The 56,531-nt window shown below is 65.0% G+C and carries 55 protein-coding genes (2 of these 55 running past the window's edge); 30 read left to right on the forward strand and 25 right to left on the reverse strand.

What is annotated here, in order from left to right; translation table 11 throughout:
• From LOC60_RS04090 to LOC60_RS04105, 4 genes are all read left to right on the forward strand, one after another.
• Positions 1-108 carry the final stretch of a DUF3995 domain-containing protein gene (locus LOC60_RS04090; protein WP_230022369.1) on the forward strand. It extends 420 nt beyond the left edge of the window, so the window shows 108 of its 528 coding nt (coding positions 421-528); the start codon falls outside the window, past its left edge; the stop codon is at positions 106-108.
• A gap of 287 nt (positions 109-395) precedes the next feature.
• Positions 396-1,574 (forward strand): XdhC family protein, encoded by a 1,179-nt coding sequence (locus LOC60_RS04095; protein WP_230022372.1) that lies wholly within the window; start codon positions 396-398, stop codon positions 1,572-1,574.
• Positions 1,575-1,583: 9 nt separating this feature from the next.
• Complete coding sequence (locus LOC60_RS04100; RefSeq protein ID WP_230022375.1) at positions 1,584-2,438, forward strand: FAD binding domain-containing protein; 855 nt, start codon at positions 1,584-1,586, stop codon at positions 2,436-2,438.
• Positions 2,435-5,257, forward strand: coding sequence for a molybdopterin-dependent oxidoreductase (locus tag LOC60_RS04105; protein WP_230022388.1), 2,823 nt, complete (start codon positions 2,435-2,437; stop codon positions 5,255-5,257). Before LOC60_RS04100 ends, LOC60_RS04105 begins: the two co-directional genes overlap by 4 nt.
• Positions 5,258-5,424: 167 nt before the next feature.
• Here the strand turns inward: LOC60_RS04105 and LOC60_RS04110 are convergent, their stop codons facing one another.
• A complete protein-coding gene (locus LOC60_RS04110; protein WP_230022399.1) occupies positions 5,425-6,408 on the reverse strand; it encodes a hypothetical protein in 984 nt (327 codons plus the stop codon).
• Positions 6,405-6,743: a PadR family transcriptional regulator gene (locus LOC60_RS04115; protein WP_230022401.1), complete on the reverse strand. Its 339-nt coding sequence runs from the start codon at positions 6,741-6,743 to the stop codon at positions 6,405-6,407. The genes LOC60_RS04110 and LOC60_RS04115 overlap by 4 nt, the downstream gene beginning before the upstream one ends.
• Before the next feature lie 263 nt (positions 6,744-7,006).
• Here LOC60_RS04115 and LOC60_RS04120 point away from each other — a divergent pair, with 263 nt between their 5' ends.
• From LOC60_RS04120 to LOC60_RS04175, 12 genes are all read left to right on the forward strand, one after another.
• Positions 7,007-7,345 (forward strand): PadR family transcriptional regulator, encoded by a 339-nt coding sequence (locus LOC60_RS04120; protein WP_230022403.1) that lies wholly within the window; start codon positions 7,007-7,009, stop codon positions 7,343-7,345.
• On the forward strand, positions 7,342-8,370 hold the full coding sequence (locus LOC60_RS04125; protein ID WP_230022405.1) for a hypothetical protein: 1,029 nt from the start codon (positions 7,342-7,344) through the stop codon (positions 8,368-8,370). Before LOC60_RS04120 ends, LOC60_RS04125 begins: the two co-directional genes overlap by 4 nt.
• A gap of 129 nt (positions 8,371-8,499) precedes the next feature.
• Entirely contained in the window at positions 8,500-9,465 is a 966-nt protein-coding gene (locus LOC60_RS04130; protein WP_230022408.1) for a hypothetical protein, read from the forward strand.
• 776 nt (positions 9,466-10,241) lie between these two features.
• Positions 10,242-11,048 (forward strand): GNAT family N-acetyltransferase, encoded by an 807-nt coding sequence (locus LOC60_RS16265; RefSeq protein ID WP_331460774.1) that lies wholly within the window; start codon positions 10,242-10,244, stop codon positions 11,046-11,048.
• A 28-nt stretch (positions 11,049-11,076) separates the two neighbouring features.
• Entirely contained in the window at positions 11,077-11,565 is a 489-nt protein-coding gene (locus tag LOC60_RS04140) for a GNAT family N-acetyltransferase (protein ID WP_230022412.1), read from the forward strand.
• Positions 11,566-11,613: 48 nt separating this feature from the next.
• Entirely contained in the window at positions 11,614-12,873 is a 1,260-nt protein-coding gene (locus LOC60_RS04145; protein ID WP_230022429.1) for a glycosyltransferase 87 family protein, read from the forward strand.
• A gap of 83 nt (positions 12,874-12,956) precedes the next feature.
• Positions 12,957-13,976, forward strand: a complete 1,020-nt coding sequence (locus LOC60_RS04150) for a VOC family protein (protein WP_230022432.1) — start codon at positions 12,957-12,959, stop codon at positions 13,974-13,976.
• Positions 13,977-13,980: 4 nt separating this feature from the next.
• The gene (locus LOC60_RS04155) at positions 13,981-14,946 is read left to right on the forward strand and encodes a fumarylacetoacetate hydrolase family protein (protein WP_230022435.1); all 966 of its coding nucleotides are present in this window, start codon (positions 13,981-13,983) and stop codon (positions 14,944-14,946) included.
• A 47-nt stretch (positions 14,947-14,993) separates the two neighbouring features.
• Positions 14,994-15,953 (forward strand): cyclase family protein, encoded by a 960-nt coding sequence (locus LOC60_RS04160; protein WP_230022881.1) that lies wholly within the window; start codon positions 14,994-14,996, stop codon positions 15,951-15,953.
• A gap of 44 nt (positions 15,954-15,997) precedes the next feature.
• Entirely contained in the window at positions 15,998-17,125 is a 1,128-nt protein-coding gene (locus tag LOC60_RS04165) for an FAD-dependent monooxygenase (protein ID WP_230022437.1), read from the forward strand.
• Complete coding sequence (locus LOC60_RS04170) at positions 17,122-18,240, forward strand: amidohydrolase family protein (protein WP_230022440.1); 1,119 nt, start codon at positions 17,122-17,124, stop codon at positions 18,238-18,240. Before LOC60_RS04165 ends, LOC60_RS04170 begins: the two co-directional genes overlap by 4 nt.
• Positions 18,233-19,237, forward strand: a complete 1,005-nt coding sequence (locus LOC60_RS04175) for a fumarylacetoacetate hydrolase family protein (RefSeq protein ID WP_230022443.1) — start codon at positions 18,233-18,235, stop codon at positions 19,235-19,237. Before LOC60_RS04170 ends, LOC60_RS04175 begins: the two co-directional genes overlap by 8 nt.
• Before the next feature lie 4 nt (positions 19,238-19,241).
• On the opposite strand, the gene LOC60_RS04180 is transcribed toward LOC60_RS04175, so the two are convergent.
• From LOC60_RS04180 to LOC60_RS04200, 5 genes are all read right to left on the reverse strand, one after another.
• On the reverse strand, positions 19,242-20,198 hold the full coding sequence (locus LOC60_RS04180) for a LysR family transcriptional regulator (protein ID WP_230022446.1): 957 nt from the start codon (positions 20,196-20,198) through the stop codon (positions 19,242-19,244).
• 70 nt (positions 20,199-20,268) lie between these two features.
• Positions 20,269-21,339, reverse strand: coding sequence for an ABC transporter permease (locus LOC60_RS04185; RefSeq protein WP_230022449.1), 1,071 nt, complete (start codon positions 21,337-21,339; stop codon positions 20,269-20,271).
• Positions 21,332-22,975 (reverse strand): sugar ABC transporter ATP-binding protein, encoded by a 1,644-nt coding sequence (locus tag LOC60_RS04190; protein WP_230022451.1) that lies wholly within the window; start codon positions 22,973-22,975, stop codon positions 21,332-21,334. The genes LOC60_RS04185 and LOC60_RS04190 overlap by 8 nt, the downstream gene beginning before the upstream one ends.
• The gene (locus LOC60_RS04195; protein WP_230022453.1) at positions 22,975-24,126 is read right to left on the reverse strand and encodes a sugar ABC transporter substrate-binding protein; all 1,152 of its coding nucleotides are present in this window, start codon (positions 24,124-24,126) and stop codon (positions 22,975-22,977) included. Before LOC60_RS04195 ends, LOC60_RS04190 begins: the two co-directional genes overlap by 1 nt.
• A 250-nt stretch (positions 24,127-24,376) precedes the next feature.
• The gene (locus LOC60_RS04200; protein WP_230022455.1) at positions 24,377-24,928 is read right to left on the reverse strand and encodes a GNAT family N-acetyltransferase; all 552 of its coding nucleotides are present in this window, start codon (positions 24,926-24,928) and stop codon (positions 24,377-24,379) included.
• Between the two features lie 106 nt (positions 24,929-25,034).
• On the opposite strand from LOC60_RS04200, the gene LOC60_RS04205 reads away from it, so the two are divergent.
• Positions 25,035-25,235: a hypothetical protein gene (locus tag LOC60_RS04205; protein ID WP_230022457.1), complete on the forward strand. Its 201-nt coding sequence runs from the start codon at positions 25,035-25,037 to the stop codon at positions 25,233-25,235.
• 435 nt (positions 25,236-25,670) lie between these two features.
• Here the strand turns inward: LOC60_RS04205 and LOC60_RS04210 are convergent, their stop codons facing one another.
• From LOC60_RS04210 to bsh, 5 genes are all read right to left on the reverse strand, one after another.
• Entirely contained in the window at positions 25,671-26,150 is a 480-nt protein-coding gene (locus LOC60_RS04210) for a MarR family winged helix-turn-helix transcriptional regulator (protein WP_230022460.1), read from the reverse strand.
• Positions 26,147-27,043, reverse strand: coding sequence for an alpha/beta hydrolase family protein (locus tag LOC60_RS04215; protein WP_230022463.1), 897 nt, complete (start codon positions 27,041-27,043; stop codon positions 26,147-26,149). The genes LOC60_RS04210 and LOC60_RS04215 overlap by 4 nt, the downstream gene beginning before the upstream one ends.
• 74 nt (positions 27,044-27,117) lie before the next feature.
• The gene (locus LOC60_RS04220) at positions 27,118-27,654 is read right to left on the reverse strand and encodes a helix-turn-helix transcriptional regulator (protein WP_230022466.1); all 537 of its coding nucleotides are present in this window, start codon (positions 27,652-27,654) and stop codon (positions 27,118-27,120) included.
• 26 nt (positions 27,655-27,680) lie between these two features.
• Positions 27,681-27,959, reverse strand: coding sequence for an AMP-binding protein (locus LOC60_RS16380; protein ID WP_442860369.1), 279 nt, complete (start codon positions 27,957-27,959; stop codon positions 27,681-27,683).
• 27 nt (positions 27,960-27,986) lie between these two features.
• Positions 27,987-28,934 (reverse strand): choloylglycine hydrolase, encoded by a 948-nt coding sequence (gene bsh / locus LOC60_RS04225; protein WP_230022469.1) that lies wholly within the window; start codon positions 28,932-28,934, stop codon positions 27,987-27,989.
• Positions 28,935-29,156: 222 nt separating this feature from the next.
• Between bsh and LOC60_RS04230 the strand changes: the two genes are divergently transcribed.
• Positions 29,157-29,843, forward strand: a complete 687-nt coding sequence (locus tag LOC60_RS04230) for a M23 family metallopeptidase (protein WP_230022473.1) — start codon at positions 29,157-29,159, stop codon at positions 29,841-29,843.
• A gap of 264 nt (positions 29,844-30,107) precedes the next feature.
• On the opposite strand, the gene LOC60_RS04235 is transcribed toward LOC60_RS04230, so the two are convergent.
• From LOC60_RS04235 to LOC60_RS04260, 6 genes are all read right to left on the reverse strand, one after another.
• Positions 30,108-30,908 (reverse strand): HpcH/HpaI aldolase family protein, encoded by an 801-nt coding sequence (locus LOC60_RS04235; protein ID WP_230022477.1) that lies wholly within the window; start codon positions 30,906-30,908, stop codon positions 30,108-30,110.
• Positions 30,893-31,678 (reverse strand): 2-oxo-hept-4-ene-1,7-dioate hydratase, encoded by a 786-nt coding sequence (gene hpaH / locus LOC60_RS04240; RefSeq protein ID WP_230022479.1) that lies wholly within the window; start codon positions 31,676-31,678, stop codon positions 30,893-30,895. The genes LOC60_RS04235 and hpaH overlap by 16 nt, the downstream gene beginning before the upstream one ends.
• 83 nt (positions 31,679-31,761) lie before the next feature.
• Complete coding sequence (hpaD, locus tag LOC60_RS04245; RefSeq protein ID WP_230022883.1) at positions 31,762-32,859, reverse strand: 3,4-dihydroxyphenylacetate 2,3-dioxygenase; 1,098 nt, start codon at positions 32,857-32,859, stop codon at positions 31,762-31,764.
• Positions 32,860-32,908: 49 nt separating this feature from the next.
• The gene (hpaE, locus tag LOC60_RS04250) at positions 32,909-34,426 is read right to left on the reverse strand and encodes a 5-carboxymethyl-2-hydroxymuconate semialdehyde dehydrogenase (RefSeq protein ID WP_230022482.1); all 1,518 of its coding nucleotides are present in this window, start codon (positions 34,424-34,426) and stop codon (positions 32,909-32,911) included.
• A gap of 26 nt (positions 34,427-34,452) precedes the next feature.
• Positions 34,453-35,169, reverse strand: coding sequence for a GntR family transcriptional regulator (locus tag LOC60_RS04255; RefSeq protein WP_230022485.1), 717 nt, complete (start codon positions 35,167-35,169; stop codon positions 34,453-34,455).
• On the reverse strand, positions 35,166-36,650 hold the full coding sequence (locus LOC60_RS04260; protein ID WP_230022488.1) for a fumarylacetoacetate hydrolase family protein: 1,485 nt from the start codon (positions 36,648-36,650) through the stop codon (positions 35,166-35,168). Before LOC60_RS04260 ends, LOC60_RS04255 begins: the two co-directional genes overlap by 4 nt.
• Before the next feature lie 530 nt (positions 36,651-37,180).
• On the opposite strand from LOC60_RS04260, the gene LOC60_RS04265 reads away from it, so the two are divergent.
• The 7 genes from LOC60_RS04265 to larC all read left to right on the forward strand — a co-directional run bounded on the left by LOC60_RS04265 (position 37,181) and on the right by larC (position 44,741).
• On the forward strand, positions 37,181-38,269 hold the full coding sequence (locus LOC60_RS04265) for a 2-keto-3-deoxygluconate permease (RefSeq protein ID WP_269440150.1): 1,089 nt from the start codon (positions 37,181-37,183) through the stop codon (positions 38,267-38,269).
• A 96-nt stretch (positions 38,270-38,365) separates the two neighbouring features.
• The gene (locus LOC60_RS04270; RefSeq protein ID WP_230022492.1) at positions 38,366-39,091 is read left to right on the forward strand and encodes a FadR/GntR family transcriptional regulator; all 726 of its coding nucleotides are present in this window, start codon (positions 38,366-38,368) and stop codon (positions 39,089-39,091) included.
• 216 nt (positions 39,092-39,307) lie between these two features.
• Positions 39,308-40,399 carry a glycerate kinase gene (locus LOC60_RS04275; RefSeq protein ID WP_269440151.1) on the forward strand — a complete coding sequence of 364 codons (1,092 nt, stop codon included), beginning with the start codon at positions 39,308-39,310 and terminating at the stop codon, positions 40,397-40,399.
• Between the two features lie 368 nt (positions 40,400-40,767).
• Positions 40,768-42,075 (forward strand): nickel-dependent lactate racemase, encoded by a 1,308-nt coding sequence (gene larA / locus LOC60_RS04280; protein WP_230022495.1) that lies wholly within the window; start codon positions 40,768-40,770, stop codon positions 42,073-42,075.
• A complete protein-coding gene (gene larE, locus LOC60_RS04285) occupies positions 42,072-42,887 on the forward strand; it encodes an ATP-dependent sacrificial sulfur transferase LarE (RefSeq protein ID WP_230022497.1) in 816 nt (271 codons plus the stop codon). The genes larA and larE overlap by 4 nt, the downstream gene beginning before the upstream one ends.
• On the forward strand, positions 42,884-43,570 hold the full coding sequence (gene larB, locus LOC60_RS04290; protein ID WP_230022499.1) for a nickel pincer cofactor biosynthesis protein LarB: 687 nt from the start codon (positions 42,884-42,886) through the stop codon (positions 43,568-43,570). The genes larE and larB overlap by 4 nt, the downstream gene beginning before the upstream one ends.
• A gap of 7 nt (positions 43,571-43,577) precedes the next feature.
• Positions 43,578-44,741, forward strand: coding sequence for a nickel pincer cofactor biosynthesis protein LarC (larC, locus tag LOC60_RS04295; RefSeq protein WP_230022501.1), 1,164 nt, complete (start codon positions 43,578-43,580; stop codon positions 44,739-44,741).
• Positions 44,742-44,858: 117 nt separating this feature from the next.
• Here the strand turns inward: larC and LOC60_RS04300 are convergent, their stop codons facing one another.
• The 3 genes from LOC60_RS04300 to LOC60_RS04310 form a co-directional block, all read right to left on the reverse strand.
• Positions 44,859-45,620, reverse strand: coding sequence for an ABC transporter ATP-binding protein (locus tag LOC60_RS04300; RefSeq protein WP_331460775.1), 762 nt, complete (start codon positions 45,618-45,620; stop codon positions 44,859-44,861).
• On the reverse strand, positions 45,617-46,534 hold the full coding sequence (locus LOC60_RS04305; protein WP_230022516.1) for an ABC transporter substrate-binding protein: 918 nt from the start codon (positions 46,532-46,534) through the stop codon (positions 45,617-45,619). The genes LOC60_RS04300 and LOC60_RS04305 overlap by 4 nt, the downstream gene beginning before the upstream one ends.
• 111 nt (positions 46,535-46,645) lie before the next feature.
• Complete coding sequence (locus LOC60_RS04310) at positions 46,646-47,773, reverse strand: FecCD family ABC transporter permease (RefSeq protein WP_230022519.1); 1,128 nt, start codon at positions 47,771-47,773, stop codon at positions 46,646-46,648.
• Positions 47,774-48,167: 394 nt separating this feature from the next.
• Between LOC60_RS04310 and LOC60_RS16165 the strand changes: the two genes are divergently transcribed.
• A complete protein-coding gene (locus LOC60_RS16165) occupies positions 48,168-48,326 on the forward strand; it encodes an oxidoreductase (RefSeq protein WP_269440138.1) in 159 nt (52 codons plus the stop codon).
• Positions 48,327-48,342: 16 nt separating this feature from the next.
• Here LOC60_RS16165 and LOC60_RS04320 read toward each other — a convergent pair whose 3' ends face one another.
• Positions 48,343-48,717 (reverse strand): DUF4282 domain-containing protein, encoded by a 375-nt coding sequence (locus LOC60_RS04320; RefSeq protein ID WP_230022521.1) that lies wholly within the window; start codon positions 48,715-48,717, stop codon positions 48,343-48,345.
• A 194-nt stretch (positions 48,718-48,911) separates the two neighbouring features.
• The gene (locus tag LOC60_RS04325; protein WP_230022524.1) at positions 48,912-49,310 is read right to left on the reverse strand and encodes a hypothetical protein; all 399 of its coding nucleotides are present in this window, start codon (positions 49,308-49,310) and stop codon (positions 48,912-48,914) included.
• A 226-nt stretch (positions 49,311-49,536) separates the two neighbouring features.
• On the opposite strand from LOC60_RS04325, the gene LOC60_RS04330 reads away from it, so the two are divergent.
• From LOC60_RS04330 to LOC60_RS16170, 3 genes are all read left to right on the forward strand, one after another.
• Positions 49,537-50,616, forward strand: coding sequence for an alkene reductase (locus LOC60_RS04330; protein WP_331460776.1), 1,080 nt, complete (start codon positions 49,537-49,539; stop codon positions 50,614-50,616).
• A 609-nt stretch (positions 50,617-51,225) separates the two neighbouring features.
• Positions 51,226-51,789: an MOSC domain-containing protein gene (locus LOC60_RS04335; RefSeq protein WP_230022527.1), complete on the forward strand. Its 564-nt coding sequence runs from the start codon at positions 51,226-51,228 to the stop codon at positions 51,787-51,789.
• A 1,214-nt stretch (positions 51,790-53,003) separates the two neighbouring features.
• A complete protein-coding gene (locus tag LOC60_RS16170) occupies positions 53,004-54,731 on the forward strand; it encodes a GDSL-type esterase/lipase family protein (RefSeq protein ID WP_269440139.1) in 1,728 nt (575 codons plus the stop codon).
• Between the two features lie 15 nt (positions 54,732-54,746).
• Here LOC60_RS16170 and LOC60_RS04350 read toward each other — a convergent pair whose 3' ends face one another.
• A complete protein-coding gene (locus LOC60_RS04350; RefSeq protein WP_230022528.1) occupies positions 54,747-55,316 on the reverse strand; it encodes a sugar O-acetyltransferase in 570 nt (189 codons plus the stop codon).
• Between the two features lie 236 nt (positions 55,317-55,552).
• Between LOC60_RS04350 and LOC60_RS04355 the strand changes: the two genes are divergently transcribed.
• Positions 55,553-56,188 (forward strand): class I SAM-dependent methyltransferase, encoded by a 636-nt coding sequence (locus LOC60_RS04355; protein WP_230022530.1) that lies wholly within the window; start codon positions 55,553-55,555, stop codon positions 56,186-56,188.
• A 52-nt stretch (positions 56,189-56,240) separates the two neighbouring features.
• On the opposite strand, the gene LOC60_RS04360 is transcribed toward LOC60_RS04355, so the two are convergent.
• Positions 56,241-56,531: the 3' end of a TetR/AcrR family transcriptional regulator C-terminal domain-containing protein gene (locus LOC60_RS04360; protein ID WP_230022532.1), read on the reverse strand. The gene runs 456 nt beyond the window's last position; only the last 291 of its 747 coding nucleotides appear in the window; the start codon falls outside the window, past its right edge; it ends in the stop codon at positions 56,241-56,243.

A 56,531-nucleotide genomic window follows, 5' to 3' on the forward strand; every position in this document is an offset into this window, starting at 1 on the left:
ATGGCGACGATCGGGCATGCCTGGCTCTGGGACCCGTTGTTCCTGCTGTGGGGCCTGGCCCTGCTTGGTTATCTCGTACTGTCCCGTGCCGGACGGGATAACCGCTAGGAACGCGTCGGCGGGAGGGACATCATTTCCGGCGAGGTATCCCTAGGGCGGGGACCGCGTGGTACGCTTCCCTGCAATTACCGGGGCATTAGGGTTTTAGTGCCGGATATGCACAACGGCAAATGACATTCTTTTCCGCCCGTAATTGATAAGCAATGCGTCTCGAAATAGGTGACTGAGCTGCGGATTTAGGGGCTTCTGCGCGTTATTCCGGCAGGGTGAACTTCCCGCTTTAGTGCTGGGCTAGCCGGTGGCGTTTGCCACCCCTTGCTGGAGGGTAGGCCGCGATGTTGGACATGTTGGAGGAATTGGCAGCCGCCACGGCAGGGGACCTGCCCTGCGCCGCGGCAACCATCGTCCGAGCCTCCGGGTCGGTTCCCCGACCGGTGGGCACCACCATGCTGATCAGCGGCACCGGGAGAGTCCATGGGTCGCTTTCGGGCGGCTGCGTGGAGGCCGCCGTCGTCGCCCTCGCCGAGGACGTCCTCGCCGACGGCTGCCCGCGGCTCGAGTCCTTCGGGTACAGCGACACCGATGCGTTCGCCGTCGGACTCAGCTGCGGCGGCACCCTGGACGTCTTCATCGCTCCGGTCCTCCCCGGCTGGATCCCGTCCGTTCCGGCTGCCGGCACGCCCTGCGCCCTGATCCGGCGGATCGACGACGGCGCGGGCGCGCGTCCGGTGTTTATCGAGGACCCGGCCGGGACGGCCGCCACGCCGGCAGGTCTGCTTTCCACCCACGGTCCCGCACTGGCCGCGCTGCTGGGCACGGATCCGGCGCGTGCCGCCGCCCGCCTCGCTCCCCTTCTGGCTTCGGGCCGTACCGGCGTCGTCGAGCTGCGCGGCGGACAGCGGGGCTCAGCGTCCGGCGGGCCGGACTGCGACGGCGGCAGCACCGTCCTGTTCCTGGAGTCCCGGCTGGCGCCGCCGCGGCTGGTGCTCATCGGCGCGAACGATTTTTCCGCCGCCCTCGCCCGGCAGGGACGCCTGCTCGGCTACCGCGTGACCATCTGCGATGCCCGGCCGCTCTTCACCACGCCGGACCGTTTTCCCGACGCCCACCAGGTACGCGTGCAGCGGCCGGCGGACTACCTCCGGGACGAGGCTGTCGCCGGGCGGCTGGATGCCCGGACGGTGGTCTGCGTCCTCAGCCATGACGCCCGGTTCGATGTCCCTGCCCTCACCGAGGCCCTCCGCCTGGACCTCGCCTATGTGGGGGCCATGGGGTCCCGCCGCACCCACGACGCACGCATGGCCGCCCTGCGAAAATCCGGGCTGACCGGCGTCGAGCTGGCGAAGCTGCACTCCCCCATCGGCCTCGACATCGGTGCAGCCACTCCCGAGGAGACCGCGGTGTCCGTCTTCGCCGAAATCGTGGCCGCCCGGTCCGGGGCTGCGGCGAGCGGCCAGCCGCTGGGCGCAGTTTCCGGCCCCATCCATCCCGTCAACCGGCTCCACGCCAGCTGAGGAAACCCCATGGACCTGCCCACCGTTTCCGAGCTGATCCGCACCGCGGACCCGCAGCACTGGCGCCCCGGCGACGCCTGGCTCGCCGGCGGCACCGTACTGTTCTCCTACGGCAGCGACACCCTGCAGCGGCTGCTGGACCTCACCGCCGCCGGCTGGGAACCGCTGGCGATGAACGACGACGGACTCGAGATTGCCGCCACCTGCACCATCGCGGAACTGTATACGTTCCCGGGCGCCGTCCCGCCCCGGGTGCGGCAGGCCTGGCCGGCGCTGGACCTGATGCAGCCGTGCTGCGACTCGTTTGTGGCCTCCTTCAAGGTTTGGAACGTCTCCACGGTCGGCGGGAACATCTGCACCGGCCTGCCCGCCGGGCCCATGACCTCGCTGGCCGCGGCGCTCGACGGCACCGCACTGGTCCTCTCCCCCGGCGGCACCGTGCGTCGGGTGCCGGTGGCCGAACTCGTCATCGGCGACGGCCGTACCGCGCTGGCACCCGGGGAACTGCTGCGCAGCATCACGCTTCCTGCCACGGCGCTGCGTGCCCGCACCGCGTTCCGGCGGCTCTCGCTGACGAACCTGGGCCGGTCCGGGGTGCTGCTGATCGGCCGGACCGATGAGGACGGCAGTTTTGTCCTCACCGTCACCGCGGCCACGAAACGACCGGTCCAGCTGCGCTTTCCGTCCCTGCCGGACGCCGCCGGGCTGGGGGCCGGTTTAGCGGAAGCGATTGATGCCGGACTCTGGCACGACGACGTGCACGGGCTGCCCGCATGGCGGCGGGACATGACCTATCGGCTGGCGGAGGAGATCCGCGCCGAACTTGCTGCACCCGCACCCGCACCGGAGGACGGTTCCCTGTGACGTACCGGATCAACAACGCCGAGGTGGACGCCGCGCCTTTCCCCGGCCAGTGCCTCCGCACCTTCCTGCGCGAACAGGGCACCCTGGGCGTCAAGAAGGGCTGCGACGCCGGCGACTGCGGCGCGTGCACCGTACATGTGGACGGCCGGCCCGTGCACAGCTGCCTGTACCCGGCGGTCCGCGCCGAGGGCCGGGAGATCACCACCATCGAAGGCCTGGCCGACGGCGCGGGCCTGGCCGATGGCGAGGCGCTGCATCCGATGCAGCAGCAGTTCCTGGACGCGCAGGGTTTCCAGTGCGGGTTCTGCACCGCCGGCATGGTGATGACCGCCGCCACCTTCGACGAGCAGCAGAAAGCGAACCTGCCCCGGAACCTCAAGGGCAACCTCTGCCGCTGCACCGGCTACCGGGCCATCGAGGACGCGGTCTGCGGGCACCGGCACACCGAGGCGGACACCGCGTCCGACGGCGGGCCACGGACCGTCGGGGCCAACGTGGCCGCCCCGGCCGGACCGGACATCGTCACCGGCCGCGCCCGCTACACCCTGGATGTCCCGGCGGAGGAGCTGCCCGGGCTGCTGCATCTGAAGATCCTGCGCTCCCCGCACGCCCATGCCCGGATCCTGTCCATTGATGCGAGCGCCGCCCTGGCCGTGCCCGGCGTTGAAGCGGTGCTGACCCACGAGGACGCCCCGGACCAGCTGTTCTCCACCGCCCAGCACGAACTGCACACCGACGATCCCGACGACACCCGGGTACTGGACAGCGTGGTCAGGTTCCGCGGCCAGCGGGTGGCCGCCGTCGTCGCCGACACCGTGGGCGCTGCGGCCGCGGGTGTGCGTGCGTTGAAAGTCGACTACGAAATACTGCCCGCCGTGCTGGACCCCGCTGCAGCCCTGGCACCTGGAGCTCCGGAGGTCCATCCCGGGACCGCCGGAAATGTCGTGGCGGAACTGCATTCCGACATCGGCGACGTCGACGCAGGACTCGCCGCGGCCGACGTCGTGCATGAGAACACCTACTACAGCCAGCGGCTGCAGCATGTGGCGCTGGAGACGCACGGGTCGATCGCGTCCTTCGATGACCTGGGCCGGCTGGTGGTGCGGACCTCCACGCAGGTGCCGTTCCTGGTCCGGCGGACGCTGTGCCGGGTCTTCGGGCTGAAGCTCGCCTCGGTGCGCGTGCTCGCCGGCCGGGTGGGCGGCGGGTTCGGCGGCAAGCAGGAAGTACTCACCGAGGACCTCGTTGCGCTGGCCGCGTTGAAGCTGAACCGGCCGGTGCAGCTGGAACTGACCCGCGAGGAGCAGTTCACTGCCACCACCACCCGGCATCCCTTCGCCGTGAAGGTCCGGGCCGGTGCCGCCGCGGACGGCACGCTGACCGCCCTGGCTCTGGATGTGACTGCCAATACCGGGGCCTACGGCAACCACGCCCCCGGCGTGATGTTCCACGGCTGTGGGGAATCCGTGGCCGTTTACAGGTGCGCCAACAAGAAAGTGGATGCCCGCTCCGTCTACACCAACACTCTGCCGTCCGGGGCGTTCCGCGGCTACGGGCTGAGCCAGATGATCTTCGCGATCGAGTCCGCCATGGACGAACTCGCCCGCGGACTGGGCATGGATCCGCTGGACTTCCGCCGCCGCAACGTGGTGGCCCTGGGTGACCGCATGGTGTCCACCGCCCCCGAACCCGCCGAGGACGTGCACTACGGCAGCTACGGCCTGGACCAGTGCCTGGAGCTGGTGTCTACTGCTCTCGCTGCAGGGCGGCAGCGGGCGGAGACCTCCGGGGCGGCACTTTCCGTTTCGTCCGAGCTTTCCGTTTCGTCCGGCGCGGCCGACGACGGCGGGTGGCTGGTGGGCGAGGGCACCGCCGTCGCCATGATCGACACCGTGCCGCCGCGCGGGCACATCAGCCACGCGAAGATTTCCCTGCGCGAGGACGGCCGGTACGGGCTCGACGTCGGCACCGCCGAGTTCGGTAACGGCACCACCACCGTGCACGCGCAGCTGGCCTCGACGGCGCTGCACACCACCGCGGACCGGGTGGTGATCCGGCAGTCGGACACCGATCTGGTGGACCACGACACCGGTGCGTACGGCTCCACCGGCACCGTGGTGGCGGGCAAGGCGTCACTGGCCGCGGCGGAGGAACTGGCCACCCTGCTCAAGGGCTTCGCCGCGTCCCTGTTTCACCACACCTCGGCGCAGGTGCATCTGCTGGCGGACGCGGTGGAGTGCGGCGGCGAGCGGGTGCCGCTGGCCGACGTCGCCGCCCGGGCCCGCGAGGAAGGCATTGACCTGTCGGCGGAGGGCCGGTGGGGCGGCACCCCGCGGTCGGTGGCCTTCAACGTGCAGGGCTTCCGGGTGGCGGTGCATGCGGGAACCGGGGAGATCCGGATCCTGCAGAGCGTGCATGCTGCGGACGCCGGCGTCGTCGTCAATCCGCTGCAGTGCCGCGGCCAGATCGAGGGCGGCATTGCCCAGGCCCTCGGTGCGGCATTGTTCGAGGAGGTGCGGATCGACGCCGAGGGCACGGTGGAAACCCGGATCCTGCGCGAGTACCACGTCCCCACGTTCGCCGACGTGCCGCGCACGGTGATCTTCTTTGCCGACACGGACGATTCGCTGGGACCGATGGGCGCCAAGTCCATGAGCGAGAGTCCGTTCAATCCGGTGGCGCCGGCGCTGGCCAATGCGCTGCGGGATGCCACCGGTATCCGGTTCGCCCGGACGCCGTTTGCCCGGGACCGGGTGTACCTGGGGCTGCGGGCTGCACGCGTTCCGGTGGAACGGGAGGCTGCCGCTCCGGCTGTGTAGGGCTGGTTGCCCTCCTGTTTGTGCATTCTCCCTCCGGTTTGGGAAATCCCTGCCACTGCGCAGCGCAGGGATTTCCCAAACCATGCGGTTTTTCCCAAACCGGAGGGATCCGGCCAGATTTCCCGCGCTGAGAACCCCGGCGAGGAAACAACCCCGGGCAACCGGGCTCAGGCTGGCGTGGTGCCCCGGCCGGCGAAGCTCAGCACGGGCCGCTTCCAGGCCGCCCACGCGCTGACCACGCCCACGACAGAGCAGGTGACATAGAAGACCCCGGGTTGGATCCCGATGAGCCCAATAGCCGTGTTGCCCCCGAGGCCGAGGAACATGCCGGAAAGCGGGAGGGAAGTCAGGGGGATGAGGACAAGGCAGGCCCAGGGTCGCACCTTCGGCCCGGCAGCGGCCAGAAGCGCGGCAAGGACCACCAGCTCCAGGGCCCACCAGGCCAACCGCTGGTCGTTGATGAGGTAGGGGCCTCCCCAGAAGGTGCGCTGGGCTCCGCCGCCTTGAAGATAGCTGGTGAGGGTGAGGAAAACACCAAGGACCGGCGCGCCGATGAGTACAACCTTTCGGAGCACCGGGGTCCGGATGGGGTCACCGGACAACGTCAGCAGACCCGTTACTCCAAAGACGGCAAACACCAGGGGATGAACCGGGATGGGTGGATCCGTGACCCCGAGGAAGACCGTCAGAGCGATGCTTGCAGCGACGGAAGCCAGCTGCAGGACTATGGCAGTAGTGCGCCGTCCGGCTGCCCGGGCTCCGAACGCCGCGACGGTCAGGATAAAAACGATCGCAGCGGGAGTGGTGAACGCTCCGAACGGATTATCCACCAGGTTGTAGCTGTTCCAGCGGAACCACCGGCCCACCTCGCCAAGGACCATCATCACCAGCGCGAGCGCGGTACCTGAGATGGCCCCGATGGCAGCCATTCGGTCCCGACTGCGGCTCGGCAGGACCTGGTTCACCCGCGCGACGGTTCCGTGCAACGCCAGCTGCAGCAGCTCCGGTCGGGTCGGCTTCCCCCTTCCTTCGCCAGCTGCGACGTCGAGCAGCACCCCCAGGAACTCCTCGCCGTGCCGCGCGCGCCAGCCGGCAGGGTAGGCCCTCAACGCCCGACGATATCGCTCCTCCATTGCAGCTGATTCGCTCATGCCAGCGCCCCATTGGTCCTGACGCGCAGGCTCTGCCGCGCGGCGTCTGCGGCGGCCTCCATCCGGTCGGCCTCCCTTTTCAATGCGTCCGCCCCGTTGTCCGTCAGTGCGTAGTACCGGCGGAGCCGTCCCGCCACTACTTCCTCGCCGGCGTCCTCCACCAGACCCTCCTCCTGAATGCGGTCCAATGTCGTGTAGAGGCTGCCGGGTTTGAGCGACACCCTCCCACCGGAAAGCTTCTTGGTTTCCGTCAGCAGGGAGTAGCCGTGGTGCCTACCCCTGGCTAACGCGGTCAGGATCAGGAAGGTGGGTTCGCGCATCTCTCGGGTGCTCATGGAAGCAATATATGTATGTGACATGAATATGGCGAGGATTTACGGCCTCCCGGATCAGGACCAGGCCAACCCCTGCGGCCTGTCTCGATCCCCGCGGTCTGTGACAATCCCTGCGCTGCGCGGCGCAGGGATTGCGACAAACCGCAGGATTCTTGCCAAACCGGAGGGATCTCACGACCACCGAAGCTATCCGAAGTAAACGTGACCCAACCGTTATATACATTTCTTCCCTATATTCAGTTTTTCTGACTATTGTTCTGGGCATGAGCAAGCATGAGATGCGCGAACCGACCTTCCTGGTCCTCTCCGCCCTGGCTGACGGACCCAAGCACGGCTACGCCCTGATCGCCGAGACGAAGGATCTCTCCGGCGGCCGGGTGAAGCTGCAGCCCGGCACCCTCTACGGGGTGCTGGACCGACTGCGGGAGGACGGGCTGGTGGAGATTTCCGGCGAGGACGTCGTGGACGGCCGCGCCCGCCGCTACTACCGGATTACAGACGGCGGCGCCGCCACTCTCGCTCGGGAAGCGGACCGTCTGGCCGCCAACGCCCGGCAGGCGATGTCCAAGCTCCGGCTTCGGGCAGCGCAGGCCGGGGCATGACCGGGGGCGCCTCCAAACTGGAGGCCGCCTACACCCGGGCCTTGTGCGCCTACCCGCGCCGCTGGCGCCGGGAGCAGGGCGAGGAACTGATCGGCGTGCTGCTCTACGTCGCCCGGTCCGAGCAGCGCACCAGGGCCACCCCGGCCGAACTGTTCAACCTCGTGGGAAACGGCCTGGCAACCCGCGGCCTGGAACTGCTTGGCAGCGTGGGTCGGCGGCGGCGCAACGTCATCGCCTTCACCGCCACGGTGTTGGCCACCTACCTTGCGCTCACCCTGACCCTGCTGGGCGAATGGGGTCCGTGGGTCCGGCCGGGCACGCTGCGCTGGCGCCCCACCGGCGAGGGATTCGGGGAGGCGTTCCTGGCCGCGGGGCCGTTCACCACGGCGGCCGCAGCGGTTTATCTGGCGCTGCTCGCCGGATTCGTTGCCGCGCTGACCGGCCGGCAGTCCATGCGCCGGACCCTGCATCTCAGCGCGGCAGTCACGGCTCCGTTGATCCCCCTCTCTGGCGCGGTAACGGGAATCCTCGCACCGCCCCTTACTCCCATGCTGCTGCTGAGCGGCCTGGCGCTGCTGGCCCTCATCGGCAATCCCGCTGCCAGCGCTTCCCGCCGTGTCCTGCTGGCTGCCGTTACGGCAGGTGTGTCGTTCGCGGGTCTGTCGCTGGCCGTAAGCCGGCTCTCCGGCGGTGCCGCCCTGTTCTTCTACGACGCCACAAGCGTGCTTGCCGTCGACGCCCGGTCTCTGACACTGGCAGCGGCGGCGTTGATGCTGGCCGTCGGAATGGTCCTGGTCAGCGCAACCCGTCTGATCCCCTGGACGGCTGGCCTGGCCGTGGCATCGGTGCCGTTGCTGGTCCGGCTCTGGTCTGGAGGTTCCCTCGAAACCTGGCTTGCCGCCTCGGGATTACCCGGTCCCGTTACCGCTCACTGGGAATGGTCGTTCCTCGTACTGGCCTTGGCCACTGCAGCACTGACCGCCGCGGACCAGCAGATCCGGTCCCGACTTCTCCGAACCGCCTGACCTGCACCCCCAGCTTCCCCGCCCCACCAGCACTGCCTGCTCCACCTGATTACTGCTGTCGTTCTGCGGACATGCTCCCGATGAGCTGGTCCGGCACCGCACCTTGGATTCAGTCTCGAAAGGCACATCATGAACCGCAACCGCTTCTCCCCCGCTGCGCCCGCACCGGCCGCCGGCCCCGTCACCCCGGCCCGCCGTCGTCGTTACCTCGCCGGGTTCGGGGTCATCGCCTTCGGAGCCGCCGCTCTCGCTGGCTGTGCCGCCGATTCCGGCCTGGCACCGGTTTCGGAGTCTTCGGCCGACCCGTTCGAAATCTATTTGGCCGAAGATATGGACGCCATTCATTTGGCCCAGGACACCCTCCGCTTGCAGTGCTACGCGGACAACGGCTATCCCGAATATGAGGCGTTCATGCCGGAGGAACCGGCAGTGCAGTGGCGCGCGGATCTGCTGGACCAGCTCACCGTTGCGGACGCCTTCTTCGAAAGCGTGCAGGACGCCACGTCCAGCGGGCTCCGCGGCGAACAGTCCGGCCCGTCGCCGGCCAAGGTCTTTGTGCATGACGACGCCTTCGAGGCAGTGTCCGAAGCCTGCAACACGAAGGCCTGGGCTGCACTGGGAGACAACGCCGAGCAGAGCCTCATCGACTACAACCGGCTCAGCAGCAAGCTGGCCGGCGGCCTGGCCGACCGGACGTTTGAGGCCCTGGCACCCCTCCAGCAGGAAGTGGTCCAGTGCCTGATCGACGCCGGGGAGCCGGTGACGCCGGCGTCCGACAAGCTGTACGGCTTCACGTCGGACATCGAGCTCGGCACGGCGGTGGAATACCCCGAACGCAGCGGCCCGAAGCAGGCTTCCGGTGTGGAGATCATTCCCGCCGACGTCGAAATCACCTACACGCCCACTCCCGCCGAAGCGGCCCTGGCCGTGGAGTATTACAACTGCTCCTTGGAAACAGGCGTGCGGGACGAATTCGACGCCCTGATTCTTGAGACCAAGAAGGAAGTTGTCGCCGAGCACGCCGCGGAATTGGAGAAAGCCAACCCCCGGATGGCGGAACTGGCCGCCACCGCCCGCGAACTCACCGCCCGCTAGTCCCGGGTGCCGGTGCCCGACCGAGCGGCGGGCACCGGCGTCGTCGGCATCCTGTGAACACGGGACCTCGCTTCAGCGTCGGGTAACTGACCGGCCCAGCACATCATGTGCGCGCACCGACGCGGCGGGGGCACGCCGTTGTCCGGCCGGCCCGGCCAGCACGAGGGTGGCAAGGATCATCGCCGCGCCCAGGCACTGGCCGGGACTGAGCGACTGCCAAGCTGGACTCCTGACGCTTTGCCTTCCGCTTGCTGGTCCGCTGCTGCAGGCCTTCCACCTGCAGGGCTTCCCAGCTGGCGGGGCGGCCGGACCGGGTGAGCCCGGGCTTCCACCCCGTCCTGGAGACGGTAATGAAGGAATAGAGGGCCCCCGGGGGCGACGGCGGGCGAATCCCTGCGGTTTGTCCAGTTCCCTGCGATCTGTCCAGTTCCCTGCGGTTTGTCCAGTTCCCTGCGGTATGTCCAGTTCCCTGCGCCGCGCGGCGCAGGGATTGCCGCAAACCGCAGGGTTTTCCCCAAACCGAGGGAATACGGGCGGGGACCGAGGGAATTCCGGTCCGGATTCCGACAATCCAGCAGCGGCGGACCCACCGTGAGCCAGCTGTGCCGGTGCCCACCGTCACGGCGGGCACCCGCTAGACTCTGGCGGAGAAGACGCGGCGGGTCCCGCAGCTGCACTCCGGCGGGATCGCTGGCTGGGTTCTACCGGGACAGCAGTCGACGTCCCGGAAGACATTCGGGAGCCTGTCTCCGTTCCAGAGCTGGAAGAAGCAAGAAATGCCCGGTTTCATCCCCACCCCGCCGCCGATCCGCGTTCCGGGTCCGATGCCGTTCACCGGTGCGGGCCAGCAGGCAACGACGGCGGCCCTGCCCCTTATCCCGGACATCCGCGACACACGCCCCACCGTCCGGGGAGGGAAGGCCGGCCCGCCCCTGGAAGCGCACCGGGTAAGCGTCCTCCGTGATGATCCGGGCAAGGCAGACGTCCGGGCCCTGCTCGCCGAAAACCGCGACCTGCTGTATCCCGCCGGAACAGTGGCTGCGGGCCTGACTCCTCCGTCCCTGCGGGACCCCTCGGTCACCTTTTGGACGGTCCGCGAGGACGGCGCCCTGTTGGGCTGCGGTGCATTAAAGGAGCTCGCTGCCGCGCCCGGGGGTGCAGGTGGATACGGGGAAATCACCTCGATGCGGACGGTCGAAGCAGCCCGCGGACGCGGCGTCGCCCAGTTGCTCCTGCAGCAGATCATCACCAACGCCCGCGCCCGCGGTTATGCCGCCTTGCTGCTGGAAACCGGCACACAGGAGTTCTTCGCCTCATCCCGGCGGCTGTACCAGCGCCACGGCTTCACCGCCTGCCCGCCGTTTGGCAACTACCGCGCCGACCCCAGCAGCACCTTTATGCGCCTGAACCTGCAGGCCACCGCCCCGGCGCAGGCAGCGGCCGCAGCCGTTCCCGACGCCGCCGTTCCGGACGCAACCCCCGCGGGCAAGGTCTATGCCAAGCCCGGAACCCTGACGGAGATCCTGGCCGCGCAACGGGCCCTGGCATCAGCCCCGATACCGAACCCGCGGCGGCGGCGCTAATCTTCAGCGCATCCGGGAGAGGAACACCGTGAAGCTGCAGCTCGACAATCCTGGCCGGGAAGACGTACTCAAGCTGCTGGCCGAGCATCTCGCCGACATGTTCGCCACCTCCCCGGCCGAAAGCGTACATGCCTTGGACCCCGCCGCCCTGCAGGCCCCGGCCATAACCTTCTGGACCGTGCGTGAGGACGGGCAGCTGCTGGGTTGCGGCGCGCTTAAGCAGCTCGGCCCGCACCAGGGCGAGATCAAGTCCATGCGCACCGCCGAAGCTGCCCGCGGACGCGGCGTCGGAACACGCATCCTGCAGATGATCGTCGTCGAGGCACGGTCCCGCGGCTACGCCGCCCTGCTGCTGGAAACCGGCACCCAGGACTTCTTCGCGCCCGCGCGGCGGCTTTACCAGCGGCACGGCTTTCGGCCCTGCCCGCCGTTCGGCGGCTACACCGCGGATCCCAACAGCATCTTTCTGCGCCTGGATCTGGGCAGCGTCCCGCCGGCCGGCCCGCACGAAGAATAGGGAGCACTCCGGCAAGCTGCCGGAACCCCGCCGTCTAAACTGGCAGGCATGGCAATCTCAACGGCGGACCCGGCGCCCCGCACCCGTACCCGGATCCTCTGGTTCGCCCTCGGACTTCCGGTTGCGCTGGTTCTGGTGGTCCTCGGCGCGCAGATCCACGGTCTGGATTTCACCGTGTACCGGGAAGGCGCCCGGGCCTTCCTCGGCCTGGGCGAACACCGGCTGTATGACCCGTCCCTGGTCGAAACGGACACCCGCGGCCTGCCGTTCACGTATCCGCCCTTTGCCGCCCTGCTGCTGACGCCGTTCGCGGTCCTGCCCGAGGCCGTGGGGCTGGTCCTGCTGACGGCGACGTCGTGCGCCTGCCTGGTGCTGACCGCCGTCCTCGTTGCGCGCTACCTGCAGGAAAACGAAGTGCTGCCGGAGAAGCTGCACACCGCGCTGGGCGGCAGCGCCGGCGTGGCCGTCCTCGCCACTCTGCTGATCGGCGTGCTCGGACCGTGGCGCGAAGGCCTGGGCTTCGGCCAGATCAACCCGATGCTGATGCTGCTAATCGTCGCGGACCTGCTCCGGCCGGCGTCGTCAAAGGTGCCGCGCGGCATCCTCATCGGACTCGCGGCCGGCATCAAGCTCACGCCGCTGGCCTTCGGGCTGATCTTCCTGGTCCGCCGCGACTGGCGGGCCATCCTGGCCATGGGTGCCGCGTTCGCCGCGACCATTGCCGTCGGTTGGCTCGCGTCACCGGAGCAGTCGCGGGCCTTCTGGTTCGACTCGCTCTTCAATTCCGACCGCGTCGGCGACACCACGGACATGTACAACGTGTCGCTGAATTCGTTCCTCACGCATCTGGGCACCCCCGAGGCACTGCAGCGTCCGCTCTGGCTGCTGGCCTCGGCCGCCGTCGTTGTGCTGGGTTTCCTCGCCATCCGCCGTTCGGACGCGCGCGGCGACACCCTGGCTGCGATCAGCGCGAACGCCGTCGTGATGCTCGCGATCTCGCCGATTTCCTGGTTCCACCACTGGGTCTGGATCGCGCTGGTGCTGCCGGCGCTGTGGGTGGCGGTACGACGACGGCGGGCCGGGGTCCGCGCCGCAGGCATCGCCCTGCTGGTGGTGCTGGTGCCGGTGTTTATGCTGTCCTCGATCACCGTCACGATGATGCTGACCGGCGTCGTCAGCGGCCAGGGCCCGGCAGCGCTGGAGCTGTTCACCGGTCTGGGCGTGGTGCTGCCGGTCGCGGCGCTGGCGTTCTGGGCCACCGCTCCGGTGCCGGCGCGTGACCATTCGTTGCATGGATACCTGCCATAGGAAAAGAGTGCTTCCACAACTACGTGATGGCGATCACAGTTAGGTTCTGAAAAGCTCAGCACCTAACGAATGTGAGAAAGCCCGTGGAACGACTCCTCGCCCATCTGGCACACCTGGAAATCAGCAGCCCCGATGTCGCGGCCTCCACCCGGTTCTATGTGGAGAACTTCGGCATGCGCCTGGTTGATTCCCTTGACGGCGTTTCCTATCTGCGCTGCTGGGGTGACCACTACCGGTACAGCCTGGTGGTACGGCCGGGGGAAGAACCGTCCCTGGCAAACATGGCCTGGCGCACGGCGTCCGCTGAGGCGCTCGAGGCAGCGGCGGCAAACGTGGAAGCCGCGGGAGTGCAGGGCGAATGGATTCCGGGCGGGCATGCGCACGGCAAGGCCTATCAATTCACCGGCCCCTACGGGCACCCGATGAAACTGTTCTACGAGGTGGAGCCGTACGTAGCGGAACCCGGTTTGGCATCCATCTACCCGGACCGGCCGGAACGCCGGAGCAGCCACGCCGCGGCGCCGCGCTTCCTGGATCACGTGACCGTGGCCAGCAGCGATGTCACCGGGTTCGCCGACTGGTACAGCGCCGTCCTGGGCTTCCGGATCATGGCCTTCACTACCTTGGACGAGGCGCCGATCACCGTCTTCTCCGTGCTTACCACCAATGAAAAATCGCACGATTTGGGGGTGGTCATGGATACCTCGGGCCGGGCCGGACGCGTCAACCACATTGCGTTCTGGGTGGATACCCATGAGGACCTGCTCCGCGCTGCAGATGTGCTGATGGAAAACGGCACGCCGATGGAATATGGCCCCTCCATCCACGGCATCGGCGAGCAGAACTTCCTGTACTTCCGGGAGCCGAGTGCGCTGCGGGTGGAACTGAACTCGGGCGGCTACCGCAACTACGTGCCGGACTGGGAGCCGCGCACCTGGACGCCTTCCCAGGGCTCAAACAACTTCTACCGCAACGGGACCATGCCGCATTCGCTGACCGAATCCTTCCCGTTGGCGGACGGGTTCACCGCCACGGAGGAAGGCGCCTCGGAGGAAATGAAACAAGCGCTGCTCAACCCCTACGCCAAGCACGGCAGGGGCTGAGTCGATGACCTACTCGCTGATCACGTTTCGGGACCCGGGCACAGGTGAGACCCGGGCCGGGCTGGAATCCGGCGGCCGCGTCCTGCCGCTGACTGACGCGAACCTGGACCTCCCCGGAGACAGGCTCACCCTGGAAGCGGTAGTCGAACACTGGGACAAAGCCGAGGGCCAGTTGGACCGGCTCGCGGAAGAGCCGAGCGCAGGCTGGCTGGACTACGCGGACCTCACGGTGCTTGTGCCGCTGCGGCCGCAGCAGGTCCTGCAGGCCGGGGCCAATTACCGCCAGCACGTCATTGACCTGGCAGTGGCGCACCGCGACGGTGAAGGCACGGAGGAGGAAATCCGGGCACGGACCGCCGCCACGATGGATCGGCGGGCAGCCGAGGGCACCCCGTACTTTTTCATCGGCCTCCCGACGGCGATGGCCTCCGCCACCGAGGACCTGGTGCTCCCGGGCTACAGCCAGGCCCATGACTGGGAACTGGAGCTCGCCGCCGTCGTCGGCAAGCGGGCCTTCCGCGTGAGCCCCGAGGAGGCCCTGGAATACGTCTTCGGCTACACGATGGTCAACGACATCACTACCCGGGACCTGGTCTTCCGCAAGGACATGCCGGCCATCGGCAGCGACTGGTACCGGTCTAAGAATGCCCCGGGTTTCCTGCCGACCGGACCGCTGGTGCTGCCCGCAAAGTTCGTGGCCGATCCGCAGGACCTGATGGTAACGCTGCGGCTCAACGGCGAAACCATGCAGGCGGAATCGACCGCGGACATGATCTTCACCGTGGCCCAGCTGGTTTCACATGCTTCCCAGCAGATGCCGCTGCTGCCCGGGGACCTGGTCCTGACCGGCAGCCCCGCCGGCAACGGGGCCCACTGGGGGCGGATGCTCCGCGACGGCGACGTTATGGAAGGCACGATTACCGGGTTGGGAACGCAGCTTGTGCGCTGCAGGGATGAGGTGGCACCGTGACCGGAATCAATGCCGAAGACCAAGAGATCATCCGCCGCAACGACCCGATGGGAAGCATCGAGGCGATGGCCGCCGCGCACAACAACTGGGGCCGCTGGGGGCCGGACGATGTCCTGGGCACCCTGAATTTCATCGACGAGGCGAAGCGGGTCGAGGCCGCCGGGCTGGTCCGCACCGGGCAGACGTTCTCCCTCTCCCAGCCGTTCGATACCAACGGCCCCCAGAAGGGCTGGCGCCGCCGGACCAACCCGGTGCACACCATGACGGATACCGGCACCGACGCAGAGTTCGGCGACCAGGGATTTCCGCACGGCATCGGCGGAGCCGACGACTACATCGCCATGCCGCTGCAGTGTTCCACGCAGTGGGACGGACTCGGCCACATTTTCGACCGGGGAAAGGCCTGGAACGGCCGCCGCGCCGGTTCGGTGGTGACCAGCGAAGGGGACCTGGTCACCGGGATCCAGACCGCGGCGGCGCAGATCGTCACCCGGGGCGTGCTGCTCGACGTCGGGCGGGCGCTCGGCCCCGCACTGGGCAGTGACGACGGCGAGCTGCCGGACGGATACGCCATCACTGCCGAGGACATCGAAGCCACCATCGAGAAGCAGGGGCCCAGCTCGGCGATCCGGCGCGGAGACATCGTGGTGCTGCGCACCGGCCAATACGCCCGAACCCTGCGCCAGGGATGGGGCGAGTACGCAGGAGGTCCGGCGCCGGGACTGTCCTTCGGCATGGCACCCTGGCTGCATAAAAGCGAGATCGCCGGAATCGCCACCGACACGTGGGGCTTCGAGGTCCGGCCCAATGAATTCGACACGGCTTTCCAGCCGCTGCACCAGATCGCCATCCCCAACCTCGGCCTCTTCCTGGGTGAAATGTGGGATCCGGAGCAGCTCGCCGCATCCTGCGCCGCCGACGGCCGGTACGACTTTCTGCTGACGGCCGCACCCCTGCCCATCACCGGGGCAGTCGGCTCGCCGGTCAATCCCATCGCCGTGAAGTAACCCGCTACATAATCCGCCGGAATGAAAACAAAGGAGTTTGCATCATGGCAGCTGTGAGCAAGGTAGGCATTGTCGGTTCGGGCGCAGCCGGGTTAACGGCGGCGATTCTGCTGGCCGACGCCGGCGTGGATGTGGAAGTCCTGGAGAAGGAATCCGGTCCGTCCCCGCTCGGATCCGGGATCACCCTGCAGGGCAACGCCCTGCGCATCTTCCGCCAGCTCGGCATCTGGGAGGAAATCGCCACCAAGGGCTTCGCCTTCAGCGAGCTCGGCCTCCGCGCCCCGGATCCTGCGGGCACCGTGCTCTCCGTCGTTGACGACGTCCGGACCGGCGGGGCGGACCTGCCCGCAACGCTGGGGATGTACCGGCCGGACCTCGCCGACGCGCTCCGCCGCCGCGCCGCCGACGCCGGAGCGCGCATCAGCTACGGCAGGAGGGTCAAGGGCGTGGAACAGGACGGCGGTTCGGTCACGGTCATTACCGACGACGGCGAGCGGCTTCCCTACGACCTGCTGATCGGCGCGGACGGGCTCCACTCGGCCGTGCGTGCGGCGATCGGCATCACCACCGAACCGGAACCCACCGGGATGGGCATCTGGCGGGCGTTCGTGGAACGGCCCGCCGACGTGGTCCGCACCGACCTGACCTATGGAGGGCCCTGCTATATCGCCGGGTACTGCCCCACCGGCCAGAACAGCATGTACGCCTACCTGGTTGAGGATGCCCAGGACCGCAGGGTCGAGGACGGACCGCAGATCATGGCCGGTCTCGCAGCGGCCTACGGCGGGCCGTGGAAGGAAATCCGGACCAGCCTGGACCACAGTGCGAGGATCAACTACACCCGGTTCACCACCCATCTGGTGGACGGACCCTGGAACCGGGGCCGGGCGGTGATCATCGGGGACGCCGCGCACAGCTGCCCTCCCACCATTGCCCAGGGTGTTGCCCTGGCCGTGGAGGACGCGGCGGTCCTGGCCGATCTGCTGACCAGCCGCGGCGAACTGGATGACAGCCTCTGGGCGGCCTTTACGGAGCGGCGGCTGGAACGGGCCAGGATCGTCATCCAGGGATCGGTGCAGCTGGGGCAGTGGATGCTCGACGGGCAGATCCGGGACGCCGATGTTCCGGGCGTGATCGCAACGGTGGCGGCAGCAGTAAGCCAGCCCGCATGAGCGGACAGCAGCCCGGCGCCCCGGTGGTGGACGTGCATGCCCACGTCCTGCTGCCGGCACTGCAGGAGTACGTGGCGGCCAGCGCTCCGGCGGAGTTCGCCGCTTCGCAGGAGCTCGATGCCCGGCGGCAGGGACCTGAATCGCTGACAGTCTCCGGCGCCATGATCCGGGACCGCTGGCCGCGGCTGGTGGACCTGTCCCGTCGGCTCGCGGACATGGATGCCGCGGGAGTCGACGTGCAGCTGGTGTCCCCCTCGCCGTCGCACTATTACTACTTCGCCGGTGCCGGGCTCGGGGCGGAAATTGCCCGCCGGGCCAATACCGCGGTCATGGAGCTGGTGGCGTCCGCCCCCGGCCGGCTGGCGGGACTGGGGCTCGTTCCCCTGCAGCACCCGGAAGCCATGGTGGCGGCACTGGACCACGCGGTGCTGGACTGCGGCCTGCTGGGGGTGGAGATCGGGTCCTACGCACCCGCCATTGACCGTCTCCCGGGGCAGGAACCGAACGCCGGGACCGTGGAACTGTCCGACCCCCGGCTGGAACCTTTCTGGGCCCGCGCCGAAGAACTCGGCGCACTGGTTTTCCTGCATCCGTTCGGCTGCTCGCTGGATGAGCGGCTGGACCGGTTCTACCTGGCCAATACCGTCTCGCAGCCGGCGGAGAACGCCGTCGCCCTCTCGCACCTGATCTTCGCCGGGGTGCTGGACCGCTACCCGGAGCTGCGGCTCATCGCGGCACACGGCGGCGGATACCTGCCCACCACGCTCGGCCGGTCGGACCATGCCTGGCGGGTCCGGCCGGACGCACGCGGCTGCGCTGCCCCGCCGTCGTCGTACATCAGCCGCCTGTGGTTCGACTCGCTCACCCACAGTCCCGTCGAACTGCGCGCGCTGGCCGGGGCCGCCGGGCCGGACCGGATCCTGCTGGGCTCGGATTATCCGTTCGACATGGGCTCGGAAGACCCGGTAGGGGACGTCCGCACCGCCGGTCTTTCCGTCCGGGAGGAGCAGGGAATCCTCGGCGGCAATGCCGCAGCCCTCGGGATCCGTGCCGGCCGTGCAGAGACCGGAGCCAACGGTGCCGCACCCAGGGAAGGAATTGAAATCGATGGTTAAGCTCGCACGCTGGAACGACGGCGGCGAGGTCCGCTCCGGCTTCATCCATGAGGACCGCGCCTACGGGCTTCCCGCAGGACAGACCGCCAATGACCTGCTCGAGGCCGGGTTGGACGAAACCCTGGCAACTGCGGAACGGGTCATCGGAGGCCCCTCATCCGCGCCGCTGTCCTCAGTGGTGCTGCTGGCCCCGCTGGTGCCGGCCACCCTGCGTGACTTTGTTGCCTTCGAGGAACACGTCGAGGGGATGCGGATCAGCATCGACGGCGCACCCGGCGTGATGGAGGAGTGGTACCAGGCCCCCACCTTCTATTTCAGCAATCCGCACACCATCCGGGCCACGGATGAAGAGATTGCTATTCCGGCCGGCTGCAGCCAGCTGGATTTCGAAACGGAGGTCGCCGCCGTCATCGGCCGGGTTCCCGGCAGCAGCGGCACCAACCTCAGCGCAGCGCAGGCGCAGCAGCACATCTTCGGTTACACGGTCTTCAACGACTGGTCCGCCCGGGACCTGCAGCGCCGGGAGATGAAGGTCAGCCTGGGCCCGTGCAAGGGAAAGGACTTCGCCGGCACCCTGGGTCCCTGGATCGTCACTGCCGACGAGTTCGAGGACCGGCACGACTCCGACGGCTTCCTGGCCCTGCGGATGAGCGTGGACGTCAACGGGTCCAGGGTCGGCGAGGATCTGCTGTCCAACATGGGCTGGCCGTTTGCCGAGCTGGTGGCCTACGCCTCGCAGGATTCACGGGTGCTCCCGGGCGATGTGCTGGGGTCCGGCACCTGCGGCAGCGGCTGCCTCGCCGAGCTGTGGGGACGTCTCGGTGATCAGGCTCCGCCGCCCCTGCAGACAGGGGACAGCGTCAGCATGACGGTGGAGGGCATCGGCACCATCACGAACACTGTGGGACCCCGTCGTGAAGCATCCACCCTGGTGCGTGCCCGGCCCCGGCAGCGCCTGCCGCGCAGTTACGACGGCGCCGCGGCGGCGCGGGGCTGAACCGTCAGGGCCGCGGTGTCCCGCCGACCTTCGCCAGGCGGGTTACGACGCTGGTCTCCGGGTGCCGCTGGGCGCAGGCGCGCTGGACCACGGACCGGAGCCACAGGCTGGCCGGGTCCTGGGCCCGGCTGGGGTGCCAGAACATGGCCTCCACCAGCACGGGTTCCGTTTCCGCAGGAAATTCAATGATCGAAATCCCTGCTCCCCGCTGCGATTTGAGGGCGAGCATTTTCGGAACCACCGCCACCAGGTCCGTCCCTTCGACGAGCAGCGGGAGGGCAAGCAACCCGGATACCTGCGCGGCGACCCGGCGTTCAATTCCCAGCGTCTCCCAGAAGAGGTCTGCAGGGGTTTTGATGGATGCCCCGAAGTTGCCCACCGCGTGCGGGAGCCTGCCCAGGTCCTCCGCACGGAGGGGGTCCGCCTGCAGGATGGCGTTCCCGGAATCGACCACCGCCACAAAGCTGTCCCGGAAGACCGCTTTTTTCTCCCCGGGCAGGGAGTACCCGGTGGGTCCGACCATCAGGTCGCAGCGGGTGAAATCGGCCTGGTGCAGGGGCATCGCATCTCCCGAGACAACGTTCACGCTGACACCGGGTGCCTCAACCTGCAGGATGCGGCGCAGCGGTTCCAGAATCACCGTTGCCGCGTAGTCCGACGCTGCAATGGTGAACTCGCGGTCGCTGGTGAAGGGATCGAACCTGCTCCGGATGCCGGTGACCCGGTCCAGGCCCTGCAGCGCCTCGTCCACCAGCGGGACCAGGTCCTGTGCCAGCGGGGTGAGCTCGAAGTGCCTGCCGGAACGGACGAGCAGTTCGTCGTCGAAATAGCGGCGCAGCCGGGAGAGGGCGGCACTTGTAGCCGGCTGACTCAGCTGCAGGTGTTCCGCCGTCCTCGAGACATTGCGCAGCTGGAGCAGGGCCTGAAGCGTCGGCAGGAGGTTCAGATCGATGGACTTCATGGGGGACAGCATAGGCGAGCGGCTACTGGGCTCACCTTCTTCTCGTCGCGGCGGTTGAGCTGCCCTTCCACTACGTCCCTTCGCCCGAACGGCGCCGGCCGAGATAACTGGACAGCCCGACGGCGACAAGAAGCGCCACGCCGTTAAAGACCTGGTCCACCCAGTTGGCAGCGCCGCTCAGTGTCAGGCCGCTGACGCTGACCGCCACGAACAGCACTCCGAACACGGTTCCGACAACGTTGAAGCGGCCCGGCAATATGGCGGTTGCTCCCAGGAAGACAGCAGCCAAGGCAGGGAAAAGCAGGTAGGTTCCATTGTCCGCATTGGCCCCGCCCGTTCGTGCCGCAAGGATGACCCCTGCCAGCCCGGCCAAAGTTCCGGAGAGGCAAAAGGCGGTCTGTGTGTACCGGCGCAGCGGCAGGCCCACCAGGACGGCGGCCCGATTGTTGGACCCGATGGCGTAGAGGGCGCGGCCGAAGGGAGTATGCGTCAGGAGATACCAGGCCAGGAAAGCGAGCACTGCCACCACGTACACCACCCGCGGCAGGCCCAGCCAGCTGCTGCTGCCGAACGTGGTGAACGCCGGATCCACGCCGATGATGGCTAGCCCGCCGGTGTACCACTGGATGAGTCCGCCCAGAAGTGTGGCCATGCCGAGGGTGGAGACGAAGGCGTTCATCCCAAACCGTGCCACAAGCAGTCCGTTTACCGCTCCCACAACGGCAGCTACTGCCACTCCGAGCAGGCAGGACAGCCACAGCGGCAGCGAAAAATGCGCCATGGAGGCTGCAGTGACTACGCTGCTCAGGACCGCGATACCGCCAACCGAGAAATCAAAGTGCCCTGCGACAAGGGGAAATATCAGGGCGAGGGCGACAAGAGTAACGACGGACTGGTTTGCCAGCACCACCGAGACGTTGGCGCCGCTCAGAAAGACAGTGGAGCTGGCCGGGAAAACGCCGAAGAAGGCGATGATCAGGACCAGCAGCAGCGGCAGGGCAAAACGTTCCAGGTGCGCGCCCAGAAGCCGGCCTCCCGCGCTGCGTTGCGGCCGGGTCCGGGAGCCTTCCGACCCGGCCGGGCCGGCAACTTTGGCCTCCCGGGCCTCGAGGGATCCTGCCGGTGCGTGACTGCTATCCATTAGTCTTCTGATCCTTCTTGGGGGCGTGGATGGTGTGATTTGCGGCCATCACGGCGGCGGCAAGCGTGCTGCGTTCGGTGTCCGCGGGGTCAAGATCCGCGACGATACGGCCTTCCACCAGGACCAGGATCCGGTCGCACAGCTCGGCGAGTTCGTCGAGGTCGCTGGAGGCCACCAGCACTCCGCACCCTTGTGCTGCGATGTCCCGCAGCGACCGGTAGATATCCCGGCGGGAGGTCACATCGACTCCCTGCGTTGGTTCGTCGAGCAGGAGCAGCCGGGGTTTTCGCCGCAACCAGCGTGCCAGGATCACCTTCTGCTGGTTGCCGCCGGAGAGCCTGCTGATCGGGATCTCTATTCCGTCAGCGCGAACCGAATGGTCGGCCAGCAGCCGGTGGGTATCCTCACGTTCCATCCGCAGGTTCATCACGAGCCTGCGCCAGTAGCGCCCGATGACGGTGGCAGAGGCGTTTTCCCGGACTCCGAGGTCCAGGAAGGCTGCGTCCCGGTGGCGGTTTTCCGGTACGAAGACGACGCCGGAACGAACCGCGTCCGCGGGAGAGGACGGTTCATGGGGCGCATCGTCCAGGCTCATGCTTCCGCCGGTCAGAGCGGTGTCTCCGAAAATCGCGCGCAGGACGGTAGAGCGGCCTGAACCTGCCAGCCCGGCCAGTCCCACGATTTCCCCGGATGCCACCGAAAGGTTTACGTCAGTCAGCGGGTATCTGGAAAGATCCCTGCCTTCAAAGAGGGGGCTTCGCGCGCCGGCTCCCGGGGCCTTCGGCGCCGGAGTTCGATGCACAACCTCATCGCCGGCGGGACCGGCGCCCGACATCATGTCAACGATGGCAGCGATGGACGTATCAGCCACGGGTCCGCCGCCGGCAACGATGCCGTCGCGGAGCACCGTTACGTGGTCTGCAACTTCCTCGATTTCACGAAAACGGTGCGTCACCAGCACGATTGTCTGCCCGTGGTTGGCACGGGAGCGCAGTGCCGCCATCAGTTCCCTGGACTCGTCCTCAGCCAGAGACGCCGTCGGCTCGTCCAGCAGCAGCGTGTATTCGCTGTCCTGCTGGTCGGCGAGGGCCCGCGCCACGGCCACCATGGTTTTTTGGCTGGGCCGCAGCGAACCCAATCGGTCGGTTGCCCGGGCCGCAATGGCGTAGTGCGCAAGCAACCCATCCACCCGGTTCTGCAATTCCCGCCAACGGATCCCGTGCAGCGCATTGGTGGGGAAGCCCGCGTCCAACGCGAAATTCTCCGCCACGCTCAGGGAATCGAACAGGCCAAGATCCTGATGAACAAACCTCAGTCCGGCGGCACGCGCGCGGCGCGGGGTCACCTGCCGGGCCGGAAGGGTTTCGCCGTGGACGCTGATTGTGCCTGCATCGGCCTGGTAGACGCCGGCGAGGCATTTGATTACCGTCGATTTGCCCGACCCGTTGCCCCCGAGCAGCGCATGGATGGTTCCAGCGGTAACCGTCAGGTCCACGCCCGAGAGCGCATTGGCGCCGGCGAATGACTTCACCAGTCCGTGTGCGGCCAAGGCAACGGCCCCCGCTTGGTCATCCGCACGTTCCGTGCCCCCGGCTGCCGCGGGCACGGAACGGCGGTTTTCGTTATGCGCAGCCACTACTTGCCCCAAGCCTCCAGATACGCCTGCTTGAAATCAATTTCCGGGTTGTACGTGAAGGAGGTGCCGTCGGCGGGCATATTGGTTTCCGCGTCCACCACCTGGAGCCCGACGCCGGAGGCGGCAATCTCCTGATCAGCCATCAGCCTCAGCGCGGTGTCCACACCGGACCAGCCGTCCCACTCCAGGCTGAAGGTAACGGATGCATCCTGGCCTTCGCCTGCCGCAATCAGGTCCAGGTTGCTGCGTTGACCGAAGGTGCCGATGACGGCCAGATCGTCAGAACGCTGGGAAGACACAATGGCCTGCGAGAGACCTGCCAGGAACCAGCCGTCCAGCGGCACGGAGATGGCGTTGGCATCCGGCGCCTGGAGCAGGGCGGTGGAGAGCTTCTGTGCCATGGTGCCGCTCGCCGCGTCCTGGTTGCTCAGCTGCAGTGTTCCCACGACTTCGCAGGTGTCACAGTCCGCAAGGGCGGCGTTCAAGCCGTCGCTGATCCAGGGTCCGAACCTGGCGTCGGCAAACGTCACTTCCAGCAGCTTCAGATCGCCGTCGGTCTGGCCTATCAGCCAGTCTGCCTGCAATTTACCGACCATGTTCCACCACTGCTCGTTGTCCAGTCCGTCCAGCTTCTTGGTTATGCCGGAGTACAGCGGCTCGCCGCCGTCGATGTCACAGTCGTTGGCTCCGACCCCCACCGTGGTAATTCCCGCCGCGCGTGCTTCCTCGAGGGGACCCTGGAAACTGGAGCAGTCCTGGCCCATCACAAGGATCACGTCCGCGTCGGCACCCACACCCTGACGGATGCAGCTGGCCCAACCGTTGGGATTGAGTTGGCCGTCACAGATGTTGCTTTGCCAGCCGATGGCTTCCGCCGCATCCGCCGCAGCTTGGGAAGGTGTCGAGCAGGTCACCTGTGACTGTCCGCAGGAGACAATCCAGGCCGTGAGGTCTTCGGGGACTGGAACCGATTCGGTGGGCGGGGTGCCGACCGTACCTTCATAGGCGGCGGCCAAAGCGTCGGTGCTCCCGGAGGTTGCTGCCGAAGCGGATTGTGCGTCAGCGGGTTCATCCTCTGCAGTTGCCGTACTGCAGGATGCCAGGGCGAGGCTGGCAATCAGCAAGGCGCTGAGTGCGCCCCGGACTTTCATTCTCGGCTTCATGCTTCTCATCGGGTCTCCATTGACAGTCAAAGTGAAGCGTGACGTACATCACGTTTCAACCACTGTGAAGGAGCCGGACTATGTGAGGAAGGGACTAATTGGGATACCTCGTATTTGCGAAACGGATAACCACCTGTGCGGGCCAGGCAAAGGAACACTTGGGCCGGCCGTTAACCAGAAACTCTGCGGGGATGGAAACCAGGAACCGAGGCAGGATTGGCCGCAGTCTTCCCATCCGCTAGGGCAGGTATCCGCCATCTGGCCAGCCCAGGGCCAAGTACATCTCCGGCACTCCGGCATACTCCCGGTCCAGTCCGGGAAAGTGCTGCAGGCCGGCGGCCAGGGCGGTCCGGCGCGAGCCGGTGTTCGTCGTCGTCGTGCGGGCCAGGATCGGCAGCTCCGGCAGCAGCTTCCGGCCGCGCCGGACCGCTTCCGTTGCTCCCTCTTTCGCGTAGCCCCGACCCCAGGCCGCCGGGTCGTAGCGGTAATACAGGTTAAGCATGGTTCGGCCGTCCACCACGGCGCGCTGCAGTCCGGTGAAGCCGATGACCGCGTCCGGGGCCTCGTGTTCAGCCACCGCCCAGTAGCCGAAGCCCTCGCGGTCCCAGTGGTCCAGGAAATCCTGCAGGGACCTGGCCACGGATTCCGCGGTGGGGGTCTGCGGATTGTGCCGGTTGGTCCGGGGGTCCGTGTGGATCCGGATGGCGGCATCGTAGTCCGCCCGTTCGAGCCGGCGCAGCAGCAGGCGCTCGGTGCTCACGGGGGTCCAGTCGCTCGGGTCTTGGCGCATGCGCCCATCCTAAGCGGGGCCTCCCCCCGGTTCCGTTCAACAGGCTCAGGGGAATCGAACCCCTGACCTGCCAGCCGACCATGGGCAGCAAGGTATTCTTCCGAGCATGACAATTCCCGGGGGCACTGAATCCGACAACCGCTCAAGTGACGCCATCATGTATTTCTGTGGTGCGGTCGCCATGTTGATGTTCGCAATACTCGCTTTCGGAAATGCGGCCGAATGGTTCGACTACGTTTCCGGTGCCATTTGGCTCGGCCTCGCTGCGGCACTTGGCTACCGGGGCTTCCGCCGGGGAACGGTCTGAGCCGGATCACCTCGAGGCCTCCAATGAAACCCAGAGCGTTCCCTTTCTCCCCGACTTCCGCCACCTCCCTCATGGTCGGTGACCTGGTCCCGGTGCAGGGCTCGTCCGGCAATTGGGCGTGCCTGCAGGTTGTGGAACTTGAGCCTCGGGTGCGCACGAATTTCATCATTGCCCTGCTGCCTTGGCGCGGCGGATCGGCGCCCGGCACCGCCGAGGTGACGGGACTCGTCCCGCTTGAACGAGCATTGACCCGGATCGAAATCTTCACTGAAGGCCACCTGCAGGTGATCGGGAATGCAGAACCGAACGATGAAGGGCAAGAGCGCTGGTACAGCCTTGGCTATGGGGGCCTGGCAACGTCGGTGTGGGGCTGGAAGGCGACGATCCGGCTTGCCCAGGACGCTGCGGACGGCGGGGTTCCCTCGCGGATCCGGACTAATCCAGCACTCGCGCCACGTGCTCTAGCCAGCGCGCAACAACGGCCAGCTCCGGGGCACTGAACCCGTCGGTGATCTTTCCGTTCAGCTCGCCCAGGGCGGATTGGACGACGCCGAGCGCAGCCTTCCCGTCGGCGGTCAGGTTCACCCGGATGGTGCGGCGGTCGGCCGGATCAGGTGCCCGGGTGACGAGCCCGGCTTTCTCCAGCCGGGACAGCAGCCCGCTTAGCCCGGCCGGCGAGGCGTCCACGGCTTCGGCCACCTCGCCGGTGCTCGCGCCGGGACGGGTAGCCAGATACAGCAGCACCCCGGAGGCTGCCGCGCTGAGGCCGCGGTCCTCGCCCCGGCGTCCGATCCACCGCCGCAGCCTCCGCTCGGCGGTCAGCGTCAGGAAGACCAGTCGCGGCGGACGCCGCCGGCCGGCGTCGCCCAGCCCGCCGCCGTCGCCCATCCCGCCGGCGTCGTCGGGCGCGGTCATGTCCGGTTCGCGATCCGTCCGTCCAGCCAGGCGAGGATCTCGGGCCACAGCTTGTCCTTGACGCCGCGCCGGAAGAAGCCCATGTGCCCGATCGAGGGTACCCCGGCGTCGTCGGGCGAGTAGGTGCGCCGCTCCAGCGGGGCGTTGGTGAGCCGGCTGTAGATGGCGTTGATCTGTCCCGGCGTGGCCCAGAGGTCGTCGGTGAAGCCGATGGACAGCACCTCGGTCTTGACCCGGGCCGCGCGTTCGGCGGCGTCCATGCTCGGGTCGTCGAAGAAGTAGTTGGGCCGTCGGGACCACTTGCTCCACTCGAGCATGGCGCCGCCGGGCATGTCCTCCCCCAGGCCCATTTTCCGGCCCGGCACTGCGCCGAGCAGCCGGCTGGTGGCCGGGCCGAGGACCCGCAGGACCAGTCCCACGCGCAGCCGTTCCTTCGGATCCTGGATGGCTCGGGTGACACCGGCGTGCGAGGCCACGGCCACGAAGCCCAGCAGTCCGTCGGTGCCGTTGTCCAGGGCCATCGCATGGCCGCCGATGCTGTGCCCGACGGCCAGGCGCGGCAGCTCCGGGAACCGCGCGGCCATCCACTCCGCGGCGGCCGGAACGTCCTGGGCCATCCAGTCGCGCATCCGCAGCTTCCGGTTGGCCTTCGGACTGCCGGAGGCACCGGTTCCGCGGTAGTCGTAGGTCAGGACCGCGTACCCGTTTTCGGCCAGGTATTCGCTGAAGCCGGTGTAGAGGCGCTCGGCCACCGCCGTGGCGGGGTGGATGACGACGGCGGCGCGGGGCGCGTCGTCGGCCGGCAGGCGCACGGTGCCGGCGAGCGCACCGCCCGCAGGGACGGGGATGCTGATTCGTTCGGACGTGACTGCTGCCACACTATTATTTCGCATGCGAAGTAATCTACACGGGACAGCGGGTTCCGGGTACCCCGCCCCCGGGTCCATCGGGTACATATGGACCCCCGTTAGTGGACGATGCCGGATCGCACCTCATCACCGACCGCCTCGCCGTTTTGCTGAGCCCTCAACGCTTCGACCGCGGTGTGCAAATCCTCCTGCAGTTTGTTCGTCCGGTTTCGCTCCTGCTTGAGTTCCGCTTCTAACGACTCAATGGTCCGGTCGCGCTCCCTTAGTCGATCAGACAGAGCCTTCGCGTCCTCCTGGATTCGCCGTGCCGTCTCATCCAGATCAGCCCGCATCTCAGGCACTTTCTTCGGTGCGGTCTCAGTCCGCATCGTCTTCTGCGTTATCTGCTCCAAGTTCACACCACGAACACCCTTAAGCAGCTCCCCAATGGCGCCCGGCCTCCAGTCAAAGAACTTCTCGATCCTCTCCTGCGACCCCTTGCGCGGAATCGCCTGCCCCGTCTCAATTGCATACAGAGATCGCGCCGACAGCCCCACCGCATCCGACAGAGACAGCCTGGTTTCCCCTGCTGCCTTGTACGCCTCCGTGATCAGACTTCCCAAACGCTTTTTCGCTTCTTCCTGGTGTGTGCTCATGCCACCTAGTATGCCGAGAGACGGAATCAGGCACGTTGCCATACTCGCCGGCAGAAGTTTTGAGGTGCCGGACCGTCAGTCCTCCACACGACCGACAACGTAGATGTTGCCCTCGGCAATAGGAACCCCACCCGGTCACCGGAGCCGATGCCGAGGGCTGCAAGTGAACCGGCGGCACGGGCACTCAATTCAACCAGCGCCGCGTAAGTCATCACGCTGTCGCCGATCCTCAGCGCGGGACTGTCCGGTGAGCGGGCTGCGCTATCGCTGAGGATACTGGCGAGATTCGGCTTGGCAGGCTCCATTGGTCTACAGGCGGTGCAGGCAGAAAGCTAGACCACCACCAGCTCCGTTTTATCTGCCCCGTGGTCGGCCAGCGCGACGCTCTGGATCGCCGGGTCGTCGTACGTGTTCCAGTAGTAGGTCATCGTCAGGGATGAGAAGAGCCCGGTGTAGGTGGTCTTCTCAAACTCGCCCGAGCCCATGGCCGCGCTTCCCTCCACCATCGCGACCTGCTGCAGCGTGTGGAACGCGCGGCTGACGTTCTCCTCTTCGGTCGTCTTGGGCGGGTAGTGCGCGTGGACGTAGGCCGCGCGGACAAACCGCGACGGCGAGTAGTAGTCGCCGGGGATCCCCCGCATCAGCGACCCCGAGCCGAACGGGGCCAGGTGCGCCTGATTGAGCACGACCTCCTCGGGGAAATCCGGCGAGGCATTGAGGTAGTTGCGCAGGTTCTCGTGGTGCCAGGCGAAGCCGGGCTGGTTTGCCAGGACGTCGACGTCGTCGTGAAAGACGTGCATACCGTCGCTCGTGTACTCCACGACGATGGCGCGCGTCGAGTCGCCGATCAACCAGTGCAGCAACGAGCTCGGGTACTTTTCGTTGATCGGCCGGTCCACAATGACAACTGTGTCCAGGGCCGCCTCGACCTCGTCGACGGTGCTGAACTGGGAGGCCACCCAGAGCGGGAACTCGAATGCGGCCACATTCGTCGCGCCGTCGACCGGTGCCGGTGCGTACTCCGCGTACCCCGGAAAGTTAAGGCCGCCGACGGCCAGGCCTGCCTCATTGCCGCAGTCGAAGTACAGCGGCGTGTCTTCCTGGACAATGCCCATGCCGATGACCGCATGCTGGATCTTCGGCACCGCCCCGAAGGGTGATTTGGTGGTGTACCCGGTGGGCGTCACCACCACCCGCTCCCCGAAGTCAGACGTCCAGTCGAGGTTGCGGGCGAAATAGAGGTTGCCGCTGCCGTCCGAGAACCTGATGCCTGTGCACATATTGATGCTCCCTGTTTTGGCGAAGCCCTGGCGGTGCTTCGCCTGTTCGGTGGACCTATGCCGGAGAAGCTGCCCAGGAGTTACGGTGCCGACCAGCCCGCACCCTCGGTGCACTTTCAGGTTAGGTCCGAACCCGCGCCGGCGGCAGTCTCCTCGCCCTTCTCGAACCCGAACCGGCGCAAGTCATCGTGCACGAGGGGCTAGGTGCCTATAAAGGGAACCATGATGGACGTCCCCGACGCCCCGCTGGAGGTCTCCCTCCCCTTCACGGGGAAATGGAAGGTGCAGAACAGCCCCCTGCGCCGGGTGCCCAGCCACGGCACGCATCTGCTCGCCACCACCTACGCCATCGATTTTGTGGGCGTGGACGACGCCGGACGGTCGGCCCCCACGGTCAGCTGGCGCACCGCGTTGGGCACCGAGCCGCCGGAGCTGTTCTTCGCCTTCGGGCGTCCGGTCCTGGCTCCGGTCAGCGGGCAGGTGGTCATCGTGCACGACGGCGAAGACGACCACGAAGCCCGCCGGTCGCAGCTGGCGCTGGTGCCGTACATGCTGGGGCAGCAGGGCCGGCTGCGGCAGGGCGCCGGTGCGATTGCCGGGAATTACATCCTCATCGCAACGGCCGACGGCGGCGCAGTGGTTGGGGTGATGCACCTGCGGTCCGGGTCGATCCGGGTTGGCACCGGCGAACACGTCGACGAGGGCCAGCACATCGGGGACTGCGGAAACTCCGGCAACTCCACGCAGCCCCACGTGCATGTGCAGGCCATGGACGGGGCCGATCCGTGGACCGCCCGCGGGCTGCCGCTGGTGTTCCGGTCCTTCGGCGAGAAGCCCGCCCACGGACGCACGTTCCTTCCCCGCGAGAACATGCTGCCGCAGGAGGCTTCCACGGTGGAAGCGCCCTAGCGCGGAGATACTTCCCAAACCGGTCGCGCTGCAGCCGGAGGTCCGTCCGCCGACACAGCATCCCCCGAAATGGTGCGGATGTTGCCTGATGTGAAAACAACAGCCCCACCAGCACCAATTCGTGGGACGCCGTGCGCCTGCGGCGATCGAAACTGCACAAATTACCGATTTTCGGACGGAAAACGGTAATTTGTGCAGTTTCGATTTCCAGCGGTCGCCGGCTCTCAGCGGCTACGGCGGTGCCGGACGGTGAAACAGTGGAAATCAGTAACTCGCCCGGGCGCCGTCGTCCGCAGATGAAATGAACTTCGCTGCCAGGGCCTCGCTGCCCCGGGCCAGCAGGGCGACGTCGGCCCCCACCAGGATGAAGTCCACACCGGCCTTGATATAGCGGCGGGCGGTGGCCTCGGCAAAGGCATTCACGCCCACCGGTTTCCCGGCCGCCTTCACCGCCCGGATGCAGTGCTCGACGGCGGCAATCACGTCGGGATGCTCCTGCTGGCCGAGATGGCCCATGGACGCGGCGAGGTCCGCCGGCCCGATGAACAGCCCGTCCACCCCGTCGACGGCGGCAATCGCCTCCACGTTTTCGACGGCGGCGGCGGTCTCGATCTGCACCAGCAGCGTCACGGACTCCGCGGCGTGCTCGAGGTACCCCTCGATCCGGTTCCAGCGCGACGCGCGGGCCAGTGCACTGCCCACCCCGCGGATACCGAGCGGCGGATACCGTACACCCCGGACCAGGTCGGCGGCCTGTTCCGGGGTGTCGACCATGGGAATCAGCAGGTTCTGCGCCCCCAGGTCCAGGTACTGCTTGAGCAGCACCGCATCCCCGGACGGCGGACGCACCACAGCAGTGACCGGATAACCGTGCACCGCCTGCAGCTGGGCGAGCAGGGATTCCAGCCCGTTGGGACTGTGCTCGGCGTCGATCAGCAGCCAGTCCAGGCCTGACCCGGCACAGATTTCGGCGACCAGCGGGCTGCCGGAACAGACCCACATACCGGTCTGCCGGCCGCCGCCGGCCAGCCGGGCGGCGAAGGTTTCCTCTACTCGAAGCGGCATGTGATGGTTCCCAACGGTCCGTAGTCGGCAAAGACGGTGTCGCCCTTGTATACCCACATCGGGCGGGTGAAGGAGCCGGCGAGGATGATTTCCCCGGCCTCCAGCGAAGTGCCGTGCACGGCAAGCTTGTTCGCCAGCCAGTACACGCCCGCCGCCGGATGGTTGAGCACCCCGGCGGCCACACCGGTTTCCTCGATGCCCTGGTTGCGGTACAGCAGCGCCGACACCCAGCGCAGGTCCACGTCGGCAGGCTTCACCGGGTTTCCGCCCACCACCATGGCGCCCATCGCCGCGTTGTCCGCGATGGTGTCCACGATGGTCCGGCCCTCCATCTCGATCCGGGAGTCCAGGATTTCCAGTGCGGGCACCACGTAGTCCGTGGCATCCAGGACGTCGAACAGCGTGCAGTTCGGCCCGGAGAGCGGCTTGCCCAGCACGAACGCCAGCTCCACCTCCACCCGCGGATGCGTGTAGCGGTCCCACTCCAGGGTGCAGCCGTTTTCCAGCACCATGTCATCGAGAATGACGCCGTAGTCGGGTTCGGTGATGCCGGTCGCGGCCTGCATGGCCTTGGAGGTGAGGCCGATCTTGTGCCCGGCCAGGGACCGCCCGGAGGCGATCAGCCGTTCCCGCCACAGGTTCTGCACCGCGTAGGAGTCCTCGATGGTCATGTCCGGGTAGCGCGCGGTCAGGCGCGGCACCGGGGTGCGGGTGCGCTGGGCTTCGAGCAGCTCATCGGCCACCGCCCGGAGGGTCTGTTTATCTAACACGGCGATTCCTTTGGGTTCAGAGGGTGCAGCGAGTTGGAGGGTGCGACGACGACGACGCGGGGCTGGCGCCGTCGTCGGGCGGTCTAGAGCTGGGTGCCGATCTTGAAGCCCTGCGCGGCTTCGCCCGCGGAGCCGCCGCCGTCGTCGTCGGGACGGGTGTAGGAGAAGCCGTCCGCGCCGATGGTGACCGCCATTTCGGAGGTTTCGGTGCGGGCGGTGAGCGGCTGCGGGTTGCCGTCCAGGTCCAGCACCAGGGAGGCCTCGGTGTACCAGGACGGGACCACGGGGTTGCCCCACCAGTCGCGGCGCTGGTTGTCGTGGACGTCCCAGGTGATGGTGGGGTTGTCCGGATCGCCGGTGTAGTAGTCCTGCGTGTAGATCTCGATGCGGTGGTCGTCCGGGTCGAGGATGTAGAGGTAGAAGGCGTTGGAGACGCCGTGCCGGCCGGGGCCGCGTTCGATCCGGTCGGAGATGCGCAGGGCGCCCATCTTGTCGCAGATCTGGATGATGTTGTGCTTTTCGTGCGTGGCGAAGGCCATGTGGTGCATGCGCGGGCCGTCGCCGCCGGTCAGCGCGGTGTCGTGGACGGTGTGCTTGCGGTGCATCCAGGCGGCGTAGGTGACGCCGTCGGAATCCTTGATGTCCTCGGAGACGCGGAAGCCCAGGTCCTCCAGGTAGGCGCGGCCGCGGGGCACGTCCGGGGTGACCTGGTTGAAGTGGTCCAGGCGGACCAGTTCCCCGGCGGAGTAGAGGTCGTAGCGCTGGGTGAGGCGTTCCACGTGCTCGGTTTCGTAGAAGAACTCGTAGGGGAAGCCCAGCGGGTCCTCCACGCGCACGGAGTCGCCGATGCCCTTGGTGAAGCCGTCCTGCCGGCGTTCGGTGCGGCAGCCCAGTTCCTGGTAGTACGCCTCGGCCACGTCCACGTCTTCGGGGGTGCGGACGCGGTAGGCCAGGGCGGCGACGGCGGCCATCGGTCCCTTGCGCAGCACCAGGTTGTGGTGGATGAACTCCTCGAGGGAGCGCAGGTAGATGGCGTTCTCGTCCTCTTCGGTGACATGCAGGCCGAGGACGTCCACGTAAAACTTCCGGGACCGTTCCAGATCGGTGACCACCAGGTCCGTGTAGGCGCAGCGGACAATGTCCGGCGGGGCGATGCTGGGGGTGGGAATGCGGTTTTCGATCTCCATGGTTTTGCTCCTTTGCAAAAGGCGGGGAAGTGTCGGGGAGGGCTTAGCCGTCGACCTTGGCGGCGTCGTCGGTCCCGAACTTGGGCGTGTGGACCGTGCCCAGGGAAATGTGCACGGCCTGCTGGTCGGTGTAGAAGTCGATGGAGCGGTAACCGCCCTCGTGGCCCAGGCCGGAGGCCTTCACGCCGCCGAACGGGGTGCGCAGGTCGCGGACGTTGTGGCTGTTGAGCCAGACCATCCCGGCCTCGGTGTTCTGCGCGAAGTTGTGCGCGCGGGTGAGGTCCTGCGTCCAGATGTAGGCGGCCAGGCCGTACTTGGTGTTGTTGGCCAGTTCCAGGGCCTGGGCTTCGGTGTCGAACGGGGTGATGGCGACGACGGGGCCGAAGATCTCCTCCTGGAAGATGCGGGCATCGGGGGCGACGTCGGCGAAGACGGTAGGTGCGATGTAGTTGCCTTCTTCGAGTCCTTCGGGGCGTCCGCCGCCGGCGAGCAGGCGGCCTTCGGTCTTGCCGATTTCCACGTAGGAGGCGACCTTGTCGAAGTGCTCCGGGTGCACCAGGGCGCCGACCTGGGTCTTCGGATCGTGCGGGTCGCCGACGACGATGGTCTTGGCGCGGGCGGCGAAGCGGTCGCAGAATTCGTCGTAGACCGGGCGTTCGACCAGGATGCGGGAGCCGGCGGTGCAGCGTTCCCCGTTGAGGGAGAAGACGCCGAACAGGGCGGAGTCGATCGCGGCGTTCAGGTCGGCGTCGGCGAAGATGACGCAGGGGCTCTTGCCGCCGAGCTCCATGGACAGGCCCTTCAGGTTTTCCGCGGCGTTGCGGAAGATGGTCTGCCCGGTGGTGGTTTCGCCGGTGAAGGAGATCAGCGGGACCTGCGGGTGCTTCACCAGGGCGTCGCCGGCTTCCTCGCCCAGGCCGTTGACGAGGTTGAACACCCCGGCGGGGACGCCGGCGTCCGTGAAGATGTCGGCCCAGAGCGAGGCGGAAAGCGGAGTGAATTCGGCCGGCTTGAGCACCACGGTGTTGCCGGTGGCCAGGGCCGGGGCGAGCTTCCAGGACTCGAGCATAAACGGGGTGTTCCACGGGGTGATGAGCCCGGCGACGCCGATCGGCTTGCGGTTCACGTAGTTGATCTGGGCGCCGGGGACCTTCATGGCGTCGTCGAACTGGGCCACGATCAGGTCCGCGAAGAAGCGGAAGTTCTCCGCTGCGCGCAGGGCCTGGCCCTTGGCCTGGGTGATGGGCAGGCCGGTGTCGAAGGTTTCCATTTCAGCCAGGCGTTCTTCCTGGGCCTCCACGGCGTCGGCAATCTTGTTGAGGATGCGGGCGCGTTCGCGCGGCTTCATTTTCGGCCAGGGACCGTTCACGAAGGCTTCGCGGGCGGCGGCGACGGCGGCGTCGATGTCTTCCTTCTGCCCGGCGGCGGCGGTGGCGTAGGTCTTGTTGGTGACCGGATCCAGCACGTCGAAGGTGGCGCCGCTGGCGGAGTCCACGAACTTGCCGTTGATGAAGTGCTGGATGTGGGTGGGCAGGTTTTCGGGGACGAAGTGCGTCGGCATGGGGTGTTCCTCTTTCGTCGTTTGCGTTAGATCGGGGAGGGCGGCTGGTGGCTTTGGGCCAGGAAGGCGTTGAGCGTGTTGGTGCGGTGCGCGCGGGCGGCGTGCTCGACGTCGGGGGCCGGGGCGTGTGCCTCGATCAGGCCCAGCAGCGCCTCGTGTTCCTGCACCGAGGCGTGCGCCCGGTCCGGGACGTACCGGAAGACGGAGGAGCGCATGCGGCCCAGCCGGTTCCAGCCGCGGTGGACCAGGTCGAGGATGTGCGGATTGGGGCAGCGGGCGTAGAGCAGGGCGTGGAACTCGGTATTCAGGGCGGTGAAGCGGACCGGGTCGAAGTTGTTCAGGACCTCGCGCATCTGGTTGTTGAGGTCCCGGGCCTTCGCCAGTTCCTCGGCGCTGATGTCCGGGGCGGCCAAGGCGGTGGCGGCGCCTTCGATGATGCTGAGGGTCTGCATGGTGTGCAGGTACTGGTCCGGGTCGATGCCGGCCACGGTGGCGCCGACGTTGCGGACAAAGTGCACCAGCCCTTCGGCTTCGAGCCGGCGGATGGCTTCGCGGACGGGGACCACGCTGCAGCCCATCTCGGTAGCGATGCTGCTGAGCACCAGGCGGTAGCCCGGGCTCAGTTCGCCGCCGAGGATGCCGTCCTTCAGCTGGGCATAGGCCTGCTCCGACTTGGAGCCGGTGGCGGTGGCTGTGCTGGCGGCTTGCCCGGTGCTGCTCGCCGTCCGGCTCACGCTGCTCATGCCTGTTCCGCTGCCCAGGCCTCGTACTTTTCCTTCCAGGCGGCGTTCATAGGGTAGAGCCCGTCCACGCCGTGGCCGGCCTTCACCATTTGTGCGATGAACTCTTCCTGGTGTTCCTGCTTCAGGCACGCCTCCACCAGCTCCTCGGCGAGGGCCGGCGGGATGACGAGGATGCCGTCGTCGTCGGCCACGATGATGTCGCCGGGCTGCACGGTGGCGCCGCCGCAGGCGATGGTGATGTCGGTGTCCCAGGGGACGTGTTTACGGCCAAGCACGGCGGGGTGCGGGGTGGCGCAGTAGACGGGCAGGTCAATGCCGGCGACGGTGGAGTAGTCGCGGACGCCGCCGTCGGTGATGATGGCGGCGGCGCCGTTGTGCTTGGCGCGCAGGGCGAGGATGTCGCCCAGGGTGCCGGTGCCCTTTTCGCCGCGGGCTTCCATGACCAGGATTTCGCCGTCGCCGACGGAGTCGATGGCGCGTTTCTGCGCGTTGTAGCCGCCGCCGTGGGTCTTGAAGAGGTCCTCACGGTTGGGCACGAAGCGCAGGGTGCGGGCGGTGCCGACCACCTTGCGGCCGGGGCGGGTGCCGGTGAGGCCGTCGATCGAGACGTTGTTCAGGCCGCGGGCGCGCATCTGGGAGGACAGGGTGGCCGTCGCGACGGATTCGAGCTTCGCCTTGAGTTCCGGGGGAAGGATTTTGGCCTGCTCCTCCTGCGTTTCCTGCTGCGGGGCGAGGCCGGCCTTTTCCGCGGAGCCCCAAGCTTCTTCGCGCTGCTTGTCGTCGATCTTCGGCTGCGCGCCGAAGGAGGCCAGCGGCGTGATGCCGTCGGTGACGGTGGTGGCGAGCCGGCCGGTGGTTTTATCCGCGCCGGGGACGTCCACTTCAACTTCGAGGCGGTCACCGGGGACGGCCACGGAGGCGCCGGCAGGGGTGCCGGTGAGGATCAGGTCGCCCGGTTCCAGGGTGAGCAGCTGGGAGAGGTCGGCGACCAGCTGACTAAAGGGGAAGAGCAGGTCTGCGGTGGTGTCATCCTGCGCGAGTTCCCCGTTGACCCAGGTGCGGATGCGCAGGGCCGCGGGGTCGACGTCGGCCGCGTTGAGGATGTGCGGGCCCACGGGGGTGAAGCCGTCGCCGCCCTTGGAGCGGAGGTTGGAGCCTTTGTCTGCCCAGCGCAGGTCGTACACGCCCAGGTCGTTGCTGGCGGTCACTCCCCCGACGTAGCTCCAGGCGTCTTCGATGCTCACGCGGCGGGCGGTCTTGCCGATGATGAGGGCGATTTCGCCTTCGAAGCCGAGGAGTTCGCAGCCGGCGGGGCGTTCCACGCTGCCGCCGGTCAGGGCCAGGGAGGAACTGGGCATGAGAAAGTACGAGGGCTGTTCCGGGGTGCGTCCGCGTTCTGCTGCCCGCGAGGGGTAGTTGATGTGGACGGCGATGACCTTGCCGGCCTGCTTCAGCGTGTCCTTCGTGGCGTCGTTGCCCATGTCTCTCCTGCATCAAGTACGAAATCGTATATGATCAGGGTCACATGTGGTGCGGGTCACGTCAAGGGCGTGGTGGGATGACTAGCTGCTTGCCCCGAGCACCCCCATTCGCTTTCACCGGCTACATGATCCCAAAGAATCTCCAGAACACTTGACCGGCCGCCCTCGACCCACCTAGGTGGCGCGGGACCTTTCCATGGGACTCTGACTCACCGAAAACGACCAACTCGCGGAGATGCGCCCGACAGTTGGTTATTCATCAACCTTTCCATGGCGAGCAGGAGCAGGCCGGCCGGCATGGCTCGAATCAGGAGCAGAATTCAATGCCCGTGAATTCAATGATCGGTGCCCTGCCTGCTATTACCCCAACGGCCCCAACAGCCTTGCGCGGATCTTCATTCGACAACTGATAAACATCGACCGGTTGACCAATCGTGATGCAGATCATAGAGTCTTGCGTAGTCATGGGCGGCACTAACCCTGCGGCACACTCACGTCAGGAAGCTGACCCGATTCAAAGGCAAAACAAAATGGCTAAGTCTCATAGCTCTCGCGGTGGGCTCCAGGGCGTGGGGCGCGTTCTGGGAAAGATTCCAGGCGCTGCAATGATCATTCCGCTGTTCCTTGGCGCACTCATCAACACTTTCCTTCCTGAACTACTGGATATTGGTAGCTTTACCACTGCTCTGTTCCGAGACGGCACGGGCGCGCTCCTTGCACTCTTCTTCTTTTGCCTCGGAGCCCAACTCGATCTCCGCACGGCGCCGGTAACGCTCGAAAAGGGCTTCGCTATCCTTATCGGCAAGGTGGGAATTGGTATCGCCATTGGGCTTGGCGTTGCCTTCCTCGCGCCCGGGGGAACGCTTTTCGGGTTGCTTCCACTCGCGATCATCGCGGCAATGACGAATTCAAACTCAGCTCTTTACGTCGCACTAACCAAGCAGTTTGGCAATGCCAGCGACCGCGGTGCCATCTCAGTCGTTGCAATGAATGACGGTCCGTTCTTCACCATGATCGCCCTTGGGGCAGCCGGACTCGCTTCCTTCCCTATCGAGATGCTAATTGGCATCCTGCTTCCCTTGTTCATTGGGTTCTTTGTAGGAAATGTGAGTGGAACGGCCCGCGAATTCCTCAAGCCGGGAGAAGCACTTACCATCCCGTTTATTGGATTCGTAGTGGGCACGGGTATCGATTTCGGAACCTTCGTGCAGGCAGGACTCCCCGGCGCCCTGCTTGGAGTGATGACCGTCGTATTCTCCGGCGGTGCGGCCATGGGCGTGCTCTGGGTTATACATGTCATCCGCCGGCGTCCGAAGCCGGCACGCAACCTTATCGCTGGCGCTGCGGAGTCGACGACTGCCGGCAACGCGATCGCCACGCCCGCGGCGATTACGCTTGTCGATCCAAGCTTTGCCGGTATCGAAGCTGTCGCCACCGCCCAAATCGCGGCGGCGACTGTCGCTACCGCGATTATCGTCCCATTCCTGGTCGCAGCCATCTCGCGCTGGCAAGATCGGCGCGGGGTTGGTCCAGCGCAGGAAGACGAGTGGAACTTTGGGCGCAATAGGGAGCCGGCAGCTGAGGAAAATCCGGCACCTGAGGAAAGTGCCGTCCGATAGCGGGGAAGTTCAGGCTCATTCCGCTGCGACACCGTCTCCGGCGCATCAGAGCAGCAATGACTTGATTGCTTACGACAGGCAAGGACGGATGCAGTGATGAACTCCCATAAAACTACGCTCGAGGTGTGGCATAAGTTTCGACCAGTCACGGGGACGCAATCCGTAGCTGACATCGTGCAAAGCATCATCCGGGGAGCGACCGAATCCGGTCTCGCCCAAGGAGACAAACTGCCACCCGAACGTCACCTCGCCGAGATGCTAGGAATAGGACGCTCACAACTTCGTGAAGCGCTCAAATGTCTGGATGTCTTGGGGTTTATCAGCATCAGGCAGGGAGACGGCACCTATCTTTCATCAAGCCCTGCGAGCTTATTGCCAAAGGTGATTTCCTGGGGCCTTCTCCTCGACACCAACGAAGCTCACCAGCTCATCGAGGCGCGGAGCTACTTGGAGAATATCCTTGTCCGTCTTGCCGCAGAACGCAGCACGCCCGAGGATCGGCATCTGATCGGATTCGAATTGAGTCGGATGAGATATGCCGCAAAGGCAACTGAGTTTGCGGATGCCGATTCTCAGTTTCATCTGGCTATCGCACGCGCCGCCCATAACTCTGTTCTGTCGTCAACACTAGAAAGCATAAAGTCGCTTTTGCAGGCGTGGATTGTTCGCGTGATCAGTTTTGCCGAGAATCAAAGCGAAATCCTCCACCAGCATGAGCGCATTCTGGAGGCAATCAATGCCGCAGATCCCGATGCTGCGGCTGCCGCGATGGACCAACACATCACTGAAGCCACGCAACACCTACAATCGGCGCTTGAATAGTTCCAGGGTTTTACTTTATTTAGGACTGGAATGAAATCGGCACACTCACTAGTCTCGCCAGGCCCCAACAGGCGGGCTCCTTTTCAGGAGAAAACACATAATGTACATTGATTTACGTAGATTTCTTCGCCCCCGAACGCTCAACCTGCCGCGAGACGCGAGGGAAGCTTGATGACTATGTTCGATTCACTGCATTCGAAGAGCCACCGGGTGGTTATGGCTCCCGATTCATTCAAAGGCACCATGGATGCCAGGGACGTCGCCGCAGCAATGCGTAAGGGATGGGCCGCGGAACGGCCGCAGGACCATGTCACATTGGCACCCATGGCTGACGGAGGCGAAGGCACATTGGAGGCATTTGCATTCGCCTACCCAACCGCCAAACGATGCCCGATTACCGTGCAGGGTCCAGATAACCGGAACGTTCAGACTGAGTGGCTTCTGCTACCCGACGGCCGCGCGGTTATAGAACTCGCTTCGACAAGCGGCATTACTCTCATTGGGACCCCGGATCCGTTGGGAGCGCACACACGCGGGTTTGGTCAGGCCATTCGCGCTGCCCACGCTGCTGGCGTGAACGGAATGATCCTCGCAGTGGGCGGAAGCTGCTCTACTGATGGCGGCGTCGGAGCCCTTCGGGAGCTCGGCGCAGTGTTCCGCGACGAGAACGGAGAGGAAATAGCGGACGGTGGAGCGGGTTTGTCCCACTGCATGGACGTCGACTTAGAGTCGTTGCTTGATCTGCCTCCAAATGGGGTTGAGGTTCTGTGCGACGTCACCAATCCGCTGTGTGGGGATCTTGGGGCAGCCCGAGTATTCGGTCCTCAGAAAGGCGCGACCGAAAAGGACATATCTTTTCTCGACAACGCCCTCCAGCAACTTGTTCATGCAGTTTCCCAGCATAACCAGGGCGCTGCGAAGCTCGCTGTCACACCCGGCGCCGGAGCCGCTGGTGGAATGGCCTACGGACTCCTCCTATGGGGAGCGCAGATAGCCGCCGGATCACAGGCTGTGGGAGACGCTCTAGGCCTTCCGGGCATAATTTCCTCGGCCGATATGGTGATCACAGGAGAGGGTCGCTTCGATCGGCAAAGCGCGGCCGGAAAGGTTCCTTCCTACATACTCCGGCTCGCCGCCCTCCAGGGCATTCCAGCCGCACTGGTAGCGGGGCAAATAGAGGGACCGGTTTCCGGATTCACGAGCAGCTGTTCGTTGTTGGAGTTAGCCGGAAGCGCTGCAGAAGCTATGGCCTCTCCAGGTCGGTGGGTTGTTCAGGCTACGGCCAAGATCGCCACTCAGAACCGCTAGAACAGCCGCGGTCCCCCCAACCTAATTCACCGGGGTAGGTACGATGTAATGAGTTTGTGGGGGTTAGCAGATGGAGAGGTAGAGTTGCGGTTGCCCCAACATCACAGAAGAGTTGTTTGATCCCGCTGCATAGACTGCTAATCGATGCCGTGGGCCGCATTCTTTCACGATGCTGCAGCTATGCCGGACAAAGTCCTCTGATATATGGCCAAGCTGATCGCAGACCAAGGCAACGGGAAACGTGTGAGCTTTGTGCCTTATCCACATCCCACAACGAGCCTGATTTGCGCGCAACCAGTTTTATTTGATCGTGTTCAATGCGCAGGGTACGCCAGTGGGCAGATCTCGAGCAGCACAGGAGTAATAGCATGCAGGAAACCGATACGACATCGATTGCAGTGGAAATCGCCTACGGCAAGACGGGCCTTACGGTTGAGTTGCCAGCCGACCGCACTACAGTAGTCACTCCGCTTCAACAGGCAGCGGCAAACGACATACCTGCCACACTTCGCGCCGCCCTCGCGAATCCCGTCGCCGGTCCCCCGCTGCGTGATGTGGTCCGGCCTGGCCAGACCATCGCTGTCTCCATGTGCGACTCCACACGCCCTCAGCCACGGGAACTAATGATCCGTGCGTTGCTTGAGGAGCTCGAGGGAATAGCTACCCGTGAGGATTTCGTGCTTCTGGTTGCCACCGGTACCCACCGGGGCAATACCGACGAAGAGATCCGCGGCATGATTGGTGATGATCTTGCCGATACCATGCGTGTCATCAACCACGACGGCCGCGACCCTAATGAGTTGGCATGGCTCGGAACTTATGGTGAGGGCGTGCCGGTATGGCTCAACCGCCACTGGGTCGAGGCAGATGTCAAAATTACAACGGGCTTCGTGGAACCCCATTTCTTCGCGGGTTTCAGCGGAGGCCCCAAACTCGTGGCTCCGGGGCTAGCAGGTTTGGAAACGGTCCTCACGCTGCACAATGCAGAAAGGATCGGAAGTCCCCAAGCTACCTGGGCCGTCTGTGAGGGAAACCCCGTCCACGACGACATCCGCGCGATCGCCTCTCAAACCGGCGTGGACTTCGCGTTCGACGTCGTCCTGAATCGAGAACAGAAAGTCGTTCAGGCGTTCGGCGGCGAACTACTTCCCATGCACGCTGCGGCTCGCCAGCTCGTCCGCGAGGTTTCCATGCGGCCGGTACCGCAGAAGTACGACATCGTCATCACGACGAATGCAGGGTTCCCCCTTGATCAGAACGTTTACCAATCAGTCAAGGGCATGACGGCGGCGGCAACGATCGTCAAGCCTGGCGGACTCATCATCTGCGCCGCTGAGTGCAGCGATGGGTTCCCCGATCATGGCTCTTTCCGCGAAGTCCTGGCCTCCGCGCCCACGCCCGCTGATCTTCTTCGCACCATCTCAGAGCGGACCGAAACCGTTCCTGACCAGTGGCAGGTACAGGTTCTCGCCCGGGTTCTCGCTACCGCCCGCGTCGGCATGCACACGACGTACCTCACCGATGAGCAATTACGAACTGCCCATCTCTTCCTTGTCGAAGACATTGCCCAGGCTGTAGCCGACGAGCTGAAGGCTGTGGGCCCCCACGCCCGTATCTGTGTGCTTCCAGAGGGTCCTCAAACCATTCCCTATCTCTCTGAGGAGACGCAACAATGAGTGTTTTGCTCGATCGACTGAAGGAGCGACTGGCTCAGGAGGACAAGCTCATCGTGGCGTTCTCCGGCGGAGCCGACTCGGCATTACTTGCAACCGTCGCACATCAGGTGCTGGGTGATCGAGCTGTTGCGGTCACCGCAGTGTCGGCCAGTCTACCCACGTCCGAGCGACGGGCAGCGAAGAAATTTGCCCGTGAGCAGGGAATCACTCACGTTGAGGTCTGCACAGACGAATTGGACAATGAACAGTACGTCGCCAATGACGGCAACCGCTGCTTCCACTGCAAAAGCGCACTCTTTGACGCCCTGGTTCCGCTGGCAAACCTCATGGGTGCCCGGATGGCTCTAGGAACGAATTTGGATGATCTTGGTGACCACCGTCCTGGCCAGGCTGCGGCGGCGCAGCGCGGTTCCGTGTTTCCAATGGTGGATGCGTCCCTCACCAAGGCTGATGTACGCGCCATCAGCTCTGAACTCGGTTTGTCCACAGCCACGAAACCCGCGGCCGCTTGCCTGTCCTCCCGTGTTGCCTACGGTGATGAAGTCAGCGAAGAGGTGCTGTCACGCATCGAGATCGCTGAGGACGCCTGCCGCACGGCGGGACTCCGTGAGTTCCGCGTGCGTGCGCACGCGAATGGAACACTGGCACGGCTAGAGATCGCCGAAAACGAGCTTGAGGCAGCTTTCGCCCGCCGCAAGGAGCTAAGGGACGCACTACGGGGAGCCGGCTTCCTGTTCACTTCGCTGGATATGGCCGGATTGCGTAGTGGCAGCATGAATACCATGTTGAACCTTAGGCCGGTCAGCCGATGAACGGGCAGTACGTTCCACCGCAAAACCTCACCCTTGATTTGGATCGGGAAACTCGGCAGGGTCTGCCCGAGGTGATTTATGGCCCCGGCAAAACTCCGCAGGAGATCGCTACGGCGGCCAGCACGCTCCTCAAGGGCAATGACGGTCCTGTCCTCGTGACCCGGATCGACGAGGACACAGCTGCGCAGGTCTTAGCGACGGTCCCCGGAGGAACATATCTCAATGCAGCACGGCTGCTGGTGTGGCGACCGGCTTCAGCCGGGGACTTCACGCTGGGAGTGGTCACCGCGGGGACTGCAGACGGCCCCGTGGCCAGCGAGGCTGCGGGTATGGCTTCCTCAATCGGGATGCGAGTGGTGGAAATCCGTGATGTCGGCGTTGCCGGCATCGACAGGATCCTCAACCGAGTGAAGGACATCCGTGCGTGCGACGCTGTCGTCGTCGTCGCCGGCATGGAAGGGGCCTTGGCTAGTGTTGTAGGAGGGCTGGTTGCCGCGCCGGTAATTGCTGTCCCCACCTCCACCGGATACGGGGCTGCGCTGGAGGGAGTGACGGCTATGCTCGCGATGATGACATCGTGTGCGGCCGGAGTGACGGTCGTAAATATCGACTCCGGGTTCGGAGCCGCAATGGCTGCGCATCGGCTGACTCAATTGCCCATCCGCCAGATTCCTACCTCATGAGGCGACCTTGATCCTCTTCCTTAACCCCATTGCCGGTCTCTCCGGTGATATGCTCCTTGGCGCATTAGTGGATCTGGGGGCGCCCTTGGAGAGTATCCGGGCCTCCATCGAAGCCACCGGCATCACTGGTTGGCGGCTCACCGCTGAGTCGGTCGAACGCCAAGGCGTGCGTGCTACACATGCCGTCGTTGAAGTGGACGATGTCGTGCCCGCACGAGCTGCAGCGGATCTCTTGAAAATGGCCAGCCTAGCCACGCCCCCAGAAGTCGCCGCGATGGCAGTGGCAGCCATAAACTCACTGGCGGAAGTGGAATCGAGGATCCATGGCGTACCTGCAGCCTCGGTCCATCTCCACGAGCTGGGCGGGGTGGACACTATTGTCGACACCGTGGGAGTCGCAGCAGCCCTCCAAGCATTAGACATATCGGAAGTCTGGTCAGGGCCAGTCGGGCTCGGCACCGGACAGGTGAAGGCTGCTCACGGCCTCCTGCCAGTTCCCGCGCCGGCTACCCTAGCCCTCCTCAAGAATGTACCGGTGGTGGGAATCGACACCACCACAGAGACCGTGACTCCAACCGGTGCAGCGCTGCTCCGCGCCATGAACGCCCGGTTCGGACCGATGCCTGCTATGACGATTCGTGATACAGGTTATGGAGCCGGCACCCGCGACACCCCTGGGCGTCCCAATGTAGTCACTGCTGTTCTGGGAACCCCTGCACTCAACACCGCCCATACTCAGTCCATGACGATGTTGGAAACTACCGTCGACGACGTCACTGGTGAAGTCCTCGGACATCTTATAAACGAGTTGCTCGAAGCAGGTGCCGCTGATGCATGGATCGCACCTGTTGTCGGAAAAAAGAACCGGCCCGCCCATGTCATTTCAGCGCTTTGCCTGCATCAGTCAGTTCCTTCGGTGGAGGAACGCCTCCTCAAGTCGACCGGCACCCTGGGAGTGCGTCACACGCTTGTTGACCGGCGCGCATTGCCCCGGGAATGGTCAAAGGTGGATGTGGAAGGCTCATCTGTCCGCATAAAGATAGGTCCACACCGCGTTAAGCCCGAGCACGCTGATCTTGTGGCCGCTTCGGAAGCAACCGGCATCCCGCTCCGCGTGCTCGCCGATCGGATCATAGATCAATTCAGGGCCGAAGCGTCCCAGAACCGATAGGAATCCAGGCGCGACCGCCAGGGCTCCTATTGACTCCCTCGCGCCAATGACATCCCAGCCGTCTGCATTGGCCGCATAGAGTGAACTTCTGACGCCGGATGCTGAACTCGATGGCGCCTATGCTTCCGAGGGGTAAAACAAGAGGTGTATCTGGGCATCCAGATCGAGACGGCGGACGCGGACACCGTAGACGGACTCTAGGAGCAGGGGATCCAAAACCTCGTCCACGGTCCCGTAGGCAGCGACTCGGCCGTGATCGAGCAGCAACAGGTAGTCGCAGTAGCGGGCGGCAAGGTTTAGATCATGGAGCACCACAATACTGCTTGAACCTAATCCACTGAGAAGTGACAGCACTTCGTGCTGATAGCGGATGTCGAGGTGGTTGGTCGGCTCATCCAACAGCATATGCGTTCCCTGCTGAGCCAGGGCACGAGCAATAAGAACCCGTTTTCTCTCGCCTCCAGAAAGCCGGGCGAAGTTTCTGGGGCCCAGATGAAGTATTCCCACCTTCGCTAAAGAATTAGTGGCTATAGTATGGTCCTGGTCGCCAGTGCGTTCAAACGGGCCTAAGTGTGGCCCTCGGCCGAGCAAAACCATCTCGCCGACTGTCATGGTCGATTCTGTATCCGATTCCTGCGTCACCACGGAAAGGCTGCGGGCTGCCTCACGCGGCTTCAGCCGAGCAAGTGGTTGGCCATCAACCGTAACGGTGCCCGCAGCGGGCGCTAGTGAGCCGTAAAGAATACGCAGCAGCGTTGTCTTTCCGCTGCCATTGGGACCGATTAGGCCGAGCACTCTCCCTTCATGCGTCCTGAGGTCGACACCGTCTATTACACGTATGTCTCCGTAGTTGAAACTCAGTCCCTCCGCAACAATCACTTGTTGAAACGCTCGACGATATGCTCGAGCCCATCAACAGCCAGCGGTGTTGCCGGCTCGGTGAAGTCAATGAAATGCGTGAGAACATCCCCGTTCGCTACCGCGGTGATACGCTGCGCTCCCGCCATATCTGAGACAGTCTTTTCCACGAGCGCTGGGTCCCCCTTCGAATACAACAAAATGAGCACATCCGGGTTCAGATTTAGCAATTCCTCAAGACTCACTTCGAAGACGCGGTCCTTCACGTTCCCAAAAACGTTGTCAAATCCCGCAGCCTCCAACTGAGGTTGGGCCATGGAGTAGTTCCCATAGGCATACGTCACTCCACCACCGACCGTTGGATAAAGCACCGCGGCGGTACGTCTGTCCTCGTTACCCGGCTTGACCTCTGCTGCAGACACCCGCTGTTTCAAGGAATTGATATACGAGGCTGCCTCATCACGTCGGTCGAATATTTCGCCATAGACCTCCAACTGATCATAGATACTGTCGAAACTCGGTTCCCCGCTTCCCTCGGTGGTCTGGCAGAATGCCGGTTCCTCGATCAGCGGCGTACCTGTGGAAGCCAGCATCGCCTGATTCAAATTTTCCGCAGCACCAAGTACCAGATCCGGTTGATAGGCGAGGACGGTTTCTCTGGAGATCTGGAGGTGCCCTGAGGAGTCCGTTTTGTCGGTCAATTGCGTGATCCCATCCAGTTCGGACTGGGTCTGCACGTCGTAGTAAGCCGCCGGGTAAACACCTGCTCTGGCCACTACTCGGTCCAGAACGCCGAGGGCATGCAGGGCAGGAATCGGAGCACTCCTAAGCAAGATAAGTTGCTCAGGCGCCTCATTAAAGACAAAGCCACTCCCACAGTTCTTCACTTCCACCGGATAGTGGTCATTCCCATTAGTCCTCCCATCTACCGCCATTGAGTCACTTTCACACGCTGTGAGGGTGAGCAGTGGCAGAAGTCCCAGGGCAACAAAGAAACCGCGGGTCCGTCGGATCCGGATTGGGCAGAACACAGGTGCCTTCCTTCGTTAAGGAATCGAGTGGAGCTTACGTACGAGAATGAGCAGGAACGGAGCCCCCAGCAGGGCGGTGACAATTCCAATTGGGATTTCCTGCGGTTGCAGGAGCGTTCTGGCCGCAACATCAGCCCAGACCAGCAGGATCGCGCCCATTAGTGCAGCGACCGGCAACGCCCGCCTATGTGTTGCTCCTACGAGTCGGCGTGCCATGTGTGGCACAACAAGTCCGACAAAGCCGATACTGCCCGAGGCTGCAACGAGTACACCAATGCACAATGCAACCAGAACGAGCAATCCGATGCGCAACCGCTCCGGAGGAATTCCCAACGATCGAGCAGTTTCGTCCCCCACGGCCAAGGCATCGAGGGCACGCCCCACGGATAGAAGCAGAAGGACAGTCAACACGGTGACAGAGGCAACGACCCCCAACGGGATTCCCCATCCGGACAGTGCCAGCGATCCAAGCAACCAGAACATTACTGAACGGGCGCCTTCCGCATTGTCGCTGGCGAATATCAAGAAGCTCGTCAGTGCATAGAGGGCGTACCCGACCGCCACTCCCGACAGTAGAAGTCTCACAGAGGTGACTCGCCCCCCAGAACGGGCTACGCCATAAACGAGCAGCGAGGCTATCAACGCTCCAACGAAGGCGCTTACGGGCAAGGCATGCACGCCTAAACCCGCCCCGGCACCAAAAAGAATAGCTGCGGCCGCGCCGCTAGATGCTCCGGAGTTCACGCCCAACAGATAGGGATCAGCGAGGATGTTACGCACCATCGCTTGCAAAGCCATGCCGCAAACTGCAAGTCCTGCTCCGACGCATACGCCCAACACGACCCGGGGCAAACGCACTTCCCACACTATGGTCCCGTCAGAAACAGCACCGGGCATCTCGTCGGGAAATCCCAATACATGATTGCCGATTATCCCCGCCACGGTGGTGGGGGATATGTTCACGGGACCTGTAGCTACGGCCATCACTACTGTCGCGGCAAGCGCGATGCTCAAAATCAGCAACCACACCGTTGCTCGTCGCTGCTGCCTGGTGATGCCGAGTGCATCCGCCGCAGTGATGCTTACCTGGGCTTCTGCCACACCGCTGAGGGGTACTGCGGCGTCGGTGACCTCATTCGTCACCGCACCGCTCTCTTTCTCATCAACAGTTTTTCTTTCCCGCCCTGTTTCGTTGCTATCCGACCAGCCTACAACCTGTTTTGGGCCTCGCTTTGCCCTCCAAGGAGAAGTCGCGTGCCGAAAGTTTTGGCCTGGAAGGGTCACAGCCACGGGAGGCAACCGCCACTGAATTCCTACGCCCGGGATAGGCAGGCCCCGAGACGCATCTACCGCCATCCAATCGATGCGCCGACGAGTTCCATCATTCTCGTAGGTGTTGTGGGGTGAGCCCGGCCCCACCGTGTGACATCGAGGGCTTCGCGATTATTCACTGCCTCCCCATCGGTTGTCGCTGGGTATACGGAGTGCAGCCCGGAAGGCACGAGTCCCGCTGCCACGCAACAAAAGGAACCCCCACTTGAAACTCTTTACCCCGCTGACCATCGGCACCATGGAACTGCCCAACCGCCTCGTCATGGCACCGATGTCCCGCGTGCGCGCCGACCGCAACGGCGTGCCCACAGACATCATGGTCGAGCACTACCGCCCGAACTCCCTTGCGCCAGCAGCCCAGTAAGGGCTTCCAGGACCGGCTAACGGCGCCTAATTATCGGCGCAAGCGCGGGCTGGCTTCGCTGGTCCCACGGTGACTGACCGCGGCCGGCCGGATCTCCGGGCACATCCGCGGGAGCCTGAACGGCTGCACCGGCCATCAGCTCCACCAACTTGGCGGTGTTTTGTGCCGTCTGGACTTGGGCCAACAGCCCTTCGCAGGCAATCCGGATAACAGACAGCATCCACATGGCCACAACCGGCCCAAGTACCAGAATCAGCAGCCCGACCCGGGGACCCGCTGCGAAACCAAGAAAGAGCGCAACGATCCACCCCAAAGCCAGCACTACGGCAGACAGGCCGTAGTGCAGCTCAATGAGAATTGGCGTCGAAAACTTCCTGAATGACAGGTCCAAGAAATTGATAATGCTGTGCCCCCGGTGTCTGTGTGCTGTCCAGTGTTGGCCGCCGCGGGCACGACGGACGGTTCAGCATAGCCGGAGTGACATCCGAATTCCCTGCCCTAGGTCGGGGAAAGGCGCCGGGTCGGCCCCGACCGGCTCAGGAGGCCTGCGCTCTTCGGTGGGTGTTGAGGACATGCAGCAGCTGGTCAGGGAGCCTCGATACCCTTGGCAGCCGCATCAACGCAGACTGCTGTTCTAGTGACATCATCGCCATAGCAGAAGACGCCTAGCACCGTTTCATCAATTGCATCCGGATGCGTGAACCCTAAAGCACCAGGATTCTGCTTCCCGGCGGCTAGCCACTCATTCGCTGATGTGCATGTTTGCAGAGGTGCGACGTCTATCGAATTCCACTCAGCGTCAGTAAAGGTCCTTCCCGCAGCTTCGGCTGCATACATAGCGTCGGATATTTGGCGAAGATCTTCAAACGCCTGCGTACAAGCTCGAGATATCGGCGTGTCTTCGACATCACTTTCACAACCGGTGATGACCAGAGTCGCGCAGAGTCCAAATAAAACTACGCCCGATTTTGCATATTTCCCCATCCGCGCAGCCTACGACAGGGATCATCCCGAATGAAAACAAGCAGCGTCCAGGGACGGTCCAGCCAAGCGAAACGCCGGCTCTCCACTGTTGGATCTCAAGCTTCCCGGGTGTGATGTGCAACGTCAGCGGAATATCTCCCGCCGCCATCGCGGTTGTTGGTGCATAGACAGATCTGCAGGTCGGGAGCATTCCCGCCCTGAGCCACGCAACAAAAGGAACCACCACGTGAAACTCTTTACCCCGCTGACCGTCGGCACCATGGAACTGCCCAACCGCCTCGTCATGGCCCCGATGTCCCGCGTGCGCGCCGACCGCAACGGCGTGCCCACAGACATCATGGTCGAGCACTACCGCCAGCGCGCCTCCATGGGCCTGATCATCACTGACGGCATCTACCCGTCCTTCACGGGCCAGGGCAACGCCCTGATGCCCGGCCTGGTCACCGAGGAGCACGTCGCCGGCTGGAAGCGCGTCACCGACGCCGTGCACGCCGCCGGCGGCCGGATCGTCGCCCAGCTGATGCACTCCGGACGCGTCGCGCACGAAAACATCAACGGCGGCCGTCAGCCAGTGGCCCCCAGCGCCATCGCGGTTGAAGGCATGGCGCACACCTACGACGGCAAGCAGCCCTTCCCGGTGCCGCACGCCCTCACCGAAGCCGAACTCCCCGGCGTCGTGCAGGACTTCGTCTCCGCCGCACAGAATGCGATGAAGGCAGGGTTCGACGGCGTCGAGCTGCACGGTGCCAACGGGTACCTGCTGCAGGAATTCCTCTCCCCCGTCTCCAACACCCGCACCGACTCCTACGGCGGATCACCGGAGAACCGGGCCCGCCTGGTCATCGAGGCCTTCCGTGCCGTGGCCGAGGCCGTCGGCGCCGAGCACACCGGCATCCGCATCTCCCCGGAGCACAACATCCAGGGCGTGCTGGAAACCGACCGCGCCGATGTGACCGCCACCTACACCGCCCTGGTGGACGGCATCGCCGACCTGAAGCCGGCCTACCTGAGCATCCTGCACGCGGATCCTGCCGACGAGATGGTCCAGGGCCTGCGCCACCGCTTCGGCGGCCCGGTGCTGATGAACACCGGCTTCGGCACGGTCACCACCCGCAGCGACGCCATCATGCTGCTCGAGGAGAACCTGGCCGACGCCGCCGTCGTCGGCCGTCCCGTGATCGCCAACCCGGACCTGGCCCGACGCTGGCAGGAAGACCACCCGCTGAACGAGATCGACCAGACCACCGTCTACACCGATGGTGCCGCCGGCTACACGGACTACCCGGAGCTGGCTCCGGTTTCCTAGTTAACGACGCAGGCCCTAGCCTTAGGGATAGGGCCTGCGTCCAGAGGGAAAAGGCAGAATTTTGATCGCCTGCTTTCGGAGAAGTACTCTGCTCGAACTAAGATCAGCTGAGATCTCTCCCTCCAAGAAGCTAACCCACAGCATGTTAGTGCCCACCAGTGGCATAAGGGATGGAACTTTTAGCTATCGCTGAGTATTGCGGAGCGAAATCTGCTTGACCGTTAGAACGATTACAAATATTCCGAATAAACCTGGCACCAAGGGTACGTTTTGTTCGCCGGCGGGCACACCCTCAAGTTCAGGACCTGGGATCATACTAAAAACGCACATGAAGATCAGGAAAGTGCTGAGGGTGGCATATATCGCTAAGAGCCAAGGATAGTATGTGTTCCAAGCATTTTTTCGCTCCGGTGGATTCTGATTTGCGCCGTTAGTCATGGCTGCAGAGTACCCGAATAAAAGTCCTTTCCCGCCGCAATTAGGTTGGGTGACTTCGTGGCTACGCCTTCCTATAGGCCGGTTGCCAAGTGCATCAGACAGCGGAGGGAGTTCCGCGCTTCCCTGTAGCCCTTCCCGCGTGGCCTATGCGGGATATGAAATGATCCGTCAATGACTGCCAGCTGGAATCCCGAAAGACCGAAAGTGGTCTCCGTCAGTCAAAGCAGCAAGCACAACTTCAGCAAGGACCGGGTGGAATCGGTCCTGCTCGTGGAAGGACTTGGGGTCGACGGAGACGCGCATTCCGGCACCACCGTGCAGCACGTGTACAGAAAGCGGTTCCATCCGACGGAGCCCAACCTGCGGCAGGTGCATCTGATCCAGGCCGAGCTCTTCGAGGAACTGGAGCAGGACGGCTTCGAGCTGCACCCGGGCGACCTCGGGGAAAACATCACCACCCGCGGCATCGACCTCCTGAACCTGTCCGAGGGGACACTCCTGCGCCTCGGACCCGACGCCGTCGTCCAGGTAACCGGCCTGCGGAATCCCTGCCGGCAGATCGACCGCTTCCAAACCGGGCTGCTCAAAGCGGTGTTACCCCGCGACAGCGCCGGAAAAGTCGTGCGCAAAACGGGAGTCATGGGCATCGTGCTGGCAGGCGGGCGGGTGAACGTCGACGACGAGATCCTCGCCGAGGTTCCGGCCGGGCCTAAACGTCAACTCAAGTGCGTCTGATTCCTGGCTAGGGCTGCTGGTAACTATTCCGCCCTGCCCCAAGTGATCCGGTGATCCAATTCCTCCAGTTCCGCCGGGTAGCCGTCCGGAAAATGGGGCGGGTCCTGCACCGCCGGCCCTCCGACTTCCCCGGGGCCCAGTTCATCGTGCAGCGCCAGGATGCCCGGAAGAGTACATTCCCTGGCCACAAACAGCTGTCCCTCGCCGAACGGGATCACGTAGTCACCCGAGACAGCGGGAACCTGCTCGTGGGCCTTCGCCGAAACCCACGCCAGATACGCCGCATGCGAGACGTACCCCTATCCATGCGTGCGCGGATGGCCGATATCGTCATGAACCTCGCTGAGTCAGGCTGCCAGATTCGCACCATGTCCAGGAACAAGCGTGCGGCTGCGGACGGTGGACCCAGCGGAAAATCTTCCGGAAGGTCCACGGTGACCTGGTTATCCTTCACGAATCCCGCAACTACGTTGATACTCGCTAACGGGTTCATCCGCTGTGCTGGATCCTCGTACAGGAAGAGGTAGGTATCCGAGTTGTCGAACTCGCTTCCCGTCGTCGCATTGGTCTCTTTCACGACACTTGCCAAAGAGCCCGGATCCTCCGGGACGGGAACCGTTCCCCTGCCATTCTCGTCCGTGGGCAGATACCAGGTCACGGATCCTGCGGAGAATCTGTCGGAGATGAGAGACATGGTTGGGGCCAGCCGGCGGGAAACCTCCAGCGCAGATTCCTTCCGGCCTTCCCAGACCAGGGAGATAAACGGCTTGCGGCACTCCGGTCCCAGCAAGTCGCGGACAGTTCTCATGGCGTTCAATGTACCGGCCCCGGACGCCGTCGTGCCCGACGACGGCGCCACCTCCACGGGACGCGACGTGATCAGATCCTGGGTTCCGGATTGAGATCCTGCACGTGCAAACGGCAAATGCGCAGGTGCGCCTGGACGGCAATTTCGGACAGGCCGCAAAAATGCACGATCCGCGGAAATCGACATTTCACGAACAGGTTATTCCGGTAAAAAGAGCAGGAAATAACTCCACCGCTCCGCCCGCCTCAGAACGGCCCTCCAGCCCGGACGGCTGCGCCGAAATTGCATCGCCTCGCGGCCCGACATCGGCTCACAAAGAATTTACCGAAAACAGCGGATAAACCAGCGGTAATGCCTTGGACGCACCGGCACAATCCGGAATACGTTCATAAACAAGGAGTTTGAGATGAAGTTCAAGATGAAAAGGCTGGGCGCCACCGTGGCCACAGCCCTAGCCCTGTCCTTGGGCACCGGAACCTTCGTCTCGCTCCCCGCGCAGGCCACCCCCGTGCGGCCCGCAACTGCCCCGCGGTTCATCACCACCGGCGGCGACATTCAGAATCTCTACAACAGGCTCGGTGGAGCAAGGTCCTATCTGGGCCAGCCCACGAGCAACAAGACTGCATGGCAGGGCGGCTACTATCAGCGCTTCCAGGGCGGGGTAATCACCTGGGGTCCAGGCGTCGGCGCCAGGAGCGTGGACACCGCCCAATTCAATATGTATTCCCGCAACTTCGGCCTGTACGGTTGGCCGACCAGGGACAGCTGGAAAGACGGCGGTGTCGTCCACACCCAGTTCCAGAAAGCGACGATTATCGCCGGCTATATCTTGACCCCCGGCGATATCCAGAGCCTCTACAACAGGCTGGGCGGCGCAAAATCGTCCCTGGGAAAGCCCACGACCAACAAGATCGCCTGGCAGGGCGGCTTCTATCAGCGCTTCAACGGCGGTGTGATCACCTGGGGTCCGGGCGTCGGGCCCAGGATCATCGATACCGCCCAATTCAATATGTATGCCCGCAACTTCGGCATGTACGGCTGGCCGACCAGGGACAGCTGGACTGAGGGCGGCGTCGTCCACACCCAGTTCCAGAAAGCGACGATTATCGCCGGCTACATTTTGACCCCCGGCGATATCCAGAATTTCTACAACAAACTCGGCGGCGCAAAATCCTCTCTGGGAAAGCCCACGACCAACAAGATCGCCTGGCAGGGTGGCTACTACCAGCGCTTCAACGGCGGCGTGATCACCTGGGGTCCGGGTGTCGGTGCCAAGAGCATTGATACCGGCCACTTCAATACGCTGGCCGGCGACTTCGGCAGGTACGGCTGGCCGACCAGGGACAGCTGGAAAAACGCCCGTGGAACCCACACCCAGTTCCTGAGGGGGGAGATCACCACTCCTCCGGCCACCCAGCCTCCCGCGGTCACTCCTCCGGCCACCCCGCCCCCCGTGGTAACTCCCCCTCCGGGCACGGAAGCCCCGGTCACCCAGCCTCCGGCGGTCACCCAGCCTCCGGCAATCACTCCGCCTCCGGTTGAGCCGGCATATCCGTTCACCAATGTCATAGCTGGCCCGACCTCGGTAGTGCTCTACGGTGATTCGCAGTTCGACGGCGACTCCTGGGGCGAGCAGGGCGCCCGAGCCATGGGCTTCACCGATCAGTCGGCGCATCTGGTCTACGGCGGCCTGGGTTACTCCTCCTACAATCCCTGGGTCGGCGGAACGGGCTGGACCGCGGTCCAGAATGAATTCGCTCCTTTCCCGGGCGGAACCCCGGGTCTGGTGATGGTCACCTTGGGCGGCAATGATGCGACGTCGGGCCAGTCCGATGCGCAGGTTATTGCCGACAGCGCGGCCCTGTGGGCAAAGCTGAAGGTGATGTACCCGCAGAGCAGGATCGTCATCAACGGAGTCATGTCCCGCACCGATGTTTCGCACGACCGGCGCCGCCATCTTGACGCCGTGCTTGCGCAGAACGCCGCGAATCTGGGCGTTACGTACATCTCTGTTGCCGGTCTCGCCAGCACGGCCGGTGCGGAGTACTACGACAATGTCCACATGACGCAGGCCGGACACGACGCCGTCGCCAAGCTGTACACCGAAAAGCTGGCGGCCGCGCTGGGCAGGTAACCGGAAGCCGCCGGTCTACTCCTCCAGGGAACGAATCACCCGTGCCGGCGAACCCACGGCGAGGGACCGCGCCGGAATGTCCTTGGTGACGACGGCGCCGGCGGCCACCACGGAATCGTCGCCGATGCTCACGCCCGGCAGTACCGTGACGTTGGAGCCGAGCCAGACGTTCCGGCCCAGGGTGACCGGTGCCGGATGCATGTCCGCCCGCCGGTCCGGGGACAAATCGTGGTTGAGCGTGGCCAGGACAACGTTGTGGCCGATGAGGCAGTCATCGCCGATGCGGATTCCGCCCTGGTCCTGGAACCGGCAGCCGGCGTTGATGAACACCCGTTTCCCCAGGCTGATATTCCGCCCGAAGTCGGCGGAGAACGGCGGGAACAGGGCGACGGTCTCGTCCACCGGTTTCGCGGTGAGCTGGGCCAGCAACTCCCGCACCCGTCCGGGTTCGTGGTAGCCGCTGTTGAGCTCGCCGGTGATCCGCAGGGCGGCCTGGCTGGCATGGTGCATGGCTTCATGCAGGGGTGAGCCGGCGGTAATCGTTTCGCCGGTGTTCAGCGCTGCGAGCAGTTCCGCTAGTTCCATGGGGGTCCTCTCCGTTACTGCTGACGGCTCTGGGGTCCGGCTCGAAGTGCCGGCGCAGGCCGCCGCGGCTCGGCTTCACGGACTTTCCCCCACATTCGCATCACCCGCTGTGCGGGACAAGTGCCGCACTGTGGCCGGATCGGCAACATGCCCGCTCCCCCTCTCCTCGTCCTGATCGGTCCCGGCGCCAGCGGGAAAACCACCAGTCGGCGGGCCATGACGGCTAGGCTGAAGCGGTGACGCACAGCTTCGATAAGGACTACTGGGAACAGCACTGGCACGAGGCTCCCGGGACGGCCCCGGCCGCGCCTGCGGAGACGCCGCCGAACCCCTACGTCCAACGCATCGCCCGCGACCTCCCTCCGGGCACGGCCCTCGACGCCGGCTGCGGCATCGGCACCGAAGCGCTGGAACTGGCCGCCCACGGCTGGGACGTCCTCGGCGCGGACATCTCCTCCACAGCCCTCGCCACGGCCGCCAGGCAAGCCGCAGAGCGGACACTGTCCGGCAGCATGACCTGGATCGAGGCGGATCTGGTCTCCTGGGAACCGGGACGCCGGTTCAACCTGGTGATGACCAACTATGCCCATCCGGCCATGCCGCAGCTCGCGTTCTATGAACGGATCATGGACTGGGTCGCCCCCGGCGGGACGCTGCTGATAGTCGGCCACGCCCACGACCCCGCGGCCATGACCGCCCACGGACACCATCCGCCGGACGAAGCCACGGTCACCGCCGCGGACGTTGCCGCACTGCTGGCTCCGGCGGAATGGACCATCCTGTTTGCCGATAGCCAGTCCCGCACCGTCACCGCGCCGGACGGGCAGACCCTCACCCTGCCCGACGTCGTCGTGCAGGCCCGCCGGAGCTAGGCCACGCCGCCGGACCCGGCCACGCGCCGACGTTCAGCGTCACCCGGCGAACCTAGCCGTCCCGCCAGGAACCCCGGAGAACCTCGATGCCGTCCAGCAGGACGTCCAGCCCGACGGCGAACTCGGCGTCGTAGTCGTAGCCTTCCTTCGCCAGCTCCCCCACCACTTCGAGCAGGTACGGATACCGGGCGGCCACCTCTGCCGATTCTGCAGCGCGGGTGGCGGCAGCCGCCTGGGCCGATTCCTCCGGGGTCTCGAAGGATAGGGTCTTCTGCTGCAGGGCGAAGCCGTACACGTAGGCATCCAGCAGGCTTGTGACGTGGACGGTGGTGCGGAAGGAAAA

It is taken from the genome of Arthrobacter sp. zg-Y769 (genome assembly GCF_020907405.1).
Lineage (GTDB): Bacteria > Actinomycetota > Actinomycetes > Actinomycetales > Micrococcaceae > Arthrobacter_B.

Excerpts from the sequence above, each read along its gene's own strand:
- larB (WP_230022499.1), top strand. The coding sequence starts at position 42,884 with ATGAACGGGCAGTACGTTCCACCGCAAAACCTCACCCTTGATTTGGAT.
- LOC60_RS04220 (WP_230022466.1), bottom strand. The coding sequence starts at position 27,654 with ATGAGCACACACCAGGAAGAAGCGAAAAAGCGTTTGGGAAGTCTGATC.
- LOC60_RS04100 (WP_230022375.1), top strand. The coding sequence starts at position 1,584 with ATGGACCTGCCCACCGTTTCCGAGCTGATCCGCACCGCGGACCCGCAG.
- LOC60_RS04120 (WP_230022403.1), top strand. The coding sequence starts at position 7,007 with ATGAGCAAGCATGAGATGCGCGAACCGACCTTCCTGGTCCTCTCCGCC.
- LOC60_RS04160 (WP_230022881.1), top strand. The coding sequence starts at position 14,994 with ATGGGAAGCATCGAGGCGATGGCCGCCGCGCACAACAACTGGGGCCGC.
- LOC60_RS04265 (WP_269440150.1), top strand. The coding sequence starts at position 37,181 with ATGGCTAAGTCTCATAGCTCTCGCGGTGGGCTCCAGGGCGTGGGGCGC.
- LOC60_RS04125 (WP_230022405.1), top strand. The coding sequence starts at position 7,342 with ATGACCGGGGGCGCCTCCAAACTGGAGGCCGCCTACACCCGGGCCTTG.
- LOC60_RS04175 (WP_230022443.1), top strand. The coding sequence starts at position 18,233 with ATGGTTAAGCTCGCACGCTGGAACGACGGCGGCGAGGTCCGCTCCGGC.
- LOC60_RS04115 (WP_230022401.1), bottom strand. The coding sequence starts at position 6,743 with ATGAGCACCCGAGAGATGCGCGAACCCACCTTCCTGATCCTGACCGCG.
- LOC60_RS04195 (WP_230022453.1), bottom strand. The coding sequence starts at position 24,126 with ATGAAAGTCCGGGGCGCACTCAGCGCCTTGCTGATTGCCAGCCTCGCC.
- LOC60_RS04200 (WP_230022455.1), bottom strand. The coding sequence starts at position 24,928 with ATGCGCCAAGACCCGAGCGACTGGACCCCCGTGAGCACCGAGCGCCTG.
- LOC60_RS04230 (WP_230022473.1), top strand. The coding sequence starts at position 29,157 with ATGATGGACGTCCCCGACGCCCCGCTGGAGGTCTCCCTCCCCTTCACG.
- LOC60_RS04210 (WP_230022460.1), bottom strand. The coding sequence starts at position 26,150 with ATGACCGCGCCCGACGACGCCGGCGGGATGGGCGACGGCGGCGGGCTG.
- LOC60_RS04165 (WP_230022437.1), top strand. The coding sequence starts at position 15,998 with ATGGCAGCTGTGAGCAAGGTAGGCATTGTCGGTTCGGGCGCAGCCGGG.
- LOC60_RS04255 (WP_230022485.1), bottom strand. The coding sequence starts at position 35,169 with ATGAGCAGCGTGAGCCGGACGGCGAGCAGCACCGGGCAAGCCGCCAGC.
- LOC60_RS04325 (WP_230022524.1), bottom strand. The coding sequence starts at position 49,310 with ATGGGGAAATATGCAAAATCGGGCGTAGTTTTATTTGGACTCTGCGCG.
- LOC60_RS04275 (WP_269440151.1), top strand. The coding sequence starts at position 39,308 with ATGGCTCCCGATTCATTCAAAGGCACCATGGATGCCAGGGACGTCGCC.
- LOC60_RS04350 (WP_230022528.1), bottom strand. The coding sequence starts at position 55,316 with ATGGAACTAGCGGAACTGCTCGCAGCGCTGAACACCGGCGAAACGATT.
- LOC60_RS04110 (WP_230022399.1), bottom strand. The coding sequence starts at position 6,408 with ATGAGCGAATCAGCTGCAATGGAGGAGCGATATCGTCGGGCGTTGAGG.
- LOC60_RS16380 (WP_442860369.1), bottom strand. The coding sequence starts at position 27,959 with ATGGAGCCTGCCAAGCCGAATCTCGCCAGTATCCTCAGCGATAGCGCA.
- LOC60_RS04335 (WP_230022527.1), top strand. The coding sequence starts at position 51,226 with ATGACTGCCAGCTGGAATCCCGAAAGACCGAAAGTGGTCTCCGTCAGT.
- LOC60_RS04305 (WP_230022516.1), bottom strand. The coding sequence starts at position 46,534 with ATGGCGGTAGATGGGAGGACTAATGGGAATGACCACTATCCGGTGGAA.
- LOC60_RS04170 (WP_230022440.1), top strand. The coding sequence starts at position 17,122 with ATGAGCGGACAGCAGCCCGGCGCCCCGGTGGTGGACGTGCATGCCCAC.
- LOC60_RS16170 (WP_269440139.1), top strand. The coding sequence starts at position 53,004 with ATGAAGTTCAAGATGAAAAGGCTGGGCGCCACCGTGGCCACAGCCCTA.
- larA (WP_230022495.1), top strand. The coding sequence starts at position 40,768 with ATGCAGGAAACCGATACGACATCGATTGCAGTGGAAATCGCCTACGGC.
- LOC60_RS04205 (WP_230022457.1), top strand. The coding sequence starts at position 25,035 with ATGACAATTCCCGGGGGCACTGAATCCGACAACCGCTCAAGTGACGCC.
- LOC60_RS16265 (WP_331460774.1), top strand. The coding sequence starts at position 10,242 with ATGCCCGGTTTCATCCCCACCCCGCCGCCGATCCGCGTTCCGGGTCCG.
- LOC60_RS04270 (WP_230022492.1), top strand. The coding sequence starts at position 38,366 with ATGAACTCCCATAAAACTACGCTCGAGGTGTGGCATAAGTTTCGACCA.
- LOC60_RS04180 (WP_230022446.1), bottom strand. The coding sequence starts at position 20,198 with ATGAAGTCCATCGATCTGAACCTCCTGCCGACGCTTCAGGCCCTGCTC.
- LOC60_RS04215 (WP_230022463.1), bottom strand. The coding sequence starts at position 27,043 with ATGCGAAATAATAGTGTGGCAGCAGTCACGTCCGAACGAATCAGCATC.
- LOC60_RS04095 (WP_230022372.1), top strand. The coding sequence starts at position 396 with ATGTTGGACATGTTGGAGGAATTGGCAGCCGCCACGGCAGGGGACCTG.
- LOC60_RS04130 (WP_230022408.1), top strand. The coding sequence starts at position 8,500 with ATGAACCGCAACCGCTTCTCCCCCGCTGCGCCCGCACCGGCCGCCGGC.
- hpaE (WP_230022482.1), bottom strand. The coding sequence starts at position 34,426 with ATGCCGACGCACTTCGTCCCCGAAAACCTGCCCACCCACATCCAGCAC.
- LOC60_RS04145 (WP_230022429.1), top strand. The coding sequence starts at position 11,614 with ATGGCAATCTCAACGGCGGACCCGGCGCCCCGCACCCGTACCCGGATC.
- bsh (WP_230022469.1), bottom strand. The coding sequence starts at position 28,934 with ATGTGCACAGGCATCAGGTTCTCGGACGGCAGCGGCAACCTCTATTTC.
- LOC60_RS04155 (WP_230022435.1), top strand. The coding sequence starts at position 13,981 with ATGACCTACTCGCTGATCACGTTTCGGGACCCGGGCACAGGTGAGACC.
- LOC60_RS04260 (WP_230022488.1), bottom strand. The coding sequence starts at position 36,650 with ATGGGCAACGACGCCACGAAGGACACGCTGAAGCAGGCCGGCAAGGTC.
- larE (WP_230022497.1), top strand. The coding sequence starts at position 42,072 with ATGAGTGTTTTGCTCGATCGACTGAAGGAGCGACTGGCTCAGGAGGAC.
- LOC60_RS04185 (WP_230022449.1), bottom strand. The coding sequence starts at position 21,339 with ATGGATAGCAGTCACGCACCGGCAGGATCCCTCGAGGCCCGGGAGGCC.
- LOC60_RS04235 (WP_230022477.1), bottom strand. The coding sequence starts at position 30,908 with ATGCCGCTTCGAGTAGAGGAAACCTTCGCCGCCCGGCTGGCCGGCGGC.